Source organism: Mycolicibacterium neoaurum ATCC 25795, assembly GCF_000691525.1.
GTDB lineage: Bacteria > Actinomycetota > Actinomycetes > Mycobacteriales > Mycobacteriaceae > Mycobacterium > Mycobacterium neoaurum.
Genome location: NZ_JMDW01000008.1, coordinates 278,933 through 336,603 on the forward strand (window position 1 = coordinate 278,933; position 57,671 = coordinate 336,603).

General features: G+C 63.2%; 53 protein-coding genes, 3 tRNA genes and 1 pseudogene (2 of these 57 running past the window's edge). 35 read left to right on the top strand and 22 right to left on the bottom strand.

What is annotated here, in order from left to right; all coding sequences use genetic code 11:
* On the bottom strand, positions 1 to 909 hold the beginning of the coding sequence (recB, locus tag IC40_RS0108845; protein WP_030134374.1) for an exodeoxyribonuclease V subunit beta. The gene continues 2,331 nt to the left of window position 1, outside the view; only the first 909 of its 3,240 coding nucleotides appear in the window; the start codon lies at positions 907 to 909; its stop codon lies beyond the left edge, outside the window.
* Positions 906 to 4,082, bottom strand: a complete 3,177-nt coding sequence (recC, locus tag IC40_RS0108850) for an exodeoxyribonuclease V subunit gamma (protein ID WP_030134375.1) — start codon at positions 4,080 to 4,082, stop codon at positions 906 to 908. Before recC ends, recB begins: the two co-directional genes overlap by 4 nt.
* Positions 4,083 to 4,304: 222 nt before the next feature.
* On the opposite strand from recC, the gene IC40_RS0108855 reads away from it, so the two are divergent.
* Positions 4,305 to 4,532, top strand: coding sequence for a PASTA domain-containing protein (locus IC40_RS0108855; RefSeq protein ID WP_051644293.1), 228 nt, complete (start codon positions 4,305 to 4,307; stop codon positions 4,530 to 4,532).
* Here the strand turns inward: IC40_RS0108855 and IC40_RS0108860 are convergent.
* Positions 4,510 to 5,466 (bottom strand): DMT family transporter, encoded by a 957-nt coding sequence (locus IC40_RS0108860; RefSeq protein ID WP_042510064.1) that lies wholly within the window; start codon positions 5,464 to 5,466, stop codon positions 4,510 to 4,512. The two genes, IC40_RS0108855 and IC40_RS0108860, sit on opposite strands and share 23 nt — an antisense overlap.
* Here IC40_RS0108860 and IC40_RS0108865 point away from each other — a divergent pair.
* On the top strand, positions 5,465 to 6,871 hold the full coding sequence (locus tag IC40_RS0108865; RefSeq protein WP_030134378.1) for an aminotransferase-like domain-containing protein: 1,407 nt from the start codon (positions 5,465 to 5,467) through the stop codon (positions 6,869 to 6,871). The two genes, IC40_RS0108860 and IC40_RS0108865, sit on opposite strands and share 2 nt — an antisense overlap.
* Here the strand turns inward: IC40_RS0108865 and IC40_RS0108870 are convergent.
* From IC40_RS0108870 to IC40_RS0108890, 5 genes are all read right to left on the bottom strand, one after another.
* On the bottom strand, positions 6,868 to 7,581 hold the full coding sequence (locus tag IC40_RS0108870; RefSeq protein WP_030134379.1) for a crotonase/enoyl-CoA hydratase family protein: 714 nt from the start codon (positions 7,579 to 7,581) through the stop codon (positions 6,868 to 6,870). The genes IC40_RS0108865 and IC40_RS0108870 overlap by 4 nt on opposite strands.
* Positions 7,582 to 7,592: 11 nt before the next feature.
* On the bottom strand, positions 7,593 to 8,429 hold the full coding sequence (locus tag IC40_RS0108875) for a DUF8453 domain-containing protein (RefSeq protein WP_030134380.1): 837 nt from the start codon (positions 8,427 to 8,429) through the stop codon (positions 7,593 to 7,595).
* An 84-nt stretch (positions 8,430 to 8,513) separates the two neighbouring features.
* Positions 8,514 to 9,380 carry a phospholipase effector Tle1 domain-containing protein gene (locus IC40_RS0108880; RefSeq protein ID WP_030134381.1) on the bottom strand — a complete coding sequence of 289 codons (867 nt, stop codon included), beginning with the start codon at positions 9,378 to 9,380 and terminating at the stop codon, positions 8,514 to 8,516.
* 196 nt (positions 9,381 to 9,576) lie between these two features.
* On the bottom strand, positions 9,577 to 10,728 hold the full coding sequence (locus IC40_RS28225; RefSeq protein ID WP_030134382.1) for a DUF4352 domain-containing protein: 1,152 nt from the start codon (positions 10,726 to 10,728) through the stop codon (positions 9,577 to 9,579).
* Positions 10,729 to 10,828: 100 nt separating this feature from the next.
* Complete coding sequence (locus IC40_RS0108890; RefSeq protein ID WP_030134383.1) at positions 10,829 to 11,548, bottom strand: MBL fold metallo-hydrolase; 720 nt, start codon at positions 11,546 to 11,548, stop codon at positions 10,829 to 10,831.
* A 129-nt stretch (positions 11,549 to 11,677) separates the two neighbouring features.
* On the opposite strand from IC40_RS0108890, the gene IC40_RS0108895 reads away from it, so the two are divergent.
* The 18 genes from IC40_RS0108895 to IC40_RS0108975 all read left to right on the top strand — a co-directional run bounded on the left by IC40_RS0108895 (position 11,678) and on the right by IC40_RS0108975 (position 22,785).
* Positions 11,678 to 12,133, top strand: a complete 456-nt coding sequence (locus tag IC40_RS0108895; protein ID WP_030134384.1) for an RrF2 family transcriptional regulator — start codon at positions 11,678 to 11,680, stop codon at positions 12,131 to 12,133.
* The gene (locus IC40_RS0108900) at positions 12,130 to 13,266 is read left to right on the top strand and encodes a globin domain-containing protein (RefSeq protein WP_030134385.1); all 1,137 of its coding nucleotides are present in this window, start codon (positions 12,130 to 12,132) and stop codon (positions 13,264 to 13,266) included. The genes IC40_RS0108895 and IC40_RS0108900 overlap by 4 nt, the downstream gene beginning before the upstream one ends.
* Before the next feature lie 194 nt (positions 13,267 to 13,460).
* Entirely contained in the window at positions 13,461 to 14,306 is an 846-nt protein-coding gene (locus tag IC40_RS0108905) for a putative endonuclease domain-containing protein (RefSeq protein ID WP_030134386.1), read from the top strand.
* A 244-nt stretch (positions 14,307 to 14,550) separates the two neighbouring features.
* Positions 14,551 to 14,623 (top strand) — tRNA-Thr (locus IC40_RS0108910).
* Between the two features lie 40 nt (positions 14,624 to 14,663).
* Positions 14,664 to 14,737: transfer RNA gene (locus IC40_RS0108915), tRNA-Met, on the top strand.
* A gap of 27 nt (positions 14,738 to 14,764) precedes the next feature.
* A complete protein-coding gene (rpmG, locus tag IC40_RS0108920; RefSeq protein ID WP_023985310.1) occupies positions 14,765 to 14,932 on the top strand; it encodes a 50S ribosomal protein L33 in 168 nt (55 codons plus the stop codon).
* Positions 14,933 to 14,941: 9 nt separating this feature from the next.
* Positions 14,942 to 15,418, top strand: a complete 477-nt coding sequence (gene hadA, locus IC40_RS0108925) for a (3R)-hydroxyacyl-ACP dehydratase subunit HadA (RefSeq protein ID WP_030134387.1) — start codon at positions 14,942 to 14,944, stop codon at positions 15,416 to 15,418.
* Positions 15,405 to 15,833, top strand: coding sequence for a (3R)-hydroxyacyl-ACP dehydratase subunit HadB (gene hadB, locus IC40_RS0108930; RefSeq protein ID WP_019513967.1), 429 nt, complete (start codon positions 15,405 to 15,407; stop codon positions 15,831 to 15,833). Before hadA ends, hadB begins: the two co-directional genes overlap by 14 nt.
* 3 nt (positions 15,834 to 15,836) lie before the next feature.
* Positions 15,837 to 16,343, top strand: coding sequence for a (3R)-hydroxyacyl-ACP dehydratase subunit HadC (hadC, locus tag IC40_RS0108935; RefSeq protein ID WP_030134388.1), 507 nt, complete (start codon positions 15,837 to 15,839; stop codon positions 16,341 to 16,343).
* A 143-nt stretch (positions 16,344 to 16,486) separates the two neighbouring features.
* Positions 16,487 to 16,559: transfer RNA gene (locus tag IC40_RS0108940), tRNA-Trp, on the top strand.
* A gap of 68 nt (positions 16,560 to 16,627) precedes the next feature.
* On the top strand, positions 16,628 to 17,086 hold the full coding sequence (gene secE, locus IC40_RS0108945; RefSeq protein WP_030134389.1) for a preprotein translocase subunit SecE: 459 nt from the start codon (positions 16,628 to 16,630) through the stop codon (positions 17,084 to 17,086).
* Between the two features lie 29 nt (positions 17,087 to 17,115).
* Entirely contained in the window at positions 17,116 to 17,883 is a 768-nt protein-coding gene (gene nusG, locus IC40_RS0108950; RefSeq protein WP_030134390.1) for a transcription termination/antitermination protein NusG, read from the top strand.
* Positions 17,884 to 17,934: 51 nt separating this feature from the next.
* Entirely contained in the window at positions 17,935 to 18,363 is a 429-nt protein-coding gene (rplK, locus tag IC40_RS0108955; RefSeq protein WP_030134391.1) for a 50S ribosomal protein L11, read from the top strand.
* 66 nt (positions 18,364 to 18,429) lie between these two features.
* Positions 18,430 to 19,146: a 50S ribosomal protein L1 gene (rplA, locus tag IC40_RS0108960; protein WP_030134392.1), complete on the top strand. Its 717-nt coding sequence runs from the start codon at positions 18,430 to 18,432 to the stop codon at positions 19,144 to 19,146.
* Between the two features lie 113 nt (positions 19,147 to 19,259).
* The gene (locus IC40_RS27795) at positions 19,260 to 19,421 is read left to right on the top strand and encodes a hypothetical protein (protein WP_157837308.1); all 162 of its coding nucleotides are present in this window, start codon (positions 19,260 to 19,262) and stop codon (positions 19,419 to 19,421) included.
* Between the two features lie 51 nt (positions 19,422 to 19,472).
* Entirely contained in the window at positions 19,473 to 20,342 is an 870-nt protein-coding gene (rfbA, locus tag IC40_RS0108965; RefSeq protein WP_030134393.1) for a glucose-1-phosphate thymidylyltransferase RfbA, read from the top strand.
* A 2-nt stretch (positions 20,343 to 20,344) separates the two neighbouring features.
* Positions 20,345 to 21,340, top strand: coding sequence for a dTDP-glucose 4,6-dehydratase (gene rfbB / locus IC40_RS0108970; RefSeq protein ID WP_030134394.1), 996 nt, complete (start codon positions 20,345 to 20,347; stop codon positions 21,338 to 21,340).
* Between the two features lie 11 nt (positions 21,341 to 21,351).
* Positions 21,352 to 22,785, top strand: a complete 1,434-nt coding sequence (locus IC40_RS0108975) for a sugar nucleotide-binding protein (protein WP_030134395.1) — start codon at positions 21,352 to 21,354, stop codon at positions 22,783 to 22,785.
* A gap of 23 nt (positions 22,786 to 22,808) precedes the next feature.
* Here IC40_RS0108975 and IC40_RS0108980 read toward each other — a convergent pair whose 3' ends face one another.
* Together IC40_RS0108980 and IC40_RS0108985 are read right to left on the bottom strand one after the other, a co-directional pair.
* On the bottom strand, positions 22,809 to 23,771 hold the full coding sequence (locus IC40_RS0108980) for an endonuclease/exonuclease/phosphatase family protein (protein WP_030134396.1): 963 nt from the start codon (positions 23,769 to 23,771) through the stop codon (positions 22,809 to 22,811).
* 62 nt (positions 23,772 to 23,833) lie between these two features.
* Complete coding sequence (locus IC40_RS0108985; RefSeq protein WP_324604725.1) at positions 23,834 to 24,334, bottom strand: arsenate reductase/protein-tyrosine-phosphatase family protein; 501 nt, start codon at positions 24,332 to 24,334, stop codon at positions 23,834 to 23,836.
* Positions 24,335 to 25,513: 1,179 nt separating this feature from the next.
* Between IC40_RS0108985 and IC40_RS0108990 the strand changes: the two genes are divergently transcribed.
* From IC40_RS0108990 to IC40_RS0109030, 11 genes are all read left to right on the top strand, one after another.
* On the top strand, positions 25,514 to 26,782 hold the full coding sequence (locus IC40_RS0108990; protein ID WP_276203165.1) for a sugar transferase: 1,269 nt from the start codon (positions 25,514 to 25,516) through the stop codon (positions 26,780 to 26,782).
* Positions 26,783 to 27,077: 295 nt separating this feature from the next.
* A complete protein-coding gene (locus IC40_RS27205) occupies positions 27,078 to 28,214 on the top strand; it encodes an NAD-dependent epimerase/dehydratase family protein (RefSeq protein ID WP_081843410.1) in 1,137 nt (378 codons plus the stop codon).
* Positions 28,211 to 29,263: a WaaS/CpsH family glycosyltransferase gene (locus tag IC40_RS27800; RefSeq protein WP_138158167.1), complete on the top strand. Its 1,053-nt coding sequence runs from the start codon at positions 28,211 to 28,213 to the stop codon at positions 29,261 to 29,263. Before IC40_RS27205 ends, IC40_RS27800 begins: the two co-directional genes overlap by 4 nt.
* A 697-nt stretch (positions 29,264 to 29,960) precedes the next feature.
* Complete coding sequence (locus IC40_RS27805; RefSeq protein ID WP_157837309.1) at positions 29,961 to 30,620, top strand: glycosyltransferase; 660 nt, start codon at positions 29,961 to 29,963, stop codon at positions 30,618 to 30,620.
* A 66-nt stretch (positions 30,621 to 30,686) separates the two neighbouring features.
* On the top strand, positions 30,687 to 31,805 hold the full coding sequence (locus tag IC40_RS27215; RefSeq protein WP_081843367.1) for a glycosyltransferase family 4 protein: 1,119 nt from the start codon (positions 30,687 to 30,689) through the stop codon (positions 31,803 to 31,805).
* Positions 31,806 to 31,943: 138 nt separating this feature from the next.
* On the top strand, positions 31,944 to 32,804 hold the full coding sequence (locus tag IC40_RS27220) for a glycosyltransferase family 2 protein (RefSeq protein ID WP_081843368.1): 861 nt from the start codon (positions 31,944 to 31,946) through the stop codon (positions 32,802 to 32,804).
* A 158-nt stretch (positions 32,805 to 32,962) separates the two neighbouring features.
* Positions 32,963 to 33,853, top strand: a complete 891-nt coding sequence (locus IC40_RS28555) for a glycosyltransferase (RefSeq protein ID WP_420896602.1) — start codon at positions 32,963 to 32,965, stop codon at positions 33,851 to 33,853.
* Between the two features lie 258 nt (positions 33,854 to 34,111).
* On the top strand, positions 34,112 to 35,527 hold the full coding sequence (locus tag IC40_RS0109025) for an oligosaccharide flippase family protein (protein ID WP_030134401.1): 1,416 nt from the start codon (positions 34,112 to 34,114) through the stop codon (positions 35,525 to 35,527).
* Positions 35,528 to 35,763: 236 nt separating this feature from the next.
* Entirely contained in the window at positions 35,764 to 36,573 is an 810-nt protein-coding gene (locus IC40_RS27230; protein WP_157837311.1) for a glycosyltransferase, read from the top strand.
* Between the two features lie 536 nt (positions 36,574 to 37,109).
* Complete coding sequence (locus IC40_RS28560) at positions 37,110 to 37,748, top strand: glycosyltransferase family 4 protein (RefSeq protein WP_420896603.1); 639 nt, start codon at positions 37,110 to 37,112, stop codon at positions 37,746 to 37,748.
* 47 nt (positions 37,749 to 37,795) lie between these two features.
* Positions 37,796 to 39,175 (top strand): O-antigen ligase family protein, encoded by a 1,380-nt coding sequence (locus tag IC40_RS0109030; RefSeq protein WP_030134402.1) that lies wholly within the window; start codon positions 37,796 to 37,798, stop codon positions 39,173 to 39,175.
* A 133-nt stretch (positions 39,176 to 39,308) separates the two neighbouring features.
* Here IC40_RS0109030 and IC40_RS27240 read toward each other — a convergent pair whose 3' ends face one another.
* The 10 genes and pseudogenes from IC40_RS27240 to IC40_RS0109080 form a co-directional block, all read right to left on the bottom strand.
* Positions 39,309 to 40,109: a class I SAM-dependent methyltransferase gene (locus IC40_RS27240; RefSeq protein WP_081843372.1), complete on the bottom strand. Its 801-nt coding sequence runs from the start codon at positions 40,107 to 40,109 to the stop codon at positions 39,309 to 39,311.
* A gap of 66 nt (positions 40,110 to 40,175) precedes the next feature.
* Positions 40,176 to 41,637, bottom strand: a pseudogene (locus IC40_RS26450) (tyrosine-protein kinase domain-containing protein).
* Between the two features lie 79 nt (positions 41,638 to 41,716).
* On the bottom strand, positions 41,717 to 43,477 hold the full coding sequence (locus IC40_RS0109045; RefSeq protein WP_030134403.1) for a DUF4012 domain-containing protein: 1,761 nt from the start codon (positions 43,475 to 43,477) through the stop codon (positions 41,717 to 41,719).
* 170 nt (positions 43,478 to 43,647) lie between these two features.
* The gene (locus IC40_RS26830; protein ID WP_138158165.1) at positions 43,648 to 44,085 is read right to left on the bottom strand and encodes a hypothetical protein; all 438 of its coding nucleotides are present in this window, start codon (positions 44,083 to 44,085) and stop codon (positions 43,648 to 43,650) included.
* A gap of 563 nt (positions 44,086 to 44,648) precedes the next feature.
* Positions 44,649 to 45,584 carry an endonuclease/exonuclease/phosphatase family protein gene (locus IC40_RS0109055; RefSeq protein WP_030134405.1) on the bottom strand — a complete coding sequence of 312 codons (936 nt, stop codon included), beginning with the start codon at positions 45,582 to 45,584 and terminating at the stop codon, positions 44,649 to 44,651.
* Between the two features lie 39 nt (positions 45,585 to 45,623).
* The gene (locus tag IC40_RS0109060; RefSeq protein WP_030134406.1) at positions 45,624 to 46,508 is read right to left on the bottom strand and encodes a cyclopropane mycolic acid synthase family methyltransferase; all 885 of its coding nucleotides are present in this window, start codon (positions 46,506 to 46,508) and stop codon (positions 45,624 to 45,626) included.
* 493 nt (positions 46,509 to 47,001) lie between these two features.
* Entirely contained in the window at positions 47,002 to 47,913 is a 912-nt protein-coding gene (locus IC40_RS0109065; RefSeq protein ID WP_042510062.1) for a cyclopropane mycolic acid synthase family methyltransferase, read from the bottom strand.
* Positions 47,914 to 47,966: 53 nt separating this feature from the next.
* Positions 47,967 to 48,863: an alpha/beta fold hydrolase gene (locus IC40_RS0109070; protein WP_030134408.1), complete on the bottom strand. Its 897-nt coding sequence runs from the start codon at positions 48,861 to 48,863 to the stop codon at positions 47,967 to 47,969.
* Positions 48,864 to 48,936: 73 nt separating this feature from the next.
* A complete protein-coding gene (locus IC40_RS0109075; RefSeq protein ID WP_030134409.1) occupies positions 48,937 to 50,280 on the bottom strand; it encodes an ABC1 kinase family protein in 1,344 nt (447 codons plus the stop codon).
* A gap of 52 nt (positions 50,281 to 50,332) precedes the next feature.
* On the bottom strand, positions 50,333 to 51,322 hold the full coding sequence (locus IC40_RS0109080) for an oxygenase MpaB family protein (RefSeq protein ID WP_030134410.1): 990 nt from the start codon (positions 51,320 to 51,322) through the stop codon (positions 50,333 to 50,335).
* 77 nt (positions 51,323 to 51,399) lie between these two features.
* Between IC40_RS0109080 and IC40_RS0109085 the strand changes: the two genes are divergently transcribed.
* The gene (locus IC40_RS0109085; RefSeq protein WP_030134411.1) at positions 51,400 to 51,981 is read left to right on the top strand and encodes a TetR/AcrR family transcriptional regulator; all 582 of its coding nucleotides are present in this window, start codon (positions 51,400 to 51,402) and stop codon (positions 51,979 to 51,981) included.
* 146 nt (positions 51,982 to 52,127) lie between these two features.
* Positions 52,128 to 52,952: a type IV toxin-antitoxin system AbiEi family antitoxin gene (locus tag IC40_RS0109090; protein ID WP_042510061.1), complete on the top strand. Its 825-nt coding sequence runs from the start codon at positions 52,128 to 52,130 to the stop codon at positions 52,950 to 52,952.
* 54 nt (positions 52,953 to 53,006) lie between these two features.
* Here IC40_RS0109090 and IC40_RS0109095 read toward each other — a convergent pair whose 3' ends face one another.
* A complete protein-coding gene (locus IC40_RS0109095) occupies positions 53,007 to 53,609 on the bottom strand; it encodes a DinB family protein (protein WP_030134413.1) in 603 nt (200 codons plus the stop codon).
* 1 nt (position 53,610) lies between these two features.
* Positions 53,611 to 54,129 carry a DinB family protein gene (locus IC40_RS0109100; protein WP_030134414.1) on the bottom strand — a complete coding sequence of 173 codons (519 nt, stop codon included), beginning with the start codon at positions 54,127 to 54,129 and terminating at the stop codon, positions 53,611 to 53,613.
* A gap of 57 nt (positions 54,130 to 54,186) precedes the next feature.
* Between IC40_RS0109100 and IC40_RS0109105 the strand changes: the two genes are divergently transcribed.
* Both IC40_RS0109105 and IC40_RS0109110 read left to right on the top strand, forming a co-directional pair.
* On the top strand, positions 54,187 to 55,146 hold the full coding sequence (locus IC40_RS0109105; RefSeq protein WP_030134415.1) for a helix-turn-helix transcriptional regulator: 960 nt from the start codon (positions 54,187 to 54,189) through the stop codon (positions 55,144 to 55,146).
* Positions 55,147 to 55,156: 10 nt separating this feature from the next.
* A protein-coding gene (locus IC40_RS0109110; RefSeq protein ID WP_030134416.1) for a glycoside hydrolase family 38 N-terminal domain-containing protein crosses the window boundary here: on the top strand, positions 55,157 to 57,671 show its 5' portion. It continues 1,589 nt past the right edge of the window; the window shows 2,515 of its 4,104 coding nt (coding positions 1-2,515); it begins with the start codon at positions 55,157 to 55,159; its stop codon lies off the right edge, out of view.

Consider the following 57,671-nt stretch of genomic DNA (forward strand, 5'->3'; position numbering starts at 1 on the left):
GTAGGTGTCGATATCGCCGCCGCGGAACCCGTAGATGGCCTGTTTGGGGTCACCGATGAGCACCAGCGTGGACTGTCCGGCGAAGGCCCGTTCCAGGACCTGCCACTGCACCGGGTCGGTGTCCTGGAACTCGTCGACCATCACCACCGGCCAGCGCTGCGGCATCTGTACCCGTGCCGCGGAATCGGGGTCGTCGAGGGCATCGGCCAGCCGGGTCAGCAGATCGTCATAACCGAGAATGCCGTTTCGGCGCTTCCGGATCTCCAACTCGGCCAACACGTCCCGGGCGAACGACAGCGCGATGGCGGTCCCGGAATCGGGATCGGGATCGGACGGGCGCAGTTCGGCGGCGGGGTTGCGGACGACCTGTTTGGCCAGCTGTCGGGCGTCGCGGTAGGTCAGCGCGGGGTGGTCGCCATCCTGGCCGAACCGGGCCAGGTAGTGGTCGTCGACGATCTCGGACACCAGCTCGTCGAGGTTCTCCACCAGGGTCAGACCGCTGTCGCTGTCACCGGCCACGCCGAGCGATTTCAGCACGATGCTGCAGAATTGATGGGTGGTTGCGATGGTGGCCGCGTCGAAACCGGCAAGCGCATCGCGCAGGCGTTGCTGCCTGGCGTCGTGATCGTCGGCGATCAGGTGCCGGAGCAGATCATTGTTCGCCAGGCTCGGATCTTCGAACGCCGCGATGGCTTCGACGATCTGGCCACGTACCCGCTCACGCAGTTCCTGGCTGGCGGCGCGGCCGAAGGTGATCAGCAGCATCTGGTCCAGCCCGGCCCGATTCTCGGCGACCATCCTGGTGACCAGACCGGCCAGGGCGAACGTCTTCCCGGTGCCCGCACTTGCCTCCAGCACCGTGGTGCTTCCCGGCGCCGGCAGCGGACCGGTCAGATCGAAAGTCTTCACCGCACCGCCTCTTCGGCGTCCAGCAGCGGTAGCCACAGCCGGGGCGCATAGTCGGAGAGACCGTCGAGATCTTCCAGTGCGGCGTCGCGGCCCCAGACCCGCTCGATGGCCGGGTCGTCGCGCTCGTTGCGCCACCGGTAGGAGGCGGGCTGGTGCGGATCGTCACCGGCCTGGCGGGCCGCGGCCCAGGCATAGCTGGTCTTGATGGGGAGCGGCAGCGGACGACGCCGGCCCTCGTCGTACATCGACACCAGATCGCGCAGCAGGTCCGTGGCGCCCTGCGGCGCGGCCAAACCCGTCACGCGGGGCTGGACGCCGCGCGGCGGGCGGCCGATGCAGACCGCCGACCAATGCGCACCGCGCGCAGCGGTCAAGGCCAGCAACGGAATCCAGGCCGCCAGCAGGTGTTGCCCGCCGAGCTTGGAATAGGTGACGCTGACCAGGCGGTCGCCGAAGACCAGCGGCACCGTGCCGGTCAGGCGACGGCCCGTGCCCAGGTCGATGTCGACGTCGAAGGCCTGACCGTCGGCGCCGCGGTAGCGCAGCGCCTCGGCGGCCAGTAACGCGACCTGATCGCGCAATTCGATGGCGCGCCGCCAGCCGAGTTTGCCGGGAGGCAGTGTGCCGCGGCGCCATTCGGCCTGCTGGGCATCCTGGGGTGTCATACCGCGCATGATGTCGCCGAGCATGCGGTCACCGACCGTCCACTCCGCAAGGGCATCGATCTCGACCGGCATGACATCGGAGACGCCGTCGACATCCCAGGGCAAGGTGTAGTCCAGGGCGCGGAAGAAGCCCTTCACCGGATTCTTGAAGAAGGCGACCAGATCGGCCAGGGATACGTCACCGACGGCCGTGTCGGGCAGCGGCCCGGACACGAAACTCGGCTGGGGCCGGCGCCGTCCGGCCATTGCCTCGGCGGTGTCGAGCACCGTGCGATCGAAGCTGAACGGCCGGTCCGGGATCAGGCTGCCCGGCCGGACATTCTCGATATCGAAGGGCTGCAAGGGGTGGCGTGTCACCACGGTGTCGGGGTGCTCGACCGATTCGGCGGTGGCGCGGACGGCGTCGAGCAGTTCGGCGATCGGCACGGCGGGCGGGCGGGGCTGTCCGGTGTATTCGTTGGCGCCGGTATAGGTGATCACCAGATTCTCGGTGGCCGCCCCTATCGCGTCCAAGAGGAGCTGCCGGTCCTCGGAGCGGGTATCGCGTTCACCGGTGTGTGGGTCGCGGGCCAGGATGTCGTCACCGTCGACGACACCCCGTCGCGGGAAGACGCCATCGTCGAGTCCGACCAGGCACACCACCCGATGCGGAACCGAACGCATCGGCACCATGGTGCACACCGTCAGCGTGCCGGTCCGGAAGTTGGCGCGGGTCGGGCGACCGGCCAGGTTGCGGTCGAGGAGGGCGCGAATATCACTGAGCCGCAACGCCACCGTGGATCCAGCCGCGTGCTCGGCGATGCCGGCGAACTCGCGGTGCACCTGGGCCGCCGGCCAGTCCTCCTCGGCGAGGGCCAGGGATTCGATCGCCTCGGCGAGGGTCTGCAGCCAATCGTCCAACGGCCGGCTGCCCGTCATGGCGCGCACCGCGTCGGTGAGCCGCTCGACGAAATCGGCGAACCGACCGGCGAGCTCGACCCGATTGCTGCTGACATCGTCCAACGGCAGTGTGGTGCCCAGCCACGCGTGCGAATCATCCGACATCGCGACACCGGCCAGAATGCGGTCCAGTCCGAATCGCCATGTGTTGTGCAGGTATTCGACCCCGTAGGGCCGGCGGTGGTGCTGGTCGAAACCCCAGCGGATGTTCGCTTCCCGCACCCAGGCGGTGATGGTGTCCAGATCGTCATCGGTGAAGCCGAACCGCAACCGCACCGGCGCCGCGCCGGCGAGGTTGAGCACCTCGCTGGCCTGGGCGCGCCCACCGGCGAGCGTGAGCAGCTGGCCGGCCACGCTCAGCAGCGGATTGGTCTGCACCAGTGCGCGGTCGGCGAGGCGGACGCGCAGGCGGTGCGCCGGGTGCGCGTCATGCACGACGTCACCGAGACCGAATCCGGCGGTGATCAGCGGGGCGTAGGTCTCGATGTCCGGGCACATGACCAAGATGTCGCGTGGCTCCAGAGTGGGGTCGTCGGCGAGCAGACCCAGCAGGACCTCGCGCAGGACGTCGACCTGACGAGCCGCGCCGTGGCAGGCGTGGACCTGGACGGAGCGGTCGGTGCGCAGGTGCCGCCGGCCCGCCGGGCGCACCGCGTCGGCGGCGATATCGGACTGCAGCCAGCCCAGCATGGTGTCGGGATAGCTTGTCGCGGGCAGGTATTCGTCGGTGTCCGGCACCGGCAGGCCACGTTGCAACTCACGCAGGTCACGGCCCAGGGTGGCCAGCAGCGGATGCCCGACGGCGCGATGGCCGGTGTCCTCACGGCGCGGGATGCTGCCGCGCCGGCCGGCCAAAGCCCGCCACAGCGGGTCGCTGGGATGGGGCAGCCACAGGTGCAGATCGTGCTGCGCGGAGACCGCCTGCAGCAATTCAATCTCGGTGGCCGGGATGCGGGTGTGCCCGAACAGCGATAACCGCGGCGGCAGCGCGCTCGGCGTGGTGCGCAACTCCGCGACCGCGTCGCGGTGCGCGATATGCGGCGGGTCGGCCTCCAGGCGTGCGATCAGCCGCTCCCACAGCGGGCGCTGCCAGGCCAGATCGGTGGGCATGTCCGCCCAGTCGATCAACAGGCCGGGGCGTTGGCGTGCGTAGGAGGAGAACAGCCCGGCCAGCCGACGAGCGACCGCATAGCGGCGGCCGTGGCGCAGCTCGCGTTCCTCGCCGTCGGCGAAATGGCCGAGGTGGTTGGCCAGCGTCGTGCACCAGGGCTCGTCGAGGCTGTCGTCGATCACGGCAAGCAGCGGCCACACCATGGCGTCGGGGGACCACGGATCGACCGTGGCGACACCGGTGAGCTCGGCCAGCAGGGAGCGCGGGTTGCGGAACTCGATACCTGCGCACACCCCGAGCCGGTTGGCCAGCCGCTGACCGAGCCAGCGCTCGACACCCTTGGCGGGCACCAGCACCAGCTCGGTGGCGAACGGATCGGCCATCGGCTCGGCGAGCATCGCTGCCAGGCCATCGGCGAGCACATCGGTGCGCTCGGCACGGTGCAGGTGCAAGGCCATCGCCGCCCAGCGTAACGGGCTGGGCACAAAGCAGGACATGACAGGTGAAGGTCGGGAAAACACCCGCGCGGTCGGTCTAGGCTGCCGGGGACGACGACGCGTGCCACGGCACGACGACAGAGGGAGTTGGCGTTGATCAGGACACTTGCAGTCAGCGGAGCTGCGGTCCTTGCGCTGTCGGTGGCGGGCGCCCCGACGGCTTCGGCTGCGACGGCATGGACGATGCCCAACTTGCGGGGGCTGAGCCTGGCCGATGCGCAGGCGCTGTACGACACGACGGTCAAGGACGCCGGCGGTCCGCAGCTGGAGGTCATCAACGCCTACGTCGAGAGCTGGACCATCCGGGCGCCGAGCATGTGGGATGTCTGCAAGCAGCAGCCGGCGGCGGGCAAGAGTCTCAGCGCCAAGACGTGGACCGCGATCGCGGTCAACAAGCGCGGCGACTGCTAGTAGGTAGGGCGGGCCGGCGCACCCGGGAGCGGACCGCCAGCAGCGCGCACGCGATGACCGCGGTGCCACCGATGAGCGTGGCCGCGGTGATGGGCTCCTGCAGCAGTAGCGCGGCCCACCCGATGCTCAGGATCGGCTGTGCCAGTTGGATCTGGCTGACCTGTGCCAGCGGGCCGATCGCGAGGCCGCGGTACCAGGCCACGAACCCGAGGAACATGCTCACCACGCACAGGTAGGCAAAGCTCGCCCACTCGGTGGGCGTGCCCGCGGGCGGTTGCGACACCATCGCGTACGACGCGAGGGCCGCCATGATCGGGGCGGCGGCAACCAGCGCCCATGAGATCGTCTGCCATGCGCCGAGGCTCCTGGCCAACACGCCACCCTCGGCATAGGCGATGGCACAGACCAGCACGGCCGCGAACAGCAGCCCGTCGGCCGGTTGCAGGCGTCCCACGCCGCCCGCATGCACGGCCGCGAAGGCGACGGCCGCGACCGCCCCGGCCCCGGCGGCGCACCAGAACGTCACGGCCGGGCGTTCCCCGGTGCGCAGCACGGAGACGACGGCCGTGGTCGCGGGCAGCAGCGCGATGACGACCGCGCCATGGCTCGCGTGGGTCTGTGTCAGCGCGAACGACGTCAGGACGGGAAAACCCAGCACGGCGCCCGCCGCGACGAGGCCGACGCTGATCCACTGGCCTCCGGTGGGCCGGTGCGAGCGGGTGACCAGCAATGCCAGCGCCGCGATCGCGGCGGCGACGACCGCACGTGCGCTACCGACGAAAAGCGCCGACAGGTGACCCGCCTCGACCGCGACGCGGGTCAGCGGGACGGTCAACGAGAACGCCAGGACACCGGCACATCCCCAGGCGAGTCCGGTACGCGAGTGCGATAGCGGCGAGGGGCAATGCGCAGTAGCGCTACTCTGATCCTTCATGGTCGACAGTAGCAGTGTGCGCATCGAGCGGGAACTCCAACGGTGGGTGGCCGCGGCTTCCCCAGGTGAGCGACTGCCGTCGACGCGGCAGCTGACCGCCCGCTACGGGGCCGGCCCGGGCACCGTCCAGTCGGCACTGCGATCGCTGGCCGCGCGTGGGCTCATCGAGACCCGACCGGGCGTCGGCGCCTTCGTCAGCGCGGTCCGAGCCGTCGGACCGCGCGATTACTCGTGGCAGACCGGCGTCTTGCGATCGGGCGCCACCGCCGCACACACACCCGCGGCATTGCGTTCGGCTCGCGCTGGCGCGATCGCGCTGCACTCGGGATATCCCGATCGCGAGCTATTGCCCGAACGGCTCGTCCGCGTGGCGCTCACCAGGGCAGCGCGCGGCGATGCGGCGCTGGGGCGCCCCGAACCCGAAGGCATGGCGAGCCTGCGTGCGTGGTTCGCCGCCGAGCTCGCGTCGCAGACGCCCGCGCATCTCACCGCCCCGGCCATGCGCGATGTGATCGTGCTTCCCGGCAGCCAGCTCGGACTCGGCGCGCTGTTCCGCAGCATCGCCGGGCCAGGGGGCGCACTGCTGATCGAGTCACCGACCTACTGGGGTGCGATCATCGCCGCGCGGCAGGTCGGCGTGACATTGGTTCCGGTCCCCGCCGGGCCGCAGGGTCCCGATCTCGATTCGTTGGAACGGGCCTTCGCCGACACCGGGGCCCGTGCTTTCTACGCACAACCGAACTACGCGAATCCGACTGGTGCACAGTGGAATCCGTCGACCGGATCGGATGTTCTGGAAATCGTGCGACGCCATCGCGCCTTCCTCATCGAGGATGACTGGGCGCACGATTTCGGGATCGACACCGACGCGACCGCGCTGGCGGCCCGAGATGACAGCGGCCACGTCGTCTACCTGCGGTCCCTGACCAAGAGCATCTCGCCGGGCATCCGAGTTGCCGCGGTCATCGCGCGAGGCCCGCTGCACACCCGCCTGCTCGGCGAGCTGCAAGCGCAATCGATGTATGTCAGTGGGCTGCTGCAGGCGGCCGCCCTCGATATCGTCACCCAGCCGGGGTGGCAGACGCACCGCCGCGCCCTGCGCAAGATGCTGCGCGCCCGACGCGATCTGCTCGTCGACGCGGTCACCACCCACGTCCCCGACGCGATGATCTCGGCGGTACCGCCCGGCGGGCTCAACCTCTGGGTGCGACTGCCCGACGGGGTCGACCTCGATCGGCTCGTCAAAGACACCGAATCGCGGGGTCTGGTCATCGCCGGTGGGGACCAATGGTTTCCGGCCGAGCCGACCGGGCGCTACCTGCGCCTGAACTTCGCGGGCCCGGACCCGGCGGCCTACGACGACGCCGCCGTCATTCTCGCCGAATCACTGGCCGCGCAGGGCTAGCTGACCGACTTCTTGTACTCCTCGGCCAGCCCGTCGATGCCGGCCTGGATGGCGTCGATCGCGATCTGGCGGGCCTTGACCTTGCTGGCCAGGTGGGCCTTCAGGTTCAGGGTGGCGGCGTACTCGGCGCCGATCTCCTGGGCGCGGGCGAGCACCGCGTCGTGCTCGACGATCTCGTCCGCCCAACCGGCGTCGATCGCCGCGTCGCCGGCGAACACCGCGGCCACCGATACCGCGCGCGAATAGGCCGGCGGTGTCAGCCGCATCCGCATGATCTCCAGTGCGGCCTGGGGGATGACCATGCCGATGGCCACCTCGTTGGCCTGGAAGCGCGACTTCACCGATCCGACCCGGTGGTCGCCGGTCAGCATCAGGAACGATCCCATGGCGATCGCCGGCCCGGTCGAGGCCATCACCACCGGGGCCGGGAAGGTCAGCACCCGCAGCGCCAGTTCGAATCCGCCGCGCAGCATGCCGTACCCGGCGTCGGCGTCGCCGGAGGCGAAGACGCTGAGTTCGAATCCGGCGCTGAACACGCGGCCGTTACCCGCCAGCACCACGGCCTTGACGGTTCCGGCGGCGACATCGGCGGCCGCCTGATCGAATGCGGTGTTGATGGCGGCCTGCATCGCGGGTGAGAGCGCATTGACCTTGCCGTCGTCCAGGGTGATGGTGGCGACGGATTCGTGCACGGCATAGGTGGCGGTCATGGGTCCGGATGTTACGGAGCGTGCTCGCGAATTCCGATGGCGGGGCTGGAGTGATGCCGTCCGGTGGGCTGCGGGTGTGCGGACTGCCGGCCGTTGTTCCACGGGAAGTCGAGCTGGGCGGTTTCGTCGCTCTGCCGGGTGCGCCACCGGTCCTGGGTCTCGCGGACCGCCTGGTTCATCCGCTCGATCTCCGCGCGGTACACCTCGGGTCGGGTCTCCTTGGAGGCGTAGTGGAAGTAGGTGAGAACGGTGCGCAGCAGCTCCAACTTCTGTTTCTCCCGCTTGGCCAGGTCGTGGGTGGTCAGCAGTTCGAGGCGTTGCACGGGTTGCAGTGTCGCCCAGTCGAGGACGACGGCGGATTCGAAATGGCGGGCGTCGGCCCGGTATCGGACGGTGCCCTCGAACCGGGAGCCGATCTGTTCGCCGAACTCCGCACGGCTGATCGCCGAGTCCCAGACCGTTCGCCACTCCTGTCCGGGTGCCAGCTGAGTGAGTTCGCTGGGTAGCGTCAGTTCGGCGATCTCGGGCAGCCGGTCGGGGTACCCGTCCTCGTAGCGCCCGACGGTGAGCGGGCTGCTGAACTCCAGTCGGATGTCCTGGGCCGCGGTCTGTCCGAAGTTGCGCACCACCAGCTCGATGACGTGCCAATCCGTCGGGTGAGGTTCGAGGAAAACTGCCACGTGGGGCCGCAGTTCATCGCTCTTGAGCTGGCGGTTTCGCTTCACCGTGCGGGCAGTGAAGATCAGCGCCGCCATGGCGAGGGCCAACCCCGCCCATGCCGCGACCGCCAACCATCCCGCCGAGCCGAGGCCCGACAGGTCGGCCCACCGATCTTTGAACCAGTCCACCGTGACCTCGTGTCGTCGAGAGCGAATACAGAACTTCGCTGATGATCGCACACGATGGGGTATACGGCGTTGCTAGGACGCCTTCTAGGAGGCGGTGGCCAGCACTCTCGCCGGTGTCGGTGCGGTGCGTTCGACAGCCAGCAGCCGCTCGCCACGGTCGAGCCAGTCGAGGTCGTGCCACTGCACGCGGGCGGGCAGTCGCCGCCAGTACCGCGGGTGGTTGTGCAGGTGCATCTGCACGCTGGCATGGACCGCCGCGGCTTCAGGCAGCCTGCGCAGCGCCAGTGTCAGCGCCGAACCATCGGGCTCGGCGTGCACCGACGGGGCGGTGTCCAGTCGCAGACCGGCCTGCGCGGCGCCGTCGAGCATCCACTCCAGGGTCAGGGCGCCGCCCACGATGTCGCGGTGGGTTCCGCGGAACCACACCTCGTCCACGCCGTCGACACGCTGCAGCGACGGGCCGCCGTCGATGGCGAGGGCGTGACGGCCCTCGACGACGTCCACGGGTCCGCCGGCACCGCGGATGGGCGCGCTGTCCCATAAGCCGAGGAAGCGCACGGGCACCGCGATGTCGTCGCGCTCGGCCAGTCCGGCGGCCACCTCGGTGACGCGGCGCCATTCCTGTGCCGAGCGTTCGGTGCGCGGCAGCGCGTAGGTCGACAGCATGTAGTCGCGCAGTTCGCCGTCGAGCACGCCGATGGTGCCCAGCAGCCGCGCCAGTGCCTGTGCACATGCCGCGCCGCTGCCCGCTCCGAAGACGTAGACCGGGTCGCCGGGATGCCAGTGTTCGGTCAGGAAGTCATATGCCGCCGCGACCGCCTGGCGGGCCTGCTCGGCGCGTCGGCTGGTGTGCCGGTGCCAGCTGATCTGGTCGGCGGGATCGACGCGGCGGAACACCGCCGCGGCGTTGGTTTCCTCCGCTTGGTCGAAGCACAGCACGATATTCGTCACGGCAACCCCCCGGTATGCACTTGATTCGAATCCTGGCGAATCATTCTGCCAAGCTCGCGCGACGCAACCAAGGCGGAATCTCGCCCATGACGATAGCTCTACCGACGAAATTCGGTGTCAAAACCACCATGTGCGACGGAATTCGTCGGAAGTCGGCCGGAAAACGCACGGCCGGCATCCGACCGAGCTATTTCGGTCAGTTCAGCGCAATCCGTGCACCCGGGCTGCCGAGGTCGCCGGACACCTGGATGAACTCCGGGTTGCTGTCGGCAGGGATGTCGTAGGCGACGGTCACCTGCACCGGCTCGCCCGGATACAACACCGCCGAGATCCCGTTGAGGTAGAAGGTCGCCTCGGTATCGGGCGAGTACGGCTGCCCGCCCGCGGTCAATACCTGCTGGTCGGACAGGAACGTGGCGGGGGACTGGCCGTTGTTGAGGAACGTCAGCTTGACCAGGACGAACTTTCCGGTGGCCGTCTTGGTGAGGAATTCGTTGTCGACCGCCGATACCGTCGGCACGGTATCGACGCCGTTCTGGGTGATCGTCACGTCACCGTCGACCACCGACCCTTCGGCCGGGGCGGGCGCGTCACTGGCTTCGTCGGAATCCGTCGTGGGAACTGCGGGCGCAGTGGCCCCACCGGTCTCCACGGTCCCATCCGTACCGGCGGCGTCGGTCGATCCGGAGCCGGGATCGGCGAACGCGAAGGCCCAGACGAGCACGCCGATCAACACGATCAGCAACGCTGCGACGCCCAGCAGGTAGCCCTTGAGCGGGCTCTTGGGCGCCGGTTTGGCCTCGATGGCCCCGACGTCCCCGAATGCGGAGTCCCCGAATGCGACGGGTTCGGCGGGCGGCGGAAGGGTCGGCACCACCGCGGTGGTCTGGTCGAAGGCGGGGGTCGTGGGCGTCACGGTCGGAATGGTGAGGTCCGGCTGCGGCCACTGGTCGGCGGGTGGCTCGACGGGTTCGGACACCTCGGCCGGTGCGTCGATGCCGGGTTCGGCTTCGGGTTCGGACTCGTGCTCTGCGGCGGCCGGCGGGTCCGGCTCATCGGCGTCCGCTGGCTCGGTCTCGGCACCAGGCTGCTCGGTCTCGGGTTCGGCGTCGGGTTGCGGGTCGGCGTCGATGACGGGCGGCTCACCCTTGCCGGCGTCCTCCCAGGACGGCATCGCCATCACGTCTTCGGGCCAAGGCGGCAGCTCGGCGGGCCAGGCCGACGTCTCTTCGGTGAACTCGGGTCCCTCGGGGCGCTGGGCGGTCCACTCCGTGCCGTCCCAGTAACGTTGACCTCCGGAACCGTCGGGATCCGGGTACCAGCCGGCCGCGGTCGGCGGTGTCGTCATGCGGGGTTTCCTCCCTTACGCGCGCCCGAGAGCGCTGTGACCTCGCACAATAGTCCAGCCAGCAAACGGTCGCGAAATTATCGCCGGTCAGCGGACCAGGTCAGCCGCCCATCAGCATGCGCCACTGGTCCAGATTGCTGGCGCGGTAGACGTAGTTGGAGCGCTTCACATCCGACAGCGGGGCGCTCGGCTCGGCGGAGTACCAGTGGCCGGGGAACACGGTCGGATCGCCGGGAAGCGTCGAGAGCTTCTGCAGGCTGTGGAACATATCGTCGACGTTGCCGCCGGGGAAGTCGGTGCGTCCGCAGCCCTCCAGGAACAGGGTGTCGCCGGCGACCAGTCGGCCGTCGAGCAGGAAACACTGGCTGCCCGGTGTGTGTCCGGGGGTGTGCAGCAGTTCGATGTCGATACCGCCGACGCTGACCTTGTCGCCGTGCTGGTGGCCGGTCAGCTCGCTCATCGCGATGCCGGTGACATTGGAAACCCATTCGGCCTCAAGGGCATTGACGTGCACCGGGACGGTGACCCGCTCCAGCAGCTCGGCGACACCGGCCAGGGTGAAGCCCATCATGGTGCCGCCGACGTGGTCGGGGTGGTGGTGGCTGACCAGCACGCCGGACAACCGCATGCCGTCGGCCTCCAGTGCGTCGACGAGTTCGCCCGCCGAGTACGCGGGGTCGACCAGGACGGCGTCGCCAGTTTCGCGGTCACCGATCAGGTAGGCGAAGTTGCGCATCTGTTGGGCGATCGGGTCGGCGGCCGCGAAGTCGCGACCCGACAGCAGCTGGCGGAAGTACAGGCGATCAGCGTCGGAAGCCATGCGCAACACCTTATGGGTAGGGGCGTGGACGATCGAAACCGCAGGTCTAAAAACCGCACGTCAGCGCGTGTTTAAAGCCACTGCCCCGTTATCTGGTATTTCAGATGCAGGATTTGTAGCGTCAGCGCCATGCAACTCACCCGGTTCACCGACCTGGGTCTGCGCACGATGATGCTGCTGGCCGCGGGGGACGCCGCCGACCGCCGCATCACCACCCGCTCGATCGCGACCGGCGCCGACGCCTCCGAGCATCACGTCGCCAAGGCCGTCGCCCGGCTGGTCGAGCTCGGCATGGTCAACGCCAAACGTGGTCGCGTGGGCGGACTTTCGCTCACCGAGGACGGGCGCACGGTCTCGCTGGGCTGGTTGGTGCGCCGGCTCGAAGGTGACGCCGAGGTGATCGACTGCGCCGGGGACCGGCCGTGCCCGCTGATCGCCGGATGCCGATTGCGCCGGGTGCTGGCCGAGGCCAAAGAGGCCTTCTACCGCGAACTGGACAACCACACCCTCCAAGACCTGACCGGCAGCGGCTTGTTGCCGGTCGTGACACTCCCGTTGGAAATCGCAGGAAGGAACACCCCATGACCGTCGTCGCTGCCCCCGAGGAACTGCAGCCCGCCCACGCCGAGATGATCAGGGCGACGCTGCCACTGGTCGGCGCGCATATCGACGCCATCACCAGCTCCTTCTACAAGCGGCTCTTCGCCGCACACCCGGCGCTGCTGCGCAACCTGTTCAACCGGGGTAATCAGGCCCAGGGTGCACAGCAGCGGGCGCTGGCCGCATCGATCGCGACGTTTGCGACCCATCTGGTCGATCCTGATCTGCCGCATCCCGCCGAGCTGCTGTCGCGGATCGGGCACAAGCACGCGTCGCTGGGCGTGACGGCCGATCAGTACCCGATCGTGCACGAGCATCTGTTCGCCGCGATCGTGGAGGTACTGGGCGCCGAGACCGTCACCGCCGAGGTGGCCGAGGCCTGGGACCGCGTCTACTGGATCATGGCGAACACCCTGATCGACATGGAGCGCGGCCTCTATGAGCAGGCCGGGGTGCCCGCCGGCGACGTCTACCGACGCGCCCAGGTGACCGCCCGGGTCGACGACCCCTCGGGCGCGGTGTTGGTCAGCGTCGCCTCCGATCTGGACTTCGGCGCCGGACAATATGTTTCGGTCGGCGTGACACTGCCCGACGGGGCTCGCCAGCTGCGTCAGTACAGCCTGGTGAACAAGCCGGGCGACGGGCAGCTGACCTTCGCGGTCAAGCCCGCCGGTGAGGTGTCGGAGTGGATCCGCGACAACCTGCGGGTCGGCGACCTGCTGGATGTGACGGTGCCCTTCGGCGACCTGCCCGCGCCCACGCCCGGTGTGCCGCTGGTGCTCATCTCTGCCGGGATCGGCATCACCCCGATGATCGGCATCCTGGAAGCGCTGCCCGCCGATGCCCGCGTGCAGGTGTTGCACGCCGATCGCAGCGAGCAGACCCACCCGCTGCGGGAACGCCAGCGCGAGCTGGTCGACGCACTGCCCAACGCCACGCTGCAGCTCTGGTACGAGGACCTGATGTCCCTGGACGGCGTGGAGCTGCCCGAGGACGCCGAGGTCTACCTGTGCGGTAACGACGGTTTCGTCCGCGCCGTGCGCGATCAGCTGCTGGCCCGCGGCGTCACCCGGGTGCACAGCGAGCTGTTCAGCCCGAACGACTGGCTGCTGTCGTAGTTCGGATCTACGTGGGTTCAGTCTGACGACGGAGACGGCCGATCAGACTGAACCCACGTATGCGTTTGGGGCCAGATTCCTACCTGAGCGCAGCGGGTCGACCGACAACCCGCGTCAGACTGAAGCCAGGTCGCTTATCCACAGGCGCGGCCGCCGGGGTGTTGTCGCGTCGTCCGCGATGCCAGCATCGGTGCATGGGTGGGGTCTTCATCGGCAGCGAGGCTTTGGGCGCGGGCCTGGTGACACGCCACCAACTGCGCACGCGGTACCGGCGCATCTTTCCCAACATCTACGGTCCGCCCGAACCGTCGGTTCGCGACCGGGCGCGCGCCGCGTTCCTGTGGTCGGGGCGTCGGGGTGTCATCGCGGGCGTCGCGGCGTCGGCGCTGCACCACGCGAAATGGGTCGACGACGACGTCCCCATCGAGTTGTTGTGGCGCAACACCCATCCGCCGACTGGCCTGATCGTCCGCAATGAGTCATGGTCGGCCGGTGAGGTGATGACGATTGCCGACGTCAGAGTCACCACCGCGGCCCGGACGATCTTCGACCTCGGCAGGCATCTGCCCCGCAACGAGGCCGTCGCCCGCATCGACGCGTTGCTGACGGTCGGGCGGATCACCATCGACGATGTCGCGCCGTTGCTCGTGCGCCATCCGCGCGCCACCGACATCCGCCGGCTCACGACAGCTCTGGCACTGGTCGACGCCGGTGCCGAGTCACCCCAGGAGACCCGGCTGCGCCTCGCGCTGACCGATGCGGGCATGCCACCCGACCGGACTCAGATCCCGGTCGTCGACGGCCAGGGGCGGATCGTGGCAAGGGTCGACATGGGCTGGGAGCACCTGCGGGTCGCCGTTCAGTACGACGGTCGGCATCACCAGACCGATCGAGCGACATACGTCAGGGATCAGAAGGTCAATCGGGCGCTGGAGGCTCGTGGGTGGGTGGTGATCCGAGTGATCGCCGAGGACAGCCTGGCCGATGTGGTCGGACGCGTCGCCGCAGCGCTGTACGGGCGTGGCTGGCGGGCGGCGTGAGTGCATGGTTTCAGCGAAAGCGCTCCACTGCGCCGCAAAGCTGAACGGAGGTAGCGCTCAGGGCCGGATCGCGTACCTGGGTTCAGTGGCAAGACCCAAGCGCTGTTGACGGCTGAAACCAGGTACCAAGCGACCCGGCGTACCGTGGTGAACAGCGGAAAACCGGCCTCAGACCAGCCGTTTTGGCAGCAGGAACAGCGAGAATGTACCCTCTTTAAGGCCCTACGGCCGAAGGTAGTGCAAGGCCCCCTTAGCTCAGTCGGCAGAGCGTTTCCATGGTAAGGAAAAGGTCAACGGTTCGATTCCGTTAGGGGGCTCGGTGGACGCGCCTGGCGGAGCTCCGCCTGCGTCGATCGGGGCGGTGTAGCTCAGCTGGTTAGAGCGCACGACTCATAATCGTGAGGTCGGGAGATCGAGCCTCCCCACCGCTACAGGCAGAACAACGAGAGGCAAGAGACGTGGCGTCGAGTACCGACGTACGGCCGAAGATCACTTTGGCCTGCGAGGTGTGCAAGCACCGTAACTACATCACCAAGAAGAACCGTCGGAACGACCCCGATCGGCTGGAGATCAAGAAGTTCTGCCCGAACTGCGGTCACCACCAGCCGCACAAAGAGTCCCGCTGACCGTTCGTCGTGGCTCTGTCGACCGATATCGTCGGGATGCATTATCGCTATCCCGACGCATATGAGGTCGGACGCGAAAAGGTGCGCGAGTACGCCGTAGCGGTCAAGAACGACTCCGCGTACTTCCAGGACGAAGCTGTCGCCGCCGAGCTGGGCCACCCGGCCCTGCCGGCGCCGCTGACCTTCATCAGCATCTTCGGTTACACCGCCCAGTTCGCGTTCTTCGAGCACGCCAACATCGGTATCCACGACGCCCAGATCGTTCAGGTCGATCAGGCGTTCACATTTGTCCGGCCGATTCTCGTAGGGGACCGGCTGTACTGCGATGTGTACGTCGATTCGGTGCGTCAGGCGCACGGCGCCGACATCATCGTCACCAAGAACATCGTCACCAACGACAAGGGTGAGGTTGTGCAGGAGGCCTTGACGACCCTTGCGGGGCGTTCGGGCGACGGAGAAGAGGGCTTTTCAGATGGCACTGCGTGAATTCAGTTCGGTCAGCGTGGGAGACACCCTTCCGGAGAAGGTGATTCCGCTGACCCGTCAGGACCTGGTCAACTACGCCGGGGTGTCCGGCGACCTGAACCCGATCCACTGGGACGACGAGATCGCCAAGCAGGTCGGTCTGGACACCGCGATCGCCCACGGCATGCTGACCATGGGCCTCGGCGGTGGCTACGTCACCGAATGGGTCGGCGACCCGGCGGCGGTCACCGAGTACAACGTGCGGTTCACCGCGGTGGTCCCCGTTCCCAATGACGGCGTGGGAGCCGAGCTGGTGTTCAACGGTCGGGTGAAGTCGGTCGACGCCGATGCCAAGTCCGTGACCATCGCGCTGTCCGCGACGACCGGCGGGAAGAAGATCTTCGGCCGCGCCATCGCCACCGCAAAGTTGGCCTGATCCATGGCGCTCAAAGCAGACATCCGCGGGATGGTCTACAAGTACCCCGAGGTCTTCATCGTGGGTCGCGAGCAGGTCAAGATGTTCGCCAAGGCGGTGAAGTCGGAGCATCCGGCGTCGCTGCACGAGGAGGCGGCCGCTGAGCTGGGTCACGACCGGTTGGTCGCAGGCCCGACGTTCGTCTCGATCCTGGCCAACCTGGTGCAGCAGGACTTCTTCCGCAATGTCGACGTCGGCATGGAGACCATGCAGATCATCCAGGTCGATCAGCGGTTCGTGTACCACCAGCCGATCCGGGTGGGCGATCACCTCAATGCCGAGCTGGAGATCATGTCCGTCGAGAATCGGTTCAACGCCGATATCGTCGTGACGCGCAATATCCTTCGCGACGAGAACGGCGTCGTGGTCATGGAGGCGTACACCACGCTGATGGGTCACGAGGGCGACAACTCGGTGTCGGTGCGCTACGACCGTGAGTCCGGCCAGGTGCTGCGGACCGCGGCCGGGTAGAGCGCGCAGGGACGAGGGGATTAGTAAGTAGTACTTGGACCGATGTACACTCGGTCCTCGGGGTTTTCCCACTACAGCGCGCTGTCCGTCGGTTCGTCAATCGGCCGATCGGAGAGCGCGCAACTGTGTGAGGCCCTGAACAGAGGGGCGTAGCTCAATTGGCAGAGCAGCGGTCTCCAAAACCGCAGGTTGCAGGTTCAAGTCCTGTCGCCCCTGCTCAACTGAATACTCGACAAGTGTGGACACTGGAAGGTGACCACACGTAACCAGACGAAAGGCATGCGGTGAGCGACGACAAGCCGGCACTGGGGCCTTCGGCAGACGAGGCGCCCGAGGGCGGCGAGACGGCCGGCCAGCCCGCCGCAGCAGCCCGACCGCTGCGCCCGACCGGAAAGCGGACGCGTCGCGCGGCCGTCGGCGTCATCGATGACGATGCCGACACCACCGCCGACTCTGCGACCGCTGACGCGAGTGACGCAGGCACCGACTCGGACGAGAAGGCCGCCAAGCGTACGAAGGCGCCCAAGGCTGCGAAGAAAGAAGGCTCGCGGGTCAACCCGTTCGTCTTCGTCTGGAACTACCTGAAACAGGTCATCACCGAGCTGCGGAAGGTCATCTGGCCGAACCGTAAGCAGATGGTCACCTACACCACAGTGGTCCTGGTGTTCCTGGCGTTCATGGTGACGCTGATCGGATTGGCTGATCTCGGGCTCGTGCGGCTCGTGGGAATCATCTTCGGCTGACCCGGAAGTTTGAGAGAGGACTGACAACCGTGACTAGCTTCGACGGCGACGAAAACTTCGACGCCGACACCCCCGAGGGTGAAGCCATCGTCGACGTGATCGATGAAGCGGCAGCTGCCGAGGAGATCACCGAGACCGAGGCTCCCGCGGCCGAGGCTGCCGAGGTTGCCGAGGATGAGGATCCGGCGACCGCCTTGAAGAAGGATCTGCGGACGCGTCCCGGCAACTGGTACGTCATCCACTCGTACGCCGGTTACGAGAACAAGGTGAAGGCCAACCTCGAGACCCGCGTGCAGAACCTCGACGTCGGCGACTACATCTTCCAGGTCGAGGTGCCCACCGAAGAGGTCACCGAGATCAAGAACGGCCAGCGCAAGCAGGTCAATCGCAAGGTGCTGCCCGGTTACATCCTGGTCCGGATGGACCTGACCGACGAGTCGTGGAGCGCGGTGCGTAACACCCCCGGCGTCACCGGCTTCGTGGGTGCGACGTCCAAGCCGTCGCCGCTGTCCCTCGATGACGTGGTGAAGTTCCTGCTGCCGCCTGCCGCCGCCAAGAAGCCGGCCTCGACCAAGGCCGCTGCCGCCGCATCGAGCGAGGCGACGCTGGAGCGTCCGGAGATCCTGGTCGATTTCGAGGTCGGCGAGTCGGTGACCGTGATGGACGGCCCGTTTGCGACGCTGCCGGCCTCGATCAGCGAGGTCAACGCCGAGCAGCAGAAGCTCAAGGTGCTGGTGTCGATCTTCGGCCGCGAAACGCCGGTCGAGCTGACGTTCACCCAGGTCGCCAAGATTTAGTTTTCGGGCCCGGATATCGGCTGGGCCCAAGAGAGAAGGAAAAACCAGAGCATGGCCCCGAAGAAGAAGGTCACCGGGCTCATCAAGCTCCAGATCCAGGCCGGGCAGGCCAACCCTGCCCCGCCCGTGGGTCCGGCGCTCGGTCAGCACGGCGTCAACATCATGGAATTCTGCAAGGCGTACAACGCCGCGACGGAGTCCCAGCGCGGCAACGTCATCCCGGTGGAGATCACGGTTTACGAAGACCGCAGCTTCACCTTTGCGCTGAAGACCCCGCCGGCCGCCAAGCTGCTGCTGAAGGCAGCGGGCATCCAGAAGGGTTCCGGCACTCCGCACACCACCAAGGTCGCTGAGATCACTTGGGATCAGGTGCGGGAGATCGCCGAGACCAAGAAGGAAGATCTGAACGCCAACGATATCGACGCCGCCGCGAAGATCATCGCCGGCACCGCCCGCTCCATGGGCATCACGGTCAAGTAAAACCAAGCAACTCGTGGGAGGGCCCGCTTCGGCCCGCCAACCACACCCTCTGAACTGGAGACACCAATGAGCAAGAGCAGCAAGGCCTATCGCGAGGCCGCCGAGAAGGTGGACCGCGACAATCTCTACACCCCGTTGCAGGCGGCCCGCCTGGCCAAGGACACGTCGTCGAAGAAGCAGGACGCGACCGTCGAGGTCGCCATCCGCCTCGGCGTCGATCCGCGTAAGGCAGACCAGATGGTGCGCGGCACCGTCAACCTGCCGCACGGGACCGGTAAGACCGCGCGCGTCGCGGTGTTCGCCGTGGGTGAGAAGGCCGAGCAGGCTACCGCTGCCGGCGCCGATATCGTCGGCAGCGATGACCTGATCGAGAAGATCCAGGGCGGTTTCCTGGACTTCGACGCGGCCATCGCGACCCCTGACCAGATGGCCAAGGTCGGGCGTATCGCCCGCGTGCTGGGCCCCCGTGGCCTGATGCCGAACCCGAAGACGGGCACCGTGACTGCCGATGTGGCCAAGGCCGTCACCGACATCAAGGGCGGCAAGATCAACTTCCGCGTCGACAAGCAGGCCAACCTGCACTTCGTGATCGGCAAGGCGTCGTTCGACGCCGAAAAGCTGGCCGAGAACTACGGCGCCGCCCTCGACGAGGTGCTGCGTGCCAAGCCGTCGTCGTCGAAGGGTCGCTACCTGAAGAAGGTCACCGTCTCGACCACGACCGGCCCCGGCATCCCCGTGGATCCCTCGGTCACCCGCAACTTCACCGCGGACGAGCAGGCCTGAGCCCGCTTCCCCAGTTGAGCTGAATGCCCCCGCACTTCGGTGCGGGGGCATTTTGCTGCGCGTCGGACGACGGCGTGACCGGGAATCATGCTGCAACGCTTAGGATCGGCCCGGTGAGTGGCGAAATCTGTCGGTGCGGGCATGAGCGTGCCGCGCACAAGCACTATCGTCCCGGCGCCGAGTGCGCGATGTGCCCGCCGGGGGAGTGCACCGGCTTCCGGCGCCCCGGGGTGCTGGGGGTGTTCCTGGGTTGGGTGCGCGGGGGACGCCGTTGAACAGGTAAGCACTTCCCGGTGGTTTCCGCCTGACTGTGTCACCATGTGCCGGTGAGGGGAATCATTCTGGCCGGTGGATCGGGTACCCGCCTGCACCCGATCACGGTGGGGGTCTCCAAGCAGCTGGTCCCGGTCTATGACAAACCCATGGTGTACTACCCGCTGACGACGTTGATGTTGGCGGGGATCCGCGACATCTTGGTGATCACCACGCCCCACGACGCCGACCAGTTCCATCGCTTGTTGGGCGACGGCTCCCAGTTCGGAATCTCCATCAGCTATGCGCAGCAACCCTCGCCGGATGGGCTCGCCCAGGCGTTCACCATCGGGGCCGATTTCATCGGCAGCGAGAAGGTGGCGCTGGTGCTGGGCGACAACTTGCTGTACGGGCCCGGCCTTGGTGCCCAACTGTCGCGGTTCTCGGACATCGATGGTGCAGCGATCTTTGCGTACTGGGTTTCTGACCCCGGGGCTTTCGGTGTGATCGAATTCGACGGGAACGGATTGGCGGTGTCACTGGAGGAGAAGCCGGCACACCCAAAAAGCAATTATGCGGTGACTGGTCTCTATTTCTATGACAACGAAGTCGTTGATATCGCAGAGGGTTTGACGCCGAGCGACCGCGGTGAGTACGAGATCACAGACGTGAATCTCGCCTATCTGAAGGCAGGCCGGCTGTGCGCAGAGGTGCTGCCGCGTGGGACAGCGTGGCTGGACACAGGCACTTTCGACGCGATGACCGATGCTGCCGACTTCGTCCGCACCATGGAGCGGCGTACCGGCCTCAAGATCGGATCTCCGGAGGAAGTCGGCTGGCGACAAGGCTATCTGTCCGACGATGATCTACGGGTGCGCGCCGAGAAGCTGGTCAAGTCGGGGTATGGGCAGTACCTCTTGGAGTTGTTGAGCAGGGGTCGATAGTCGTGCGACTACTCGTCACCGGCGGCGCGGGCTTCATCGGTTCCAACTTCGTCCGATACGTCATCGCCAACACCGACTACAACGTCACGGTCCTGGACAAGCTCACCTATGCGGGGAATCGCGCCTCACTGGCCGAATTGCCGGGCGGACGAATGGAATTCGTCCACGGGGATATCGCGGATGAGGTTCTTGTCGACCAGCTGATGGGCGCAGTAGATGCCGTCGTGCACTACGCCGCCGAGTCGCACAACGACAACTCCCTGCATGATCCGGGCCCGTTCCTGCACACCAACCTGGTGGGCACGTTCACGCTGCTGGAGGCCGCGCGCAAGCATGGGACGCGGTTCCATCACATCTCCACCGACGAGGTGTACGGCGACCTTGAGCTGGATGACCCGGCCAGGTTCACCGAACACACGGCGTACAACCCGTCCTCGCCGTACTCCTCGACGAAGGCCGGCAGTGATCTGCTGGTACGGGCCTGGGTGCGGTCCTTCGGTGTCGCGGCGACCATTTCGAACTGTTCCAACAACTACGGCCCGTATCAGCATGTGGAGAAGTTCATTCCACGCCAGATCACCAACGTCCTCAGCGGAAGACGTCCGAAGCTGTACGGCGCGGGTCAGAACGTACGAGATTGGGTCCACGCCGATGACCACTCGTCGGCGGTCCTGACGATCCTGGAGCGCGGTCGCATCGGCGAGACCTACCTGGTCGGTGCCGACGGTGAGCGGACGAACAAGGACGTTGTCGAACTCGTCCTGTCCCTGATGGGCCAGCCCACCGATGCTTACGACCATGTCACCGATCGGGCGGGCCACGACCTGCGCTACGCCATCGATTCGACGAAGCTACGCCAAGAGCTCGGATGGACGCCACGCTACGGCGATTTCGAGCTTGGACTGGCCGCCACGATCGAGTGGTACCGCGACAACAAATTGTGGTGGGAAGCCGCGAAAGACGGTACCGAGTCGTTCTACGCGACCCTCGGACAGTAGGGCCTGTAGCTGTGGCGAAGTACGGAAAAGAACTGTGCGCCAAGACCACTCAGATCCCAGGTTTGATCGTCTGGGACCTGCCGGTACACGGCGATAATCGCGGCTGGTTCAAGGAGAACTGGCAGCGCGGGAAAATGGTGGCAGCCGGGCTGCCGGATTTCGGCCCGGTGCAGAACAATGTGTCCTTCAACGAGGCCGCTGGCACCACCCGCGGTATTCATGCCGAACCCTGGGACAAGTTGATATCGGTGGCCACCGGCCGGATCTTCGGTGCCTGGGTGGACCTGCGTGAGGGACCTACCTTCGGTGCCGTGCACACCGCCGAGATCGACCCCTCGCGAGCGGTGTACGTCCCGCGCGGGGTGGGCAACGCCTTTCAAACGCTCGAAGACGGAACCGCGTACATCTACCTGGTCAACGCTCACTGGCGTCCAGATGCCCGATACGCGCCTGTCCATCTCGCTGATCCCACGTTGGCGATCGCGTGGCCGATCCCCTTGGCTAACGCCGAATTGTCCGAGAAGGACCGCAACCATCCGGCCCTCAGCGACGTCCGTCCGGTGACTCCGCGAAAGACACTCGTGCTGGGAGCAGCTGGTCAGGTGGGTCGAGCGCTCCGCGGGGCTTACGCGGGTGCCCGTCACGTCGAGTTCGCCGAGCGCTCCGAGATCGACCTCGGCGTAACCGATATCGAGACAGCACGCACGTGGAGCGAGTTCGACACGATCATCAACGCCGCCGCCTTCACGGCGGTGGATGCGGCGGAGACAACGGAGGGGCGAGCGGCGGCGTGGGCCGCCAACGTCACCGGTGTACGTCAGCTTGCAGCAGTAGCGGCCGAGCATCGGATCACGCTGGTGCACATATCGAGTGATTACGTGTTCGATGGGGAATGTGAGCGGGCCTACCGCGAAGATGACCCGATCTGTCCGCTCGGCGTGTACGGACAGACCAAAGCAGCGGGCGATCAGCTGGTGGCGACCGTCCCGCAGCACTACGTGGTGCGGACGTCGTGGGTGATCGGCGACGGGAACAACTTCGTCCGCACCATGATGTCGCTGGCAGAACGCGGCATCGACCCATCGGTGGTAGATGACCAGCATGGACGCTTGACGTTCACCGATGAGATCGCCCGCGCGATTCGTCATCTCGTGGACAACAGGGCGCCCTTTGGGACCTACAACGTGACCGGCGGCGGGCCGGCAATGACATGGGCAGACATTGCTCGGCAGGTTTTCGAGATGGCCGGGCACGATCCTGCACGGGTTGGTGCGGTCAGCACCGACGTTTATTTCGCATCGTCGAATGCACCGGTGGCGCCGCGACCGCGTAACAGCGTGCTCGATCTCACCGCGATCGAGAGCCAGGGCTACGTGGCCCAGGATGTCCAGAAGACACTGGCGGAGTACGTGCAGGGACTCCAGAACGGTATGGCGCCCAGGTAGCGGCCGGGAGGGCGCCCGCGGTGTCAGGGGTTGTCTGGGTTCACCGGCAACGCGACGGTGGCCAAGAGCGCCCGGTGGTCGGAACCGGGCACGTCGACGGTGTGGATGGACATCGCCGTGGAGTTGCGGGTCAGCACATGGTCGATCGTGATCAGGGGCGGGATGCGCGGGTGCGGTGAGTACGTCGGGCCGAAGCCGGCGCCGGTCTGGCGGACCGCCTCCTGGTATCCGACGTCGAGCAGATCGCGGAACTGACGCATGTCCACGGTGCTGTTGAAGTCGCCGGCGATGATGACCGCGGCCGGACCCGCGGCCTCGGCGTAAGCAGCGAACTCGGACCTGGCGGCGGTGATCTTGCGATTCCAGTCGGCGAAGGTGTTCTCATCGCCGGCGATGGGAGACATCAGGTGGACGCTCGAAACGATCGGATCCTGTTGAACACCCGGGATGGTGAGGCGGGCCGCCGCTGAGTTGCTTTCATATTTGGAACTCGACAGCGGGGCGATGGGATATCGGCTCCAAAGTCCGATACCGCCCGCTCCCGGCCGCGGTGTCAACGACGCGTATGGGAACGTCCGGCCAAGGCCGGCCTGATTGAATTTATCGACGGCTTCGGCCGTCAGTTCCGACACAGTTATGACATCTGCACTGGTGTTGGCAAGTTCGACGAAGAAAGCCGGATCGGCCTGTCCATAACGCAGGTTCGAGGACAGAACCCGGATAGTCAGATGTTGGTCGGTGTCGGCTGTGTGTCCGCCGAAGTACCAGGGAAACTGCACGGCGATGGTTATGGCCAGGATGGCCGATGCTGCGAGAACTAGAAAGACTCGTCGGCACAAGGACAGCATCAACACTGCGGCCAGGACTCCGAAGGGCACATAGGGGAGGCTGACGACGGCGAGCAGGGCTGGCAGGTTCGATAGGGGCAGCGCCCGGATAAGCACTGCGATGACGGCGTAGACGAGCGCCGATAGGGCGAAAGCCATGGTCAGAGGCGCGCGCCGGGTCCAGGTGGGTCCGCGTCGGCGGTCTTTGGTACGCAAAGCCATTAAGAGCGGCAAAGTTCTAGTATCGGCGGTACCGCCTCGGCGATCTGGTCGCCGATCGCGGCGAACACCGCCGGACTTTGGCCTATCGGGTCGCTGATATCAATGGTGTCGTTCGCCCTGATGTACGGCCGAAGGTTAGCGAGGTCTGCAAGTGTCCGTGCATTTTGCTCGGTAACCAACCGTGCCGCCTCGAGCAGGGTGAAGGTCCTATTCAGTCTCTGCGGAGCGATCCCGAGGACGGTGTCTCGGTGGGCTCTGGTCATGGTGAGAATGAGGTCTGCGCCTGTCGCGATTCTCCCGGTGAGGTGCCTTGCAGCAAAGTTTGAAGGGTCGCCGCCCAGGGTTACGAGCACGTGTTCGGCATCAGGATGAAATGGGTGTCCGACCACCGCTCTGGTGCCCGCGCTGGATGCCTCGAACTCGGCGACTCCGGATGCGGCTGCTCGGGCTCTCGACAGGCGCTCGGCAGTTGGTGACCGGCAGATATTGCCGGTGCACACAAAGAGGACGTGCAGGGAAGTGCTCCTTCCGGGTGGTAGCGCGAACTGTCTTCGCGTACATTGCCTTTCATTGTTGGTCGTGCACCAGTATCGGGGTGGATGCCGCGTTGCGCCAGCGGTGTGTGTTTTGCACGCATTGGTTCAAGAATGGCAAATTTGAGGTGGGCCAGTTCCGTAAACAAACGACCTCCCGTTGCGGCCTATCGGATGCGTACCGTCCGTGGACCGAGACGGTGTTCAGAAGATCTCGTGAAGACACGTCTGGTTGATGTTCGGAGCCTGCTACCGGCGACCAGTTGTGTCGCCCAGTGCGAAGTTTGCTGACACACCCTGGTCGAGTTGGGTAGTCGCGGGCTACGGCAAGTGCTGGTCGAGCGTGTGAGCCGCGAAGGGTGAGTGAAGTGACAAAGCGGGAGCCAGTAGCTGGTTCCCATAGCAAATTTTGAAATGCCTTCTTTGTGTACGGTCGTGCAAAATTGACGCGCACGAAATCCGCTCGTGTACTCCGATCGGCTGACCAGTATGCGAAATAGCCCGTGACCAGGTCATATGGTTTTCTGCTGTAGGTGTCAACCACGTTATCTGGGTTAAGTCTTCAAAAATTCCGGCAAGTGGCTGTCCGTCGACCCGAAACAGCACTAACATCCTGCTCAATGGATCTTCAGCCGGTTCCGGTGGCGCCAGCGATCAGTGCAATTACCGATTGCGGCACATGCATACCGCCAGCGGACCTGGGCAAAGTTATGGCAGGCAGCGACAGGGGGTCGTCAGCGTGATGCACGATGTGGGGATCGGATCTCGGCCGAGGGGTTGCGCCACGAGAAATCGAGTTGTGGTGACGGTGGATTGGCATTTGCCGACTGACGTGGCCGTAAATAGCAGTGCGGACAGGGTCGGTGCCGGGCGATGACGGTGGTCGATCCAACTCCATTGGCTCTGCATCTAGACAACCGGGACGCGACGGTCGCCCCGAAAGCGCTTAGCCCAACATCGAGCACGCTTTCTGCTACGGCTGAGGATGTCGCGGACCAGCTGCTCGTCGGGCCTCTTCCGCGTGGGCGAATTGCTTCGAGTTCGACAGATGGCTCTTCGCGCCGGCGAGAGCGCTCTGTTGAGCGGCAGCTGCGAAGAGTCCGCGCCTGGATGGTGGTACCTGCGGTCGACTTCCTGATGCTGACGATGCCGCTGTTATGGCGCCCACCGCAGCCTCTAACGGTTCTAACTATGGCAGTGCTGGGCACACTGTTGTTGAGCGGTGGAGCGCGCTACGTGGCCCCTCTCCATCAGAGCGTCTTGGACGATTTGCCCACTATCGTCACCCGGCTACTTGCGACCGTCGCCGCAGTTGCCGCGGTCGTCCTGCACTTGCACGCGAAACCCCAGGTGCTTGTCTTTATCGAAACTGCTTGTCAAGCGGTCGCGTTGGTGATCGTAGGTCGCGTTGTCACTAGTCGATTGGTGGCTTTCGGCCGCAAGCACGGGATTGCCAGGCATCACACCGTTCTGATCGGAGGTGGACGAACTGCATTCGAACTTGCGCGGACTCTATGCGACCATCGCGAATACGGGCTAGTGCCAGTCGGTTTCGTCGACGATGAAGCCGATGCGCGCATGCTGGACGTGCTGCCACGACTCGGTCGTCTTGCCGATCTCGATATGGCCCTGATTACGACTGGGGCTGACACGATCCTGGTTGCCGATGGCGAATTCGATGAAACAGCGCTGATTGAAGCTGTCCGCTCGAAGGCGGGGTTAACGGCCGAGCTCCTCGTAGTGCCTCGCTTACATCACTTCCACACGCTCACCGGCACCGCCGACCATATTGGTTCTATCCCGATCATGCGCATCCGTAACCCCAATCTGCGTGGCCCGGCGCGCATCATTAAGCGTGTCTTCGATGTAGGTGCATCAGGAGCGGCCCTGGTGGTACTGGCACCGGTACTGGCGGCCGCCGCACTAGCTGTGCGATTGGAGGGTGGCCCGGGAGTCATCTTCCGCCAGGTTCGCGTTGGCCGAGACGGAAAGCAGTTCGAGCTGCTCAAGTTCCGATCCATGCGGCCGGCAAATGAGGTCGAGTCGCAGACTCAGTGGAACGTGGCGGCAGATAGTCGCGTGGGGACAGTAGGGAAAATCCTTCGATCAACGTCTATCGACGAACTCCCGCAGTTGTGGAACATCTTCCGGGGAGACATGACCGTGGTAGGCCCCCGGCCCGAGCGGCCACACTTCGTTGAACAGTTCTCTACCCAGTACGACCGATACGCACATCGCCACCGCGTGCAAGTGGGCCTCACAGGGTTTGCCCAAGTCAGCGGCCTTAAAGGCGACACATCCATCGCCGATCGCTGCCGCTACGACAACTTCTACATTGAGAACTGGTCACTTTGGCTCGATATCAAAATCATTATTCGGACATTTCGTGCGGTTGTATTATATCGCGAACGATAGGCAAGGTTCCATCGAGCTTCGACTACGAACGTGATGCACAGCTTGTATCGTCAAGGTTTTCTTCGACAGTTTGCATTACATGCTCTTCCAGCAGTTGGCAAAATTGTCGGTTCATTATTCCGCGCCTTCCGAAAGGCGTCGGCAAACAAAGGCTGCCTAAAGGACTGCATCGATCGAAATGCACCTTTCCACGTAGACAACTCGCCTCGGGTCGCCAAATCGACATCTGTTTTAAAGCGGCAGCGCGTGAGTGCGGTTGCACATCGGCGAGCAGGCGAGACAGAGGGGTAGTGGCGTGAAACGTATCCTCATCACGGGTGGAGCCGGATTTATTGGGTCACGGCTGGCCAACAAGTTGCACACCCTTGGCCACGCAGTGACAGTTCTTGATTGCCTATCGCCGCAGGTCCACGGGTCAAATCCTTCCAGTAGTGAACTATTGGAGGCAGCAAAGCGCGGCGGCACAGTTATCGTTGGCGATGTTACTGACCGTGACGTACTTGCCGAAGCGCTGGCGGGCCAGGACGTAGTCATCCATCTTGCAGCTGAAACAGGTACTGGCCAATCGATGTACCAGATCGAACGCTATTGCCGAGTGAATGTAGGCGGTACTGCGCTGCTACTCGACATTCTGGCTAACGACCCAGAGAGATCTGTGAAAAAGTTGCTTGTGGCTTCGTCGCGCTCAATCTATGGCGAGGGACGATATCTGAGTAAAGAGCTGGGCTACGTCTATCCGAAGTGCAGAACTGAACAGGATCTGCTGTCGGGCCGATTTGAGCCTACTCATGAGAACGACATATCTGGACTCACATTGACCCCGACCACGGAAGATTCAAAAATCCATCCCTCTTCGGTATACGGGATAACAAAGCACACGCAAGAGTCGCTCGTTATGACTGTCGGTCCGACAATTGGTATTGCGCCAGTCGCGCTTAGGTATCAAAACGTGTACGGCCCTGGCCAGTCGCTTGCCAATCCATATACCGGCATCTTATCTATATTTTCAACGTTGATTCGGCAAAGTAAGAGAATAAATGTATTCGAGGATGGGATGGAAAGCCGCGACTTCATATTCATAGACGATGTGGTGAATGCAACCTGTCTCGCGGCACTACGTGCCGAGGCAGACGGCAGGGTCTTGAACATCGGAAGTGGCGTGGGAACGACTGTGCTCGAGGTCGTGGAAGAGCTGATGTGCGCCTACAACCGGCGTGTTCCGGTGGACGTAACGGGAAATTTCCGTCTCGGCGATATCCGTCACAATGTCGCGGACATTACTCTTGCTCGGAATGTGCTTGGATTTCGACCTGAAGTCAATTTTCGCGAGGGAGTTCGACGCTTTGCCGAATGGGTCCAGAGTCAAGAAATAGCAGATGGAGGGTACGAAGCGTCGTTGGACGAAATGCGTGTCCGGAAGCTACTAAAGTGAAAGAAGGTCCGTTTAGAGCTAAAGCTCTACTCATCACTCCTTCATTCTTCGGATACGAGCGGGATATAGTAGCTGAACTTGAACGGCAAGGATTTCAGACAACTTTTCTAGATGAGCGTCCGTCAAACGGATCTGTCTTAAGGGCGGTACTTCGTGTCCGGCGCGGCTTGGTCAAGGACCTCGTGGAGAAGTACTATAGAGAGCAATGGCAGCACTTAGCGCTTGAGCCATTTCAACTGATTATTGTTATAAAGGCAGAGGTCGTACCGGGATGGTTTCTGGACGGGTTGCGGCAGGCGAACCCGGGCGCGCGAATGGTCTTCTACAGCTGGGACGCTATTTCAAGTGTAAAAAACTGTACGACGGTTTTTGACTATTTCGACGAGCTATTTAGCTTTGACTCTGACGACGTGGAAAAGTGGGACAGATTCGAGTACTTGCCACTGTTCTATTGCTCCGAATTCGACGCGAAATCTGATTCGAGTAGGCTCAAAAGCCGGAAGTGGGAACTGAGTTTCGTCGGCACTCTACATTCCGAGCGCTATCTCTTCGCACAGAGTCTTTTTGCAAGACGCCGAAATACGTTTGGCTTCTTTTATGTGCAGGCAAGATGGCTTTTCGCCATTGAGAAGTATGTAACGCGAAAAAATTCGCACGTTCCCTGGGGTAGTGTCTCGTTCCGGAAGCTGAGTCGCAAGCAGGTTGCGCAGATATTCCGCGCTTCTCAAGCGGTGCTTGATATGCCGCGCGATGGGCAATCGGGACTGACAATTAGAACATTCGAGGTGTTGGCTTCGGGGGCTGCTTTAGTAACTACGAATACTGCCATCACACGTGAACCGTTCTATGATCCGAAGCGGATAGTAGTGCTGCCAGGCTCGATCGGCGAAATCGATTTGCAAAACTTGAGTAAGCAATTGGAAACCATAGATACTGGGTCGGGTCCGCCACCTTGTTTTGAACAATATTCATTAAGTTCTTGGGTTCGCAGGCTATCTGGTCCCAAGTCGCCAGCAGGGATCAGCGGATGCGCCAATTCTCAAAACTAGGTCAGAAGGTCGTTCGAAGCGCGCCCGCGCTGGCCCGTGCGATCCAGCTGAACTGTCCGGGTAGGAGATCTATCGTCGCGACGTGCCGTCAGGGAGCTGATAATGCTGGCGGCAAGTGCGACGTGCTGCCGGGACATTGGTTGAGTGTTGCTTGTATCTTTGGTCTACGCGACTCCTCGCATTTTCGGAAACGCGTGCATTCGCGTCTGTGCGGCGGTCGCTCGTCGAGGATTTTCGCACGATGAGATATGAGCATCAACGCAAGAATAAAAACCCAGACATCCAATCTCTGGGTAGTCGTATTTCTGTAATTGGCCCGCTTCCGCCACCTGTTCACGGTCAATCTGCGGTGACCTACCGTGTGGTTTCACGGCTTAAGAGGCGGAGTTCGAGCGTCCGTATCGCCAATACGAGTCAGGGGACGTCTTGGGGTTTGACGAAAATTATCGTGAAGCTTGGGCGTGCACTGGCTGCGATGTGGGCATTACGGATGTCCGATGATGTCGTGTATATCGCAGTAAATGCCGGGCAGGGCATGTGGCTCACTGTCGTACACGCGACTCTGGCGAGAGCTGGCGGTGCGCGGGTAGTTCTCCATCACCACTCATATTCGTATGTACGTGCGCGGAAGTTTCGGATGGTTGCGCTGGCTCGGGCTGCTGGTCCGCGGGCATGCCATATCGTCCTCTCTCGCACGATGGCACGCGATCTCAGGCTGGTGACACCCGAGGCCGTGGAAACTTTGGTGGTAGGTAACGCAGCCTTGGTGGATCAGGAGCTGCTCGAGCTTCCGTTGAAATCGCCCGGGCCTGTGGTGCTAGGGCACATGAGCAACCTCTGCATTGAAAAAGGTCTTAGCGAAGTCGTCGACCTAGCTATCTCTTTGAAAAGAAGCGGTCATATTTGTCGCCTTATTGTCGGTGGCCCGGTGGTCGATGATAAATCGCGGCAACATCTTACCCGCGCAGCTGCGGAACTCGAAAGCTTTTTTGAGTATCGTGGTGAGCTTCATGGAGAAGCTAAATCAATGTTTTTCTCCGAGGTCACGCATTTTGTATTTCCAAGTCGCTACGTGCACGAAGCGGCTCCGCTAGTGCTTTATGAGGCTCTCGCTGCGGGTGTAGTCTGCGTGGCAACTCCGCAGGGATCCATCGCTGAACAGCTGGCCTCTAGTCCGTCCTTCGTTGCCAGCCAGGTGGAATCCTTCGGGGACGAAGCGCTCACATTCATGAAGACGGCTGAAGTCGGACGTCGCACTTCGTACGACTCCAGGAAGGCATATCTCGATGCACTGCAGGTAGCTGAAGGTCAGCTAGAAGACCTTGTCCAACTGATGGTCGCTCACGGTGAACAATGACTCATCCACTCGCACTGTTACCGCAGCTAACACAAAATTCGGTTAGAAACGGGAGAGAACCACGCCTTGAACGATGACCACGAGCAGATTGGCCAGAAGTCAATTTGGATCATCCAACCTTATGTGCCCACCTATCGCGTTGCGTTTTTTGAGCATCTCGCGGATCGACTGCGGCGCCAAGGAATCGATCTGCATGTCGCAGCTGGCTCTCCCACGGGCGAACAGGCGGAGCGCGGCGATTCAGTCCGACCGGATTGGCTGGTTCCAATCGCGACGCGAAAGATCGGACCTGCGGTGCTTTCTCTAGCCTGGCCCCACTACCGGCATTCTGAGGCGGTGATCTTCCCGCATCAGGGTACGTGGCTTGAGCTAAATGTGCTTCTGTTCTTCCGGCGCTTTATTTTCCGGTCTGGACGCGTAGGTGTGTGGGGACATATTGCGTCCTACATTGCCGATGCGAACTGCCTAGACGCCGCTATCGAACGTTGGCAACTGCGCCGAACTGACCGTGTGCTTGCCTACACTGATGGGGGAGCTGAGTATGCCCGTGCCGTTGGTTTGGATCAGTCGCAGATTACTGTTCTCGCGAATTCTATTGATACCGGCGAGCTGGAGGCGGCCCTAGACAGTATCGAATCTGAAGAAGTCAAGCAGTTTCAATTTAGGTTTGATCTGGACCCGAAGTCAACTGTGGCTTATATCGGGGGCCTTGATAAATCGAAACGCGTAGATATCTTGGTTGAAGCCTTAGAAGATCTGTGGGACGAAGACCCTAGTATTCGGGTTTTAATCGGAGGTCGGGGTGCTGACAGCGGCCTACTCGAGTTCGCCGAAAAGCGCGGCCAGGTCATTTTGCTTGGCTACGTCGGTCCCCGTGAGAAGGCTCTCATCGCTCGGACTGCGAGACTGCTCGTGAATCCCGGGCGCGTAGGTTTGATCGCCGTGGACGCACTTCTCATGGGTTTGCCGATTGTCACCGCTAGTCGTAAGTATCACGCTCCCGAAATAGAGTATCTCACAGAGGGGGAGACCTTGTTTTTCTCTGCAGAGACGGGTTTAGATCTCGCAAGAACTATCTGCTCTCTTCTGCGTGAACCACCATCTAAGTCAGCGGTGCAGAAGTTGCCGACCCTGGACAACTTTGTGTCTAACTATGTTCGGGCCGTCGAGGAAATTTTACGATAGATGGCGAGAGGGTGGACGGAATGTCCAGCTCTAGTCTTGGACCTTCTCGCCATTTTGACATTAGGGTCTTTCGCTATGGAACGAACGCTTCCTGGGTGGATGAAAGATGTTGCGTGAAGAGCGGATTGGAGTTTCGCATTGTCTCCTTACATCGAGGTTGTCATACCAACACGCAATCGCTCTGACCTGGTAGTAAAAAAGGTACTCAGTCTGCTCGAGCACCCGCGCGTCGGAGAGGTCATCGTTGTTGCCGATGGCTGCACCGACGATACGGTTGAACGTCTTCGAGGTCTGGATACTGACCGGGTTGTGGTGGTTCCTTTAGCTGAGCATTCGGGCCTGCCGGCAGCTCGCAATGCGGGTATCAGGCGAACATGCAGGGAATGGGTACTCCTTACAGACGACGACGATGTGTTGTCGGACAACTTCATCGACGAGTGCCTCGAGGTTGCGAGTGCTGCGCAGGCAGATGTGGTGGGTGCTCCGTGGCTTCATCTCGGCGCAGGCGAGGACGTACGTGGTGCCCTCGCGCGAACGCCGCGCCGCGGGCCGGGTCCCGAGATTGACCGACCATCAACATTCCCTGCGTCGCGATGGCATACGAATATCTGGTTTACCCCGAACATGTTGATCTCCCGAAGAGCCGCCGGACTTTTCTTCGACGAGTCTTACAGAGGAAATTTCTATCGCGAAGATTCAGATTTTATCGTCCGCGTTGCTCGCGCGGGAATGAATACAGTAGTCGCAGGGAACGCCTACACGTACTCAGATGACAGACGTGCCGGCGGGGGGATACGCAGGGACACCCTCAACCTTCGCTTGCGATACGAATACTGGGCGGTACGTAACACTGTTCGATTTCTTCTGCGCCATGGAACGTGGCTATCCAAGGAAGGCTATGGCTGGCCCCATGCGCTGTTCATGCAGTTCGCGATAAAGCGGGCCGGGTTGTTGCTGGGTGGGCGCGTCGGGACGCTACTGGGAAGGAGCGACCTATGAGAGTTGCCCTCGTCAGTCCCAACCCGTCGAGCGACGGGGGAGGTGTTGAGCGGTTCTGTAACATGCTGCGGTCTTGCCTGGAAGTTCGTGGACACGACGCGGTGGTGGTTGGGCCAGCTGATGGTCAGACTGGCGCAGATATCGTGGTGACGAACGGTATGACTGGTTGGTCCCACGATCGAAAGGCTGTGCGAGTCCATGTCTATCATGGCTCGTGGCCTTCACATGTACTTCGTGGTGGACTCGACGGGAGCAGCCGACGGTCGTCGCTCCGGCGGTTGTTGCAAGGCGCTGTTGCCGAGTTTCGGGCGGGCGTTGGAGCCGACCGCGTCGCGGTGTCAGCTAGCGCCAAATGTGAAGTTCGACGTTGGTACGGCCTAAATTCCACGGTCATCGAGAATGGAGTCGACACCTCGGTTTTCCGTCCGGGCGACCGTGAATCAGCGAAACTTGCAGTTGGTTTGGATGTGTCTCGGCGGTACGCGTTGTTCGTCGGACGTCCCGAGAAGCGTAAAGGTGGCGTGCTTGCGCTTCAGGTTGCAGCCAAGGTCGGAGTCGATCTGCTGCATGCAGGCTATCCGCAGCTGCCGAATTCTATTTGGTTAGGAGCCCTTTCGCCAACCGAGCTCGCGACTGCATTGGTCGCGTCGGACGTCGTTATTCTCCCGTCTTTTTACGAAGGCTGCAGCTTCGCGGTGCTCGAGGCGCTGGCGTCCGGGACGCCGCTTGTGTCGACCAGTACAGGCTGGATTCCAGACCTCGTGCAAGCCGTGCCTGAATTTAACCGCTATGTTGTCCAGCCTGGCGACTTGAGCGGATTGATCTTGGCTGCGCATCGTGCGCTGGGTGATGAACCTTCAGTACAGCAGCAAGCCCATAGTGTCGTCTGCCGAGATAATAGCGTCGAGGCGTTCGGAAATCGTTGGCTGAGGTTCCTCGAATTAGCTTTGGAGTCCAGAAGTGCGCCCGAGAGAAGGCTGCTGGGCCTAAGTAGAAGTGGAACACGGTGGCGGAATCGCGGCTTAACCGACCGTGGCTCTGTGCCTTGACAGCCGGGAACTCTGTGTAGGCGCTGGGGTGCTTGAATCGAACTGAGGTGAGATGTGTTCTTGCGTTCCAAAGCTCCAAATCGGTTCTGCGGTGGGGATTAGAGGGATGTAAGCATCTTCGTCGAGTGGCAAGTTGTCGAATTCTTCTCAATTGGCTGGAAGTTTCTGTGAGTGGGGAGGTGCTTTGTGAATCCACAGCTGCCCAGCCCGCAGGCAGGGGAGCCTCGGTCGAGGCGAAATGTAGCGATCGGTTCGGCGATGCAGGCGGTTGTGCGCCTAGTCGTAGTTGTTAGCGGCGCCTTCGCCGTTGCCCTTCAGGTGCGGACGCTGACGGTCGCAGATTATGGTGTGTTCGTCACCATACTTTCAATCATCACATTGCTCTCTGCATTTACTGACGTTGGTCTCACAAACACGGCTGTACAGCGTATTGCGCGAGATCCGCTGCGGCAGAGGGTCGTAGCTGGCGGCTTACTTATAGCGCGGACTACCCTCGGTTTCTTACTTGCGCTAATTGGAGCTGTCGTAGCCCTGTCGCTCTTTCGTACCTCGGCTGACAGGCTCTCTGCAGCTCTAATGATTGCATCAATCCCGCTTGCGACTATGACTGCTTTGCAGGCAATCTCAATCGCGAGACTCCGTCTGATGCAGCAGAATCTACTTCTTGCGACGCAGGGCTTATTCTGGCTGGTCATCGTCATTGTTCTGAGCGCGACCGGCGCTGATCTGGTCATGTTTGCGGCAGGCTTTCTCTTGTCCGCGGTGCTACAAGGATCACTGGTATGGGCGATTCTGGGCCGAAAAGGGAACGTCGACTTCCGCCTCGGGGTTCGAGAGGTTCCGAGCCTTATGCGGCAAGCCATCCCACTCGGATTGGGGGGTATAGGCACAACCGCCTACTATCGACTGTCTGGCGTAATCTTGTTCGCCACAGCGGGTCCCGTCGCCGCCGCGTCCTACGCGGCAGCGTTTAAAGTGGTCGACATGCTGCAGGCAATCCCGGCAAGCTTGCTGGCGCCCTTGATTCCGCTCCTTTCAAGGGCTTTGGAGAGCAACGACGCTCGTCGAGTTGATCGCCTTTGGGATCTGGCCTCGAGACTCGCGTTATCCGTTTCGATGATGGTATCTGTCGGTGTCGCCGTCACGGCGCCACAGATCGTGACTCTGCTCTTCGGGAGCGCTTACGCGGATTCGGTGGATCTGCTGCAGGTAGTTGTACTCGGTTTCATCCCTATCTGCCTAGGCTGGGTCGCGACGGGAGCGCTGACTGCAGCAGGACGGGTGAAAGGTTACGCAGTAGTGACACTCAGTGTCGCAACGGGCAGTGTAGCGGCTGGCCTGATTCTCATGCCGCGTTTCGGTGCGGCTGCAGCAGCAGCGATCTCATTCGTGACCGAGATGCTCGTTGCGACTGGTCTGCTGTGGGTTTTGTGGCGTGAGACCCAGCTTCGGATACGTACATCGGTTTGGGCAAGGGCCGCGTTGGCGGCGAGCTTGATGGGCACAGCAGTGTGGTTCGTCAAGCCGCCGTTTGCCGATTGGATTCTGCTGTTAGTGCAGATCGGGGTTGGTATCGTTGTCGCCTCTGCCGCACTCTTTCTGTTGCGCGTGATCACAATCCACGACATACGAGCGGTTTTCAGCAAGAGCGATATCATGGAGAACCGAGTATGACGGGAACGGTGACGCGGCACAGGCTCGTTGTACGTGGCTGGCCTGCCCGGCGAAACAGGGACCACAACGCGTTTCAATCACTTTTGTCTGATGCTTTGGAGCAAGTTGACCCTCGGATCACCGTAGAGGAGTTCGTTCCAAGGCGGCCGTGGCAGAGAGCCGATGTCTGGCATTGGCATTGGCCGGACTCCTTACTGAACGGGTCCACGCCAAGCGCGGCGGCCAAGGTCCTGTACATGCTGACGTTGGTGCGCATAGCGCATTGGCGGAACATACCGATAGTCTGGACAGCGCATAATTCTGTATCGCACGCAAGACGACATCCGCGTCTTGAACGTCTGCTGTGGGCAGAATTCGTGGACCGTGTGGCAGCGGTTCATTACCTCAGCGAATCGTCCCGTCTTGAGATATCGCGCCATTGGCCAAGATTGAAAACAGTGCCAGCGATCGTGACTAAGCATGGAGCTTATCCCGTCGCCCGGCCCGTACCCGGGCCAAAGGTTCCAGAAGGCGCGTTCGTTGTGGCGTTTGTCGGCAAGATTAGCCATTACAAAGGGGTTCCGGATCTGGTTGCGGCGTTTGATGCGCTCCGCGGCAGCGATGTTCACTTGCTGGTGGCCGGCGCTCTCAACCCAGAGCTAGGTGATTGGCTCGAACGTCGAAACCGCGACGACACACGCGAGACATGGATCACTCACCTACTCACCGAACCAGAATTGGCTGGGGTGTACGAAGTTGCGGACTTGGTCGTATTTCCCTATCGAGCGGTGACGAACTCTGGCAGTGTTATCTATGCACTATCGGCAGGCAAGCGAGTCCTGGCTCCCGCCCTGGGTTCAATTCCTGAGGTCGCAGCGACTGTTGGTCCACTTTGGCTCATGACATACGAGGGCAAGATCTCATCAAAAACCCTGGAGGCTGCGATCTGTAGAGTGCGCGATACTCCGAAGGTAGATGGTCCCGACTTGCAAGCGTTCCAGTGGAATGAGATCGCCGAGGCAGTAGCGAACTTTTACTGGAAGATATCGAGAAGGGGCGTGGGGTGACACCCCATAACAGGCCAAAAGTGCTGTTAGTGACTCCCGAGTCGCCCTGGCCGCCGCTGCACGGGGGAAGGCGACGCGTCGCAGAGTTGGCCTCTGCCATGGCTACGCGTCTCGACGTGACCGTGGTTCACACGTCCCGCGGTGATGATGCGACACACGACGATCCGCACCTTCGTACTGTCGCAGTGTCATCAATGAACTGCAATGCTTTCGCCGGCCGATTGGTGGGCCCGCGACTGGGAGAGCTCTTCGCGGCTCCCTTGTTGCCGGAGATTACGCGGTTGGTATCCGCTGGTGCGGACGGGATAGTCTGGTCACATTCCTACCTTGCGGCCTACGGCGTACGCCGGGTGTCTGCGCCTGTGCATGTCATCGATTTTGCCAACATTGAGAGCGAGCGCTTCCGCTCGTTCGCGCTGGGCGCTGGCACACTGAAATCTCGCAGTTCGTGGCTCCTGGAGCATTTGAAAGCCACTGTCTGGGAGCCGAAGACTGCGCGGCGGGCCGACCTGTGTCTAGGCATATGCGAACAGGACATGCAGTGGCTTAAAGCTCATCGAGCGCGCGCTGTACTCGCACGAAATGGTTTGGCACCTGCCATAGCTGTCGCGCGATCGCCGACAGATGGATTCGTTCTTGCGGTCGCGAATTGGGCTTACAAGCCCAACCGCGAGGGAATGCTCGACTTTCTTGATCGGGTGTGGCGGCGGGTGCGTTCAGAGGTTTATGGTGCACGCCTTGTGATTATCGGTGCCGACGGCCAGTGCTTTGCAGACGCAGTGAGCGACACTAGTGTAGTTGCGCCAGGATTCGTACCAGATCTAGCGGGCTGGTACGCAAACTCAGCGGTCGTGCTTGCTCCCGCAAAGTCTGGGGGTGGAAGTCAGCTGAAGGTTGCGGAAGCATGGGCCCACGGGCGAATCGTTGTTGGTCCTCCGTACCTCAGTCGAGAGCAGCGAGAAGGGCTGCCCGAAGGGGCGTTGCTTGCAACGCCAGATCTCGCGAATGTAGTTGTTCGTACACTCACGGATGTTTCGGCCCGACACGCTGTTGAATCTGCGTTGGCGGGATATGTTGGGCAACATACTTGGGGCAACGAGCTCGGTGCAGCATTGAACGAAGTCTGCGCCGTGGTTGCTGGAGGCATGAGTGATCGCGGATTGGACCCATTGTGACGTCGTTGAGAGCCACCAGGAGCCGTTCATCGACGCTGCTTGTAACTTTGGCCGTCGTCGCCTCGACGCTACTGGGCTTCGTGTGGCTATTTCTTCCCGATGTTGCAGTGCCGCTTGCCGCTGGGTTGGCGGCGGTGGGAGCAATCCTCGCGTTTTTTAAGTATCCATTATCCGTGACGGTTGCCCTTCTCTTTCTGGCACAGGAAACCGTTCTTTCCCGGCAGTGGCTGATGACACTTGGCAACGACATCTACTACGCCGAGATACTGTCAGTTCCAGTAGTCCTAATTATTGCATTGTCGGCATGGGCGGTTGCAGTATTCAGGGAGTCTGTCGACGGTGAAACCGTTCAGGATTTGGCCAGCACCGTGCGGGTTGCGGTAGCGCTGCTGTGTATTGCGTTTGGCATAGCCAGTATGCAGGCGGTTGTATCAGGTATGTCTGTGTTAAATACGGCTAGGCAGATCGCATATCCCGTAATCGCAGTGCTGGTGATGATGGAGGTGGCTAGGCGACGGTTCGCCGTGGAAGCTCATGCGCTCATGCGGGTCGGCGCAACGTGCACTATCGCGCTGGCAGCTCTTGGGCTCATCACAGCAGCAGAAACAGGCGATTCGTTCGTATTTTATGATTCGGCAACGGCTTTCATCGCTGTTGCTGTGATCTGCGTCATTTTTGTGTCCGATAAGCTTCAACTCCTGCACGTGCTAGTACTGGTGTGTGCAGTTGCTATTATTGCGCTGTCGAATCGGCGAAGCATCGTCGTGGGCTTACTTATCGCGCTGATTATCTTCGCTATATCAAAGCGGGGAAGAGTGGTGCGTTCTCGAATTGTTCTTGGATCCACACTTGCGATCGGGGTGCTATCTGTTGTTGCAGGCCCAGCATTGGCGATAACCTTGCAGCGGCTTAACGTCGGGCTAGACACAATTCGGGGACTGGATGCAGACGTTTCAACCCGGGAGCATGTCAGTGATCTCTCTATCGGCCTAGAACATGCTCTTAGATACCCAGGTGGATTCGGCGCAGAGGCAGCTCAGTTGGGTGGTCTGGCTGCGGTGCGCTCGCAGCAGATCTACGTTCATAACGAGTTCCTACAACTCTGGCTTAAGCACGGGATCCTGGTGTCAGGATTGGTCGCAGTCGCGATCGCATTGCTTACCACGCTAGCCTTCAGGTCCTCGCAGCGTCCAATTTCCTGTGATCCCGGTCATTGGGCTCTTGCCCGTGGCGTAACCGCCGCTTGGCCGGCACTGTTTTTTGCGCTAATGACGGCGCCGTTTATATCCACGACCGCGAGATGGCCGGCGCTCATCGGCATTATGGTCGTGCTACTAAGCGCATCGGTGACCCTTCGCGAGATGGGCGGCGAAAAGGTGATGAAGTCGATGCCATCGGGTTCAAGTCACGCGCTCGACCGCAGATGAGGGCCCAAAGCTGGCCGGCGCCAGTTTCATAACTTCAAGATACAGTTTTTGAACTGACGATCGAATGGCGCGTCAGCGTCGGCAGAGTACTCTAACAAACGGGCCAAAATGTTTTGGGGCCAGACACATTAAGTCAGTGCTTTTGCAACACATAGAACCGAGATGACGGCCGGACCTTATGCCAGCGATTAGTGGCGTGGTAGCGACGGTTCCAGTCGGTGAGTCTGCATAATAGGCTGTCGAGCTTGACGCCTTTGGGGTTACCGACTCCCCATCCATATTTGTTTAAGATGCGCGTGGTCGGGAAGATGCATGGTGACTGATGCAAAATTTCGAATCGTGCTGACTCGAAAGCGCGATCAAGAATCTTGCTCGGTATTCCACGTTCTCGTAGCGTAAGCCCCGGCCTACGTGTTCTCCAATCGCCCATTGATATTACAGGCTCTCGAACAAGCGCGACGCCGCCTGGAGTGGTAACGCGACCGATCTCGCGTATCACATGGCTGACGTTCGGAACATGATGTAACACTCCAAGCGACAAAACTAAGTCAAACGTTTCATCCGGAAAAGCCATGCTTCCAGAGGCGGCCGGATCAACGTACTCTATCGGTAAACCTGCAATCTCGCTGCTGCGGAGCTGTTGAGATGGCTCAAGTATCGTCAGCTTTTCGATGCGGTCGATGAGCGGAAGGAACTCAGCGCCATACGCGCTGCCTAGACCTAACGCATGCCTGTAACGCATCGGCGGCAGATGGCGGAATCCGTGGAACTGGTTCAGAGAGTGGTAGAAGTATGAGTCGACTGAGCCGTGCTCGGCTGCTCCGAGTTCCGCATAACCCTCTTGCTCGTCGACAAACCAATCGTCGATCTGTTCCTGATCGAAATCGTCCCCGTACAGCTGCGCACCGGAGAAGTATGGCTCCATATTCGTCATTGAGGGTCCCCTCTCCAAGGTTGTCAGTAAGCCACACGGGTTTTCATCGGCGCGAAATTGCGCGAACTACGTCTCTGTTCGAGGTGCGCGATGACCTCGGTTGCGCGGCGTGATTTTGTCGCGCAAAGGCATGACATCGACTTCACCTCCCGGTTCAGGATTCGGGTCTTTCGCAGCGGTTGTGCCGTACCCGTACGAGTAGCTGTACGAAGATGCTCCCCGGGGGGGGAAGCAGCGTCAGAACTGCGCCAAGGAGGGTCGCACCGACGTCGCGAAGGCTGCCAACAGCTTGGGCAAGCTGGTCCCTTTTGGTCCGGCCGTACCGGGCCATGATTAATGCACCGTCAGCGCTTGCCGCCAAGATGGCCGCGTCGGTGACCGCAAGCAGCGGGGTCGAGTCCACGATGACGTAGTCATAGCGGGATCGCAGCTCGGTCAACACATTCTTCGCTGCCTGCGAACCAAGCAACTCGCTGGGATTCGGCGGAACAGGACCAGATGTGAGCACGGTAAGTCCAGGGAATCGAGTCTTCTGTAGCGCGTCGTCAAGAGTGGCTCGGGCGCTTAGTACGGTGCTGAATCCCACGGTCCCGACTAGGTCGAGGTAGTTATGCAGCATGGGGCGCCGGAGGTCCCCATCCACAAGCACCACGTTGTGATCGGCCTCCGCGAGCGAAAGCGCAATGTTGATCGCAGTTGTTGACTTGCCCTCGGACGGCATCGAGCTGGTTACAACTATGACACGTGGTTTCTTGTCAACCGCCAAGAACTGCAAGTTTGTGCGGAGCTTGCGGAATGCTTCCGAGATCCCTGAATTCTCTACATCAAACGAAATCGCAGCGTCTTTTGCGCGCTCTTTGTCTAGGGGGATGCTGCCTGCGACGCCGGTACCGGAGATTTCTTCAAGAACTTCGCGAGACTTAATCGTGTTGTCGAGCAGGTCGCGGAGGACTGCCAGGCCAATTCCAAGCGCAATGCCTAGTAGGAGTCCAACAGCGATGTTGCGAGTGGCCTTTGGTGTCACCGGGTTTTCGGGAATCGAAGCCCGTTGCTCAACTACTACGCGGGCATCGGACGGTGCACCACTCTCCGGGGTCTCAAGTTCGCGGACTAGTTGCACGAATTCGTCAGACAAGGTGTTGGCGATATCTCGGGCACGGACGGGCGATTCATCCATCACCTCGACGTTGATCAGAACTGTGTCCAGTTTGGTGCTGGCCGATATTTTCGCTTGTAACGTCTCCGCGTCCATGTCAAGTGCAAGTTTGTCGATTGTCCGTTGCGCCAGCGTTCTGCCCATGATCAGTTCGGCATACGAGCCGACGCGCTCCTGGGAGAACTTGTTGCCCTGATAGGCCTCGGACACAGACGAATGTGTAGTGGTCGATACGAACAGCCTCGTGTTCGCTTGGTATTGCGGAGTCGTCAATAGGGTGACTGCAGTAGCCGCCGCTACCGTAGTTAGCGCAACCACACAGATGGAAATCCATCGAGTACGGAGCAACTTCAGGAAGTCCTGAATGTTCATATCTCTCTCCCTACCAGTGTTTGCTCGATGACGTTGGGAAAGCTGGATGAGTTGTTCAGATGGACCGTCTCGTCTCGACTCAGCCGGTGCATTCAGGCACCGAAACTACGGGTACGACCGGATCAACCAATGGTTGAACCGGCACAACCGCCTGTCCAGAAGTCACAGGTTCAGACAACCGGAAAGTAAGTTCGCCTGCCTGGCCGGGCGGTATTACGACTTGAATCTCGAAGGTTGGATGATTCCGCTCCGTTCCGGAGAACACCTGTGTACGTTCGCCATTCGCAAGCACACTTTCCAATGTGGCGCCCGGACTTGCGAGCAGACGTACCGATGTGAGCATGGTCCCGGCAGTTAGTTGAACCGGCAAATCCGAACTGACTCCGCCCGCGCGCGCCACATAGTCCGGTAATTGCCCAGCCGGCGCTGCGTTCTTCAGCCGCACCGTGACTGTAGAGTTTCTGGTCCCTGCGACGCATCCGTCGGCGACGTACTCGATCTGACGCTCAAGATAGTAGTCCATCTTGTTACCACCAAGATTGTTGATCACCACCTCGGCATATGGACCGGGGTCCTCAGGCACGATGTGTGCTAATGGCGTTTCCTCGAGCTTCTCTTGCTCTGCAGGCACTGCACTCCACACAGCGATCCGCCGCTCGCTTACGGCGCGGCCGAGTGCTTCAAGTAGTGCTCTCGGAGAGCCGCTGGCGCCCGTTACCTTCTTCACAACCTCGCTGGCGATGTCCTGTAGATAGCGTTTGCGCGCGGCCTGGTCGGTGGGAAACCGTGCGTAGGCGGTCGATTCGGTTAACTCAACAACGTTGTCTTTGGTCACTTGCTCCCCGTCGGGCATGGTCACCGGTCCGACCGCGCCCAGGATGTAGCTCAGGGCGAATGGGTCGAGGGCGATGACACCGTCGACATTCATTCCGGTCTGCTGTGCCCACATCGACTTCCATATTTGTGCTGCATACGGAAAGTGCGAACTCAGATTGCTATTCCGGAAGTCACCAAACGGGTTGGCATACCCATAACTCTGGTTGAACTCTGCGCCCAGATCGATCGGCGCGAAGGGTTTGTCCAACTCGGTGTTGGCGCCGAGTGTGTCGACGGTGGCAACACCATTGTCGAATCGCAGGACTCCGAAACCGCCCAGCAGACCGCCAGTCCCGCGCGCCTCCGCGTTGGTCTGAAACGCCATGAAATAGGAACGTGCGCCATCCGCTCCCATCATCGGCGGGACCAGCTGAGAGGCCAGGGCCGTGTTCTCCAGCAATCCGGTGATCTGAGCCGTCTGCTCCTGCAGTTGTGTGCGGGCATCGGACAGCATCGACACGTACCGGGGATCCGAGATTGCCTGCGCCTCGCTGTTCAACCGGGTCGCCGCCTCCGCCAGAGACGTCAAATTCGGCTCCTCCGAGCGCAGCAACGCGACGTCCACCCGGCTACCGTCCACCAGACGATCGGGTGACAGCGCCGTGCCGGCCTGGGCTGCGGGTTTGAGTACATCGTTGGCGAGGCCGAGGACCACATCGGAGATCTGCTGGCCGGTGCGGAAGGGTCCGCCCACCCACGGGATGGCCGAGGTGACCGTCCAGGGCAGCGAATGCGTCGCGTCGCTGGCGGCCTGCGCGTGGTACTGGGCATGGTCGACGAAACGAGACGCCGCCTCGGAATCACCATGCTGCAGAGCATCTTTGGCTTGCTGAGCGTTGCTGCGGGCCTGCTCCAGTGCTGACTTGGCGTCCAGCCCACTTTTGGCCAGCCATCCAACGAAAGCGACCACGATGGCGAGGGTCACCAGCCCGCCGATGATGACGGATCGGCGGTGTCGTTTCAGCCAGGACCGTGCGTCACCAGTCCTTCCGCGATGTTCTCTCCCTGAAAATTCATTGTCGTCACCATCGACGGAATCATCCTTGGGCACTCAGCGCGCTTTCTACATAGATCGGCGCGGACCCACTGAGTGGATCCGCGCCGATGAGATTAGCTTCTGGGCAGAGCTCAAAGTCAGGCGCAACCACGCCCGACGGAGAACGTCGTGGTGCCGTACGGCCCCACCCGCAGCGATGCACCGAAGACGCAGGCCTCAAGGTTGAGGTTCTGGGTGAACCAGCCGTACAGCGGCTTCGCGAATCCGGGCACCAGGCTCAGCGGCTCGAACGTGAAGACCGGCGAGCTCGGTGGGGGAGTGGGATTGGCGGTGCCGAACCACCAGAGGTTGTTCTGGAAGATGCCGCGGATGGCCTGCTCCGGCGTGGGGAGGGCGGCCTGAGCGGGCACGCAACTCGGGTCAAGCGAGGGATCGCACTGGGCGGCGCCGACTACCGACCCGACCACGGGATTCGACGGCGCGGCGTGTGCCACCGTGACCGGTGTGAGCGTTGCTGCGGCGGCCAGTGCGCCGGCCGCCAGGCCCATGCTCACCTTGCGTGAAACTGCTGACATTTCTCCCCCTTGGATGGGCCTTTGAGTTGCGGAAAGCATGTCAGATTGGGAACGTCCTGTCAACACGTTTTCGCAGGTTGCACCGCTACATTGTCGCAGCTGGCAACTGTTTACAGGGTTCATGCGGATGTAACCGATCGGCGGCAAAAATTGCATACGCAACCGTCGCCAGTGGCCGTCCGGCGAGTTCGATCCGAGTCGAATATTCCCCCTCGAAAAGTTTGCCAGCCGGGAGCGCGCGTACAGTGGCCTTCGAGTTAGCTGTGATTGCAACCACACGTCGTGTTGCGGCAGCAGGTCAGCTGATTTGTCCAGTACGGGGACTCGCGGTGCCGTGATCGCTGTCGGACCGAAATTTGGGTCCGCAGTAGCCGTTTCTGCAGCTTGTCGTCGAGTGGTAGCGGGGCCGTCTGGATATTGACGTTGCTGTTCATTAAAGGTCGGGTCATGCTGCCCAGCCGCGGAGGCCCCCCGCCGTTCGCTCAGAACCCCAATTGTTGCGGCCGACCGTGCCGACGAGCCCACGTGAGCGTGCCGATGCCGCTGCGTGATTCGGCGAGATCTCAGTCCACGACCACGGTTGCGGCCACCGCGCGGTGGTCCGAACCCGCCACGGCGACCGCCCGAATCGCCGTCACGGTTGCCTTGCGGGTCAGCACATGGTCGAGCGCCAACATCGGTGGGATGCCGTAACGGCGTAGATGGTTGGGATAGGTACGTATCCGCCCGGCGCCGGCCTGGGCGGCACCGCTGCGGTAACCGCCACTACCTAATAGGCGACGGAACTCCACGACATCGGGGGTGGCGTTGAGATCGCCCCCGGCGATCACCGGTCCGGTCGCCGGCAGCTCGCGCAATGTCGGGCCGAGCCGCACGATATCCGCGCGCCACGACGGGAACGCCGAGCGCGGCGGCGGCATGTGGGTGGAGATGAACGTCGGTTCGGCATCGGTGCCCGGCAGCCGAACCCGTGCCCATAAGAACCCACGGGTGAAGCTCCCGTCGGCGCCGGACGCCGTGATCGGATAGCGGCTCCACAATCCCACCCCGGACGCACGCTCCTTCGGGCGCTGCTCGCAGTGCGGAAAGTCTTGTGCCAGTGCGCTCGAGAGCGCCTCGGCCAATTCCGGCGTCAGCTCCTGCACCGCGATCACATCGGCATGCTCACGGGCCAGCCGGGCCACGGCCTCCGGGTCGGCCTTGCCCATCAGCAGGTTCGCCGAGACGAAGCGCACCGACACACCGTCCTCGGGCCGCGGACTGCGTCCCCGCAACGGAAGCAGGAAGGCGATGGCAGCTGTGGTCGCAACGGCGGCGACGGCGGCCGGCACCCAGTGCCTGCCGAGCGTGAACATGACAGCCGCCGCCGGCGCACCGAGCATCAGATATGGCGACAATGCCGCCATCGCGAGCAGCAGCCGAGCTGCAGCGGGCACCGACCGTGCGACCGCGGCGATCACTGCGCACAACAGCAACAGCGAGCCGAGTAACAGCGTCATTGACTACGGACTGATGTCGCCGTCGCGGGGCAGGCGGGACTACGGCTTGACGTAGGTGACCAGGCTGACGTCGAGCGCCTCGTCGACGTAGTAGTACTGGCAACCGGTGAGGTAGCGCATGTAGTCGTTGTAGTGCTGCTCGCCGGCCGCGGCGATGGCTTGATCCTTGTTGTGCTCCAGGCGCGCGGCCCAAATGCCGAGGGTCTTGATGTAGTGATTACGCAGCGACAGCACCTCGGTAACGGTGAAGCCGGCCTTCTCGCCGTGTTCCACCAGCATCTTGGTGCTCGGGATCCGGCCGCCGGGGAAGATCACCTCGGCCATGAACTTCGCGAACCGGGCCAGCTCGAAGGTGAGCTTCTTGCCGCGCGCGCGCAGATCGTCGGGGTGGTACCCGCAGCTGCTCTGGATGGTCATCCGGCCGCCGGAGGGCAGAATGTCGAAGCTGTTCTTGAAGAACTCGTCGAAGCGCTCGAACCCGAAGTGTTCGATGGCCTCGATCGACACGATGGCGTCGACGGGAGAGTGGAACTGCTCCCAGCCTTCCAGCCGCACATCGAAGGTGCGCTCGGAATCGATGGAGCTGAGCAGCTGATTGCAGTACGCCTGCTGATTCTTGCTGAGCGTCAGACCGATGACGTTGACGTCGTACTTCTCCATGGCGCGCTGCAGCGTGAGCCCCCATCCGCAGCCGACCTCCAACAACGTCTGGCCGGGCTGGAGGTTCAGCCGGTCCAGGTGCTGGTCGACATTGGCGATCTGGGCCTCGGACAGCGTGACGCTGGGTCCGGTGAAGAAGGCGCTGCTGTACTTGCGCGTCGGGTCCTGGAAGACGCCGAAGAAATCATCGGACAAATCGTAATGAGCCTGGATGTCCTCGAAATGCGGCCGCATGTCCGTGGTGCCGCTCGACTTGTCAGACATAGAGGTGGCCTGCCCTTCTCGGTGGGTTCCGACTACGCCGTCCACCACATCACGGGTGCCCACTTGTGTGGGCACCCTACTCGCCGCGAATCCGGTCCCCCAGGAACTCCGCAGCGTGTCTCTTCAAAACGGATGTGATCGCCATCGCGCCGTTGCTCATGGCGATCCTGCTTTACTCGACTCTATCGTCCGCGACGGCCGATCCCGTGCGGATGGTGGATATGTGTCCTGTGGTGCGCTGCGCGGACGTCATTGCGGAAAAGGGTTGTCGCGCGCCGTTTTCGCGCCTGCAATGCAGGTGGGGAGCAAATTGTCCGGGCTGTCAGTGCCTTTGCTGAAACCACACCTGATCGACGGTGCGAGCCTGCTGACCTGCTCTGCCACGTTTCGCTATTCAGTGGTCCCGACGCGCGGTCGAGCGGGCAGCAAGTTTGCCCCATACGTGATTGATCTTGATTTACAACAGCTTTCACCGCGCCCATCGGGGCACGGCTCACTTGACCATCGTGAACTGGTTGACGTCGATGTAGCCGGTGCGGAAACCGTTCGCGCAGCCGGTGAGGTACTTCATGTAGCGCTGATAGACCTCTTCGGACTGGATCTCCACTGCCTGATCATGATGCGCTTCGAGCGCCTCGGCCCACAGATCCAGCGTGCGCGCGTAATGCGGCTGCAGCGACTGGCGTCTGGTCACCGTGAACCCGGCGGGCACCGCATGCTCCTCGACCTTCTCGATCGAGGGAAGTCGACCGCCCGGGAAGATCTCGGTCAGGATGAACTTCACGAACCGCGCGATCTCGAAGGTCAGTGGGATGCCCTCGTCGATCATCTGCTGAAAAGGCTTGCCGCAGATCGTGTGCAGCAGCATGACACCGTCGTCGGGCAGCACGCTGTAGGCCATCTCGAAGAAGTCGTCATAGCGCTCGAAGCCGAAATGCTCGAAAGCCCCGATCGACACGATGCGGTCGACGGGCTCGTCGAATTCTTCCCAGCCCTTGAGGTACACCCGCTTGTCCCTGGTGGACTCCGATTTGTCGAACTCGGCTTCCACGTGGGCTTTCTGGTTCTCGCTGAGCGTCAAACCGATGACGTTGACGTCATAGCGCTCCAGTGCGCGCGTCATCGTCGCGCCCCACCCGCACCCGACGTCGAGCAGCGTCATGCCTGGTTCGAGCCCCAGTTTGCCCAGTGACAGATCGATCTTGGCCAACTGCGCCTCGTGCAACGTCATATCGTCGCGCTCGAAATAAGCACAGCTGTATGTCCTGGTCGGATCCAGAAACAGAGCAAAAAAGTCATCTGACAGGTCGTAATGCGCCTGCACGTCCGAGAAATGCGGTTCGAGCTTCTTGCGTCCGGTCAATTCTGTTTCCCCACCGCGACCTGCTGCGTCCCCCCAGGTCATCGTTGACCCGGCCTTTGCGGCGACTCTACGCGTTGAACGAGCGCAGGCCGAACTTATGCGGAAAAGTTTGCTTTGAGTGTACCGACGATATCGTCCCAGAGCGGTTCGGGCAGTTCGTGGCCCATCCCGTCGAATAGCACCAGCCTTGCTCCGGGAATCGCCCGTGCGATGGCTCGGCCACCGGACGGGCGCATCAGCTTGTCGGCCTTGCCGTGGATGACCACCGTAGGTGCGGTGATTTGTCGGTCATAGGCCAGCAGACTGCCGCTGCCCATGATCGCGGCGAACTGCCTGCCGACCCCGGCCGGGTAGTACGAGCGGTCGTAGCTTTCGGCGGCCTCGGCCCGTAGCTGTTCGTCGGATTTGGGATACCCGGGGCTGCCGATGATCTTGGAAACGCGAACCGTATTGGCGATGACGCCCTCGCGGCTGGTGTCGGCCGGCTTGGACAGCAGCGTCAGCAGCTGGCGCGGACCCGGCGGCGGTAGGAAGGACTGATTGTTGCTGGAGAAGATGACGGCCAGCGACCGCGTGCGGGCGGCATGCCGGGCGGCGAACACCTGGGCGATCATGCCGCCCATCGACGCCCCGACGATGTTCGCGCGCTCGATCTGGAGATGATCCAGCAGCCCTGCCGCGTCATCGGCCATGTCCTCAAGGGTGTATCCGGCCGGACTCTTCATCCCCGCCAGCGACCGGGCCATCCTGGGGACCAGCGGCGCACCGCTGCGGGCATGGGGCAGCTTCGACGAGAGCCCGACGTCGCGATTGTCGAATCGGATGACGCGCAGCCCCTGATCCACCAACTTCTGGCAGAACTCGTTGCGCCACAACACCATCTGCGCACCGAGACCCATGATCAACAGCACTGCCGGATGGTCCGGGTCGCCCATGTCGTCGTAGACGATGTCCAGTTCGCCCGCGCGCGCGACACCCGTACGAAATCGCATACCTGACCTCCAGTTCGCCCGCATGCTCAGCGCAGCGAGCGTCAATGCCGTTACGGCGGTGAGACTTTGGGTGCTAGCTGTCCAGCTCGTCGGAATGCTCCCGGCTGACCTCGACCATGAAGTTGGCGAAGTAACCGGTGAGCTGCGGATCGCTCATCATCTGCCAGCGCGGCGCCAGCAGCTTCATATAGCGCTCGACGTAGAGGAACTGCTTGCCGATCAGCACCAGTTCTCGCGGCAGCTTCACGTCGTAGGCGTCGGCCAGCGCCGAGAGCTGCTTGCCGATCTCGGCGTAGCTCATATCGCCCAGCGAGGACATGGTCAGCGGGGTGGCGAACTTCTCCAGGTCCTTGGCCGCCTGGGCCTCCGGCTTGACGGTGCCGACCGCGCCCATGAGCACGACGATCTTGCCCGCCGCGGCGTGGTCCTTCTTGACCAGCAGCGCGTACACCAGTTCGCGCAGCAGCCACCGGGTCCGCGGATCGATGCGGCCCATGATGCCGAAGTCGAAGAAGACGATCTTGCCGGCATCGTCGACATAGAGGTTGCCCGCGTGCAGGTCGCCGTGGAACAGGCCGTGGCGAAGCCCGCCCTCGAACACACTGAACAACAAGGCCTTGACCAGCTGTTCACCATCGAAGCCCTGCTTGCGGATGGCGGCGACATCATCGATGCGGGTGCCCTGGATGCGCTCCATGGTGAGCACTCGCTCGCTGGTCAGATCCCAGTAGACCTGCGCGACGCGGATGTTCTCCCCGAGCGGGGAGGCGTGCATATGGGCCACCCAGGCGTCCATCGACTGGGCCTCCAGCCGGAAGTCCAGCTCCTCGGCCAGGTTGTCGGCGAAATCGGCGACGACGTCCTGGGCGGACAGCCGCTGGCCGAGCTTGGCGAACTCCACCAGCCGTGCCCCGCGCTTGAGGATCTGCAGATCCGCGGCGACCCGGCGCCGGATCCCCGGTCGCTGGATCTTGACCACGACCTCCTCGCCGCTATGCAACGTCGCGTAGTGCACCTGGGCTATCGAGGCCGACGCGAACGGCTTCTCATCGAAGGACTTGAAGAGGTTCTGCGGCTCGTCGCCGAGTTCCTCCTTGAACAGTTTGTGCACGGCCGCCGAATCGGCAGGCGGGACGCGGTCGAGCAGGCCGCGGAACTCGCGGCTGAGGTGTTCGCCGAAGGCGCCCGGGCTGGAGGCGATGATCTGGCCGAACTTGACGTAGGTGGGGCCCAGGTCGGCGAAGGTCTGCGGAATCTGCTTGATGACCTTTTGTTGCAGCGACCCTTTGCGCAGCAGGCTGCCGGCGACGCGGGCGCCGGTGCGGGTGACCTGCCAACCCGTCGCGCCGACGCGGGCGGCCTCCACCGGCAATGGCACCCGGTCCAGCCGGGCTCCTTCTCGGTGTTGGGTACTCATCTCTGCAGTGTCTCAAAACCGGCGGTAGCGGTAAAAACACGGGTGGCCTGCATCACACGAAGGCGCGCTCCACCTGGTCACGGCTTAGCTCGGGATCGCTGCCCGGCACATAGCGCGGCTCGGTGTGCGCGACGGTGGTGCCGCCCGCCACCCGGCGCTGGGCCTGCCGGAATTCCGGGGCGGCGCCCGCGGCGGTGTGCAGCCCGTTGATCACCGACCAGACGATGGCGCGCCGCCCCGCCCGCTCGATGGGGTTGGGATCGGTGTGCCCGATGAGCTGTTTGGCCCACCGCGGCATGGTGTCGCGGATCGCCCAGTCGACCGCGCTCTGTGGCATCGGCAGATTGGGTCCGGTGGCCATCGCCGCGCCGTGGGTGAGGGCAAGGCGCGGGAGGTAGGAGTGCAGGCACTCCAGCGTCTCGGCCTTCGTGGTGGGCAGGTCGGTACCGCCCAGAGCGTGCCCGACCCTGGTGAACTCACCGTAGTAGCGGTCGAGTTTCTTGCCGCGCAACGGATTCGGATGATAGAGCTCGTGGGCGGTGGCCAGTCCCCACACCACGGTGGCGTAGTTCCAGCGCAGCCAGTCGGGATCGTCGGCGTCGTAGGTGGCGCCGTCGGGTCTGGTGCCCTTGATGGTGTGATGCATGGCGCGCACGGTTCGTGCGACGCGTTCGGCGGTCTCGGTGTTGCCGTAAGCGGTGCCGATGAAGAAGGCGATCGAATGGCCCAGCCGGATCGCGGCGCCCTCGGGGTCGATGACCGGGATGGCGGTACCGTCGGCCTCGCGCTTGACCAGGCGTGAGTGGTGCATGCCCATCCAGTAGATGGACGGGTCGAGGCGTTCCAGATAGGCCGCACATTGCAGGCCGAAGATCAGCGCCTCGGTGTGGGAGTGCACGTGCCAGACGGCACTGCCTGGTCCGAACCAACCCGGATCGCCCTCGGGGCCGGCGAACTCCAGGCCCTTGAAGAAGTGCCTGCGGAAGGTCTTGTCGTAGCGGCCCTGCAGGCCTTGCTCCAGCACCTGATGCGGCATGTCCACGGGTGAGCCCCTTTCTGGTCACGGCTGTAGCCAGAATACATTTTGGATACAGGAGTGACCAGATTTAGTCTGATGCGATGACTCGCTGGGCGGGCGTCGCACTGACCGACCGGCGCGCGGAGCGTCGTGCGCTGCTCATCGACGCCGCCTACGCGCTGTTCGGAACGGGTGGCGAGGCCGCGCTGACGGTGCGGTCGGTATGCCGGGAAAGCGCTCTGAACACCCGCTACTTCTACGAGAGCTTCGCCGATATCGGCGAGCTGCTGGGCGCGGTGTTCGACAAGGTCGCCGCGGAACTCGGTGCGGCCGTCGACACCGCGATGACCTCGGCCGGGGACTCCCTGAGTGCGCGCACCCGGGCCGGCGTCGCGGCGGTCCTCGGCTTCAGCTCTGCCGACCCGCGCCGCGGCCGCGTGCTGTTCACTGATGCCCGCGCCAATCCGGTGCTCACCGAACGGCGCGCCGCCCTGCAGGACCAACTCCTCGATGCCGTGCTCGCCGAGGGTGCGCGGCTGCACCCGGGCTCTGATCCCGTCGCCGCCCGCGTCGGTGCGGCGATGTACACCGGCGCGATGGCCGAGCTCGCCCAGCAGTGGCTCTCCGGCGCGCTCGGTGCGGACCTGGATGTCGTCGTCGACGCCGCGGTGCGGTTCTTCTGAGCCCTCTCGGCCGCCGAGAGTGACGCAATGGTCGCTGTAGGTCACGCAGGAGCGACCACTACGTCACTCTCGCGCTGGTATGGATCCGTCCGGGCCGCCGCTGCGTCCAAGCAGATGTGCACATTCCCTTCGACGGAGCCGCCGCGATGTCGGCCGGCGCGCTGACGCGAGGACAATTACGGCACCGCTACCAACCGCTCCTGCGCGGCGTGCACATCCCGCGCGGTCATCTCCCGACGCTGCGCGAACGGATCGATGCCACGCTGCTCGCCGTCCCTGACGGGGTCATCGGTGGGGTGGCGGCCGCCGCGCTGCACGGTGCGCGATGGGTCTCCGATACCGAGCCGATCGAGGTCTTTGCCCGCTGTCGACACCAGGCCGGCCTGGTCATCCGCAAGGACGTGCTGCCCGGCGCCGAGATCACGATCGTCCGCGGCATCCCGACCACGACGCGTGAGCGCACCGCCTTCGACCTCGCACGTCGATGTCGGCGTAGTCCGGCGATCGCGCGGCTGGATGCCCTCATGCGGGATGCGCCCTACCGGATAGAGGACGTGCTGACGCTGGCCGAGGCTCATCCAGGCGTCCGTGGCCTCGTGCAACTGCGCGATCTGCTGCCGTATGTCGACGGCGGTGCCGAATCGCCGCGCGAGAGCTGGCTTCGGCTGCTCTTCCTCGATGCCGGACTGCCAAGGCCACGAACGCAATTGGTTGTCTACACCGCCGAAGGTCGCTACATCAGGCGGGTCGACATGGTCTGGGAGGACTACCGGGTGGGCGTCGAGTACGACGGAGAACAGCATCTGAGCGACCGCGCCATCTACGCCCGCGACGTGTGGGTGGGTCGCGAACTGCAGCGGGTGGGATGGCACCTCATTCGCGTCATCAAGGAGGACCGCCCGAGCGACATCATCGGCCACGCCAGGGCGACCCTGCAGTCTCGCGGCTGGTCCGGGACTGCGCGAGAGTGACGCAATGGTCGCTGTAGGTCACGCAGGAGCGACCACTACGTCACTCTCGGCGCACTACGAGACCGCCTCCTTGCCCCACGGGGTCAGCCACGGCGTCGGCTCCCAATCCTCAAGCCCGGCCAGCAACTCGTAGAGGGTGGCACCGTCGATGCTCTCCCGGATGATGTCGCCCTGCCCGGCGTGGCGGGCCAGTTCCTCGATCATGTGGAAGATCACCCAACGCACCGACCATGCCGCGACATCCTTGGGGAACCACGGCACCTCCTGCGGAACCGGCACCGCCGCAGCCAGATCCGCGGTCTCGATGAGGCGGATGGTCTCGGCATTCTGTTCGTCGAACGCCGCCAGGATCCCCGCGAGGGTCTCGTCCTCGCGCATCACGAACTCTTCGGCATACTCGGCCTGCACGTCCTCCATCGGGCGGTCGTCGGCCGCGGGCAGCTGCGGGGCCGCCGCCACCCGCTGCATCCACCCCTTCTGACAGCTGGTGACGTGCTTGATCAGCCCGCCGATCGACAACGCGCTGACACTGGGCGTGGATCGTGCCTGCTCGTCGGTCAGGCCGAAGGCGATCGCCCGGAAGGCGTATTGCTGGGCGGCGACGTACTCCTTGAGTCCGGCGCGTTCGTCGGCAACGGGAGGGGGCATGGCGGGCATCTCAGTTCTCCTTCTGGGTGTGGGTGAAAAGATCTCGTAGCAGACAGATTTCGGCGCCGTGGTGGATCACCTCGCGGTTGATGTGCAGCACCAGCACGGCCATCGGATACTCGGCATACGGGCCCTCGGCGGGGCCACAGGGGCGCTGCAGATCCGCATCGGACAGGGCGCGCACCCCGGCCATCCACCGTGCCTTCTCCTCGTCGAGCTGGGCCAGCGCGGTCGCGGCGTCGGTGGCATACGGCCAGGTCTGGTAGTCGGCGGCCGGCCCACCGAAATGGGAATGACTCCGCATGGCCAACACGCCGACGATCACATGCGCCATGCGCCACGCGATGGTGGTGAACGGTGCGGGCTCGGGCTCCGGGTAGACGAAATCCACCCGGCCATCCGGACCGATCGTCCAGCAGTCAGCCGCCGGCGACCAGAAGTACTCCTCGTCGGTGAGGCCGGCAAGCCTCGGGCGCAGCTGGTGATCCCAGTGGAAGTCCAGCTGATCGGCCAGCAGTTCGGTGTTCATGGCTCAAAGACTCGCACCCGTATAGGACAGTTTCGGTCCTATGAGTGCGGCAGCATGATGGACATGAGTACCGCCCGGGTTCTGCAACTGCTCGGTCTGCTGCAGTCGCGTCGCGTGTGGACCTCCGAGGAGCTGGCCGAACGCCTGGAGGTCACCACCCGAAGTGTCCGGCGCGATGTCGAGCGGTTACGCGAACTCGGCTATCCGGTGCACGCCAGCAAGGGCCACGGCGGCGGCTATCAGCTGGGCGCCGGCGCGGCGATGCCACCACTGCTGCTGGACCCCGACGAGGCCGTCGCGATGGCCGTCTGTCTGCGGCTGGCCGCCGGCGGCAGCGTGGCCGGCGTCGGAGAGTCCGCGTTGCGCGCGCTGTCCAAGCTCGACCAGGTGATGCCCTCGCGGCTGCGCTCGCAGGTCGCCGCGGTACACGACAGCACCGTCACCCTGACCCCGACCCACAGCGACGCCCCCGTCGATCCCGAGGTGCTGATGACGCTGGCCAGGGCCTGCCGCGACCACGAACATGTCGGTTGCGGGTACACCGATATCCGCGGCGCGACATCGCAACGCCGCCTGGAGCCCTACCAACTGGTCACCACCGGACGCCGGTGGTACCTGCTGGCCTTCGATAGGGACAAGCAGGATTGGCGCAGCCTGCGCCTGGACCGGATGGACACCGTCCGTGCCATCGGCAGTACCTTCACCGCACGCCCGGCCCCCGACGCCGCCCAGTATGTGCAACGCGCCATCACCAGCTCGCCCTACCGCTATATCGCCAAGGTTCGCTATCAGGCACCGCGCGATGTTGTGGCACAGACCTTCTCGTCGGCCTCGGTGCACATCGAGCCCGACGGTGCCGACGCCTGCATCCTGACCACCGGCGCCGACGATCCGCGGGTGATGGCGCTCTATCTGGCCATGCCTGGATGTGAGTTCGAGGTACTCGAACCTCCCGAAGTCGCCGACGCCGTGCGGAGCGCGGCCGAACTGCTGCAGCGGGCAGGCACCCGAACGTAGGGTGCGGAGCATGCGTGTGACAGCTGCGGAGTCGACGGAGTTGTTCGTCGGGCCGCCGGCCGCCCCGCTGCAACTCGTCCGCGCCCACCACACCGCCTGCGCGGTCCCCACACCGGTGCGGGTGAGCGGGTACGGCATCCACGGTGAGGCCGTCGCCCAACCGGGGGATACCTACGTCGAGATCCCGGTCTACGTCGACGACCCCAGCCCGGGCCGGCGCCACAACGCCCGAATCGGCGACACCGCCTTCGAGTTCGTGGTCGCCGAACCAGGCTGGACCATGCACATGATCAGCCACTTCCACTACGACCCGGTGTGGTGGAACACCCAGGCGGCCTACACCAGCCTGTGGACCGAGGACCCGCCCGGAGCGTGCCGGCAGACCAATGGCTTCGACCTCGTCACCGCCCACCTCGAGATGGCTCGCAGGGTGCCCGAATACAAGTTCGTGCTCGCCGAGGTCGACTACCTCAAACCGTTCTGGGACACCCACCCCGAGGAACGCACCGATCTGCGCCGGCTCATCGAAGAAGGCCGCATCGAGATCATGGGCGGCACCTACAACGAACCGAACACCAACCTGACAAGTCCCGAGACGGCGATCCGGAATATCGTGGCCGGCATCGGTTTCCAGCGACATGTGCTCGGCGGTGACCCGGCGACGGCCTGGCAGCTCGACGTGTTCGGCCACGATCCGCAGTTTCCCGGGATGGCCGCCGACGCCGGACTGACATCCAGTTCGTGGGCGCGGGGACCGCACCACCAGTGGGGCCCGATGGCCGATCACGGTGATCCCGAACGGATGCAGTTCGCCAGCGAATTCGAGTGGACCGCGCCGTCGGGACGCGGGCTGCTGACCCACTACATGCCCGCGCACTACGCGGCGGGCTGGTGGATGGACTCCGCGCCCACACTCGCCGACGCCGAGGCCGAAACCTACCGGCTGTTCACCGAACTGAAAAAGGTCGCGCTGACCCGCAACGTGCTCCTTCCTGTCGGCACCGACTACACGCCGCCGAACAAGTGGGTCACCGAGATCCACCGCGACTGGAACGCCCGCTACACCTGGCCTCGGTTTGTGTGCGCGTTGCCGCGCGAGTTCTTCGCCGCGGTCCGTGACGAACTCGACCGGACCGGGCGACGGGCGTCGGTGCAGACCAGGGATATGAATCCCATCTACACCGGCAAGGACGTCTCCTATATCGACACCAAACAGGCCAACCGCGCCGCCGAGAATTCCGTGCTGGAGGCCGAGCGCTTTGCTGTGTTCGCCGGGGTGCTCGGCGGGGTGCGGTACCCGCAGGCCGCGTTGACCAAGGCCTGGGTGCAGCTGGCCTACGGCGCCCACCACGACGCCATCACCGGGTCCGAGTCCGACCAGGTGTACCTGGACCTGCTGACCGGCTGGCGCGACGCGTGGGAGATCGGCCGAAACACCCGCGACAACGCGCTACGGTTGCTCTCCGGTGCGGTGAATGTCCCGCTGGTGGTGTGGAACCCGCTGGCGCACAACCGGACCGATATCGTCACCGCCGAGCTGGATCACGACTTCACCGGCGTGGTCCGTGACGTCGACGGCACCGAGTTGCCGACCTTGATCGAGAACAACCGGGTCAGCTGGCTGGCCGAGGGTGTCGGCTCGCTGGGTTGGCAGGGCTACCGCCTCGACACCGAAGGGCGCGGGTCACGTTGGGAACCGCACGACGGTGTCACCATCGGCACCGACCGGCATCGGGTGACCGTGGACCCCGACCGCGGCGGCGGGGTCAGCTCCTTGATCACCGACGGCAGGGAATGGATCGCAGCCGGGTGCGTCGGCAACGAACTCGCGGTCTACGACGAGTATCCGGCCCACCCGCAGGCCGGTGAGGGACCCTGGCATCTGCTGCCGCGCGGGCCGGTGACCACATCGGCCGAACATCCCGCGGCGGTCCAGCTGTGGCGGTGTGCGCTCGGTGAACGGCTGGTCGTCACCGGGCATATCGGGGATGGGGTGAGCTACACCCAGACCATCACCGTCTGGCACGGTGTCGAGCGCATCGAATACCGCACGGTCATAGACGAATTCACCGGTTCCGATGATCTGCTGCGGCTGCGCTGGCCATGCCCGGTGCCCGGCGCCATGCCTGTCAGCGAGGTCGGTGACGCCGTCATCGGTCGCGGGTTCGGACTGTTCCACGACGGAGACCGGGCGGTGGATGCCGCCGTGTACCCGTCCACCTTGGACAACCCCGCCTACGGCTGGTTCGGCCTCTCGGCGACGCTGCGGGTGCGCGTCGGGGAACAGGTCAGGGCGATCTCGGTGGCCGAGCTGGTGGTCCCTGACGACGATTTCGACGCCCGCGACCTGATGGTCGCGCTGGTGCGCACGGGTGTCACCGCCACCTGCACCGTCGCCGCGCAACCCCGCTACGGGGATCTGGCGGTGGATTCCAACCTACCCGACGCCCGACTGGCCATCGGTGGACCGGACGAGAATGCCTTCACTGCAGCGGTATTGGCTTCCGCGCCGGACTATCGCCACG

Excerpts from the sequence above, each read along its gene's own strand:
- IC40_RS0109090 (WP_042510061.1), top strand. The coding sequence starts at position 52,128 with ATGTCGGCCGGCGCGCTGACGCGAGGACAATTACGGCACCGCTACCAA.
- IC40_RS0108860 (WP_042510064.1), bottom strand. The coding sequence starts at position 5,466 with ATGAAGGATCAGAGTAGCGCTACTGCGCATTGCCCCTCGCCGCTATCG.
- IC40_RS0108870 (WP_030134379.1), bottom strand. The coding sequence starts at position 7,581 with ATGACCGCCACCTATGCCGTGCACGAATCCGTCGCCACCATCACCCTG.
- IC40_RS26830 (WP_138158165.1), bottom strand. The coding sequence starts at position 44,085 with ATGTCAGCAGTTTCACGCAAGGTGAGCATGGGCCTGGCGGCCGGCGCA.
- IC40_RS0108895 (WP_030134384.1), top strand. The coding sequence starts at position 11,678 with ATGCAACTCACCCGGTTCACCGACCTGGGTCTGCGCACGATGATGCTG.
- IC40_RS0109085 (WP_030134411.1), top strand. The coding sequence starts at position 51,400 with ATGACTCGCTGGGCGGGCGTCGCACTGACCGACCGGCGCGCGGAGCGT.
- IC40_RS27805 (WP_157837309.1), top strand. The coding sequence starts at position 29,961 with ATGGCACGCGATCTCAGGCTGGTGACACCCGAGGCCGTGGAAACTTTG.
- IC40_RS0109025 (WP_030134401.1), top strand. The coding sequence starts at position 34,112 with ATGCAGGCGGTTGTGCGCCTAGTCGTAGTTGTTAGCGGCGCCTTCGCC.
- IC40_RS0109075 (WP_030134409.1), bottom strand. The coding sequence starts at position 50,280 with ATGAGTACCCAACACCGAGAAGGAGCCCGGCTGGACCGGGTGCCATTG.
- IC40_RS0109055 (WP_030134405.1), bottom strand. The coding sequence starts at position 45,584 with ATGACGCTGTTACTCGGCTCGCTGTTGCTGTTGTGCGCAGTGATCGCC.
- rplA (WP_030134392.1), top strand. The coding sequence starts at position 18,430 with ATGAGCAAGAGCAGCAAGGCCTATCGCGAGGCCGCCGAGAAGGTGGAC.
- IC40_RS0108865 (WP_030134378.1), top strand. The coding sequence starts at position 5,465 with ATGGTCGACAGTAGCAGTGTGCGCATCGAGCGGGAACTCCAACGGTGG.
- IC40_RS0109095 (WP_030134413.1), bottom strand. The coding sequence starts at position 53,609 with ATGCCCGCCATGCCCCCTCCCGTTGCCGACGAACGCGCCGGACTCAAG.
- IC40_RS28560 (WP_420896603.1), top strand. The coding sequence starts at position 37,110 with ATGCAGTGGCTTAAAGCTCATCGAGCGCGCGCTGTACTCGCACGAAAT.
- IC40_RS0109105 (WP_030134415.1), top strand. The coding sequence starts at position 54,187 with ATGGACATGAGTACCGCCCGGGTTCTGCAACTGCTCGGTCTGCTGCAG.
- IC40_RS0108890 (WP_030134383.1), bottom strand. The coding sequence starts at position 11,548 with ATGGCTTCCGACGCTGATCGCCTGTACTTCCGCCAGCTGCTGTCGGGT.
- IC40_RS0109070 (WP_030134408.1), bottom strand. The coding sequence starts at position 48,863 with ATGCGATTTCGTACGGGTGTCGCGCGCGCGGGCGAACTGGACATCGTC.
- IC40_RS0109060 (WP_030134406.1), bottom strand. The coding sequence starts at position 46,508 with ATGTCTGACAAGTCGAGCGGCACCACGGACATGCGGCCGCATTTCGAG.
- IC40_RS27230 (WP_157837311.1), top strand. The coding sequence starts at position 35,764 with ATGCTGACGTTGGTGCGCATAGCGCATTGGCGGAACATACCGATAGTC.
- IC40_RS0109065 (WP_042510062.1), bottom strand. The coding sequence starts at position 47,913 with ATGACCTGGGGGGACGCAGCAGGTCGCGGTGGGGAAACAGAATTGACC.
- IC40_RS0108900 (WP_030134385.1), top strand. The coding sequence starts at position 12,130 with ATGACCGTCGTCGCTGCCCCCGAGGAACTGCAGCCCGCCCACGCCGAG.
- rplK (WP_030134391.1), top strand. The coding sequence starts at position 17,935 with ATGGCCCCGAAGAAGAAGGTCACCGGGCTCATCAAGCTCCAGATCCAG.
- IC40_RS28225 (WP_030134382.1), bottom strand. The coding sequence starts at position 10,728 with ATGACGACACCGCCGACCGCGGCCGGCTGGTACCCGGATCCCGACGGT.
- IC40_RS0108905 (WP_030134386.1), top strand. The coding sequence starts at position 13,461 with ATGGGTGGGGTCTTCATCGGCAGCGAGGCTTTGGGCGCGGGCCTGGTG.
- recC (WP_030134375.1), bottom strand. The coding sequence starts at position 4,082 with ATGGCCTTGCACCTGCACCGTGCCGAGCGCACCGATGTGCTCGCCGAT.
- IC40_RS0109100 (WP_030134414.1), bottom strand. The coding sequence starts at position 54,129 with ATGAACACCGAACTGCTGGCCGATCAGCTGGACTTCCACTGGGATCAC.
- IC40_RS0108980 (WP_030134396.1), bottom strand. The coding sequence starts at position 23,771 with ATGGCTTTCGCCCTATCGGCGCTCGTCTACGCCGTCATCGCAGTGCTT.
- hadC (WP_030134388.1), top strand. The coding sequence starts at position 15,837 with ATGGCGCTCAAAGCAGACATCCGCGGGATGGTCTACAAGTACCCCGAG.
- IC40_RS28555 (WP_420896602.1), top strand. The coding sequence starts at position 32,963 with ATGACTGGTTGGTCCCACGATCGAAAGGCTGTGCGAGTCCATGTCTAT.
- IC40_RS27240 (WP_081843372.1), bottom strand. The coding sequence starts at position 40,109 with ATGACGAATATGGAGCCATACTTCTCCGGTGCGCAGCTGTACGGGGAC.
- hadB (WP_019513967.1), top strand. The coding sequence starts at position 15,405 with ATGGCACTGCGTGAATTCAGTTCGGTCAGCGTGGGAGACACCCTTCCG.
- IC40_RS0108855 (WP_051644293.1), top strand. The coding sequence starts at position 4,305 with ATGCCCAACTTGCGGGGGCTGAGCCTGGCCGATGCGCAGGCGCTGTAC.
- IC40_RS0108990 (WP_276203165.1), top strand. The coding sequence starts at position 25,514 with ATGCCGCTGTTATGGCGCCCACCGCAGCCTCTAACGGTTCTAACTATG.